Genomic DNA, 55,868 nt, shown 5'->3' with positions numbered 1-55,868 from the left:
GGATGTTGCGCTCACGCCTGCGGTCCGGCGAAAGCGACTCCGGGATGCGCGACGGCTCCTCCACCAGCAGATTCACCAGATCCGTGCGGGTGATGACCCCCCTCAATTCAGCGTCCTCGGCCACCACGGGCACCAGACGCTGGCGCTTGCCGAGGATGATCTCCATGACCTCCTGGAGATCCGAACGCGGCGGCACGCTCAGGAAATCCCGCAGCATGTATTCCCTGACCTGCACGTCGCCCAGCTTGTGGGTCATGGCCTTGTCCGCGATCTTGTGCTCCAGCAGCCCCACGCAGCGCATGCCGCCGTCCTCCACCACGGGCACGCCCTTGAGCCCGAAGCGGGTCATCAGCTCCACCGCGTCCTTCATGGGGCGGCTCTGCCCGATGACCACCGGCGGTTTGGACATCAGGTTCTCCACCACCATCTGCGGATTCACGTGGGAGTAGAGCCGGGCGAAGAGTTCGTCCTTGACCTCGGCCAAGGTCTTGTTCTTGATGGTCGCCGAGGCGGCGTAGGAGTGCCCCCCGCCGCCGAAGAAGCCGCAAACCTCGCCCACGTCCACCTCGGCGTGGCGCGAGCGGGCCACCAGATGAATACGGTCGCCCATGCGGCCCAGGGCGAAAAGCACCCGGATGTTCTCCATATCCATGAATTTATGGGCCAGGAAGGCGAAATCCCCGACGAAGTCCTCGGTGCTGGCCTCGGCCATGACCACGTTCACGCCGTTGATCTCCTGGGTCGTGGCGGTCTCCAGCAGTTCGCCCAGAATCTTGACCTGTTCCGAGTCCAGGTCGCGGGAGAGCAGGTCGGTGATGACTCCCAGGTCCATACCGTTGCGCCGTAGCCAGCCCGCGGCCTCGAAGTCCTCGGCCGTGGTCGAGTCGAAGGCGAAGGAGCCCGTGTCCTCGAAGAGCCCCAAACCCATGACCGTGGCCTCCTCGGGCAGGGGCACGATGCCGCGTTCGCGCATCTCGGCCACCAGGATGGCCGTGGTCGAGCCCCAGGGCTTGACCATGCTCAGCGTGGCGGCCACGTCCTCGTCGGAGTCCGGGTGATGATCGAAGGCGTGGATTTCCACGGTCGGATTGTCCAGGAGCGGCCCAACATGAGCGAGACGTGACTTCTGACGGGTGTCCACGACCACCAGAAGCCGCACGGTGTCCTGATCGATCTCCTTAAAATTCCTGAAGTTGAAGAGATAGGTTGTGCTTTGGATATAGAAGTTGCGCAGGTTCTTCTCCTGGCTCCCGGGAAAGATAAGCACCGCGCCGGGGTAGAGCCTGCTGGCAGCGATCATGGCCGCCAAGGCGTCGAAGTCGGCGTTGGCGTGGGCGGTGATGACCGTCGGCGCCGCTATCTTGGATTCCGGGCCCTGGGGCATGCGCAACCTCTCACGCGCCGGAGCGCGGATGGAATTTCCTGTGGATGGAAAGCAGGCGTTCGGCCTGCACGTGGGTGTATATCTCGGTGGCGGCAATGTCGGCGTGGCCCAGCAGCGCCTGGACGATGCGCAAATCAGCGCCGCCCTCCAGCAGATGCGTTGCGAAGGAGTGGCGAAAGGTGTGCGGTGAGATCTCGCGCCGGATACCCACGGTCAGGGCGTACTTCTTGATGAGCTTCCAGATGCCCTGACGGCTGAGTTTGCGGCCGGAACGGTTCAGGAAGACTTGGGGATCGGCGGGCCGGAACGCGGGACGGGTGCGCTCCAGGTATTCCGTCAGCAGGGCCTGGGCCCGCTCATGCACCGGCACCACCCGCTCCTTGGAGCCCTTCCCGAAGACCCGCAAGATGCCGGTCTGGGGGTCGAAGTCCGCGGTGGACAGTTCCACCAGTTCCGAAACGCGCAGCCCAGAGGCGTACAAAAGCTCCAACATGACCCGATCGCGGAAGCCGAGGGGAGTGGAGGCGTCCGGGGCGGAAAGCAGGCTATCCATTTCCTCGCGCGAGAGGACGTTGGGCAGGCCTTTCGGCAGCTTGGGATTTTCCAGCAGTTCGGCGGGGTCGTCCGCGCGCAGACCGCGATCCAGACAGAAGGCGAAAAAGCCGCGCAGGGAGGAGAGGTGCCGCGCCAGGGAACGACTGGCCAACCCACGCCCGCGCAGACGAGTCAGGTGCAGAAAGATATCCCGGGAGTCCGCCGACTCGGGACCGTGCCCCTTTTCCCGGAGAAATTCGATCAGGGCGGCGAGATCGGCGGCGTATCCCGTGAGACTGTTCTCGGAAAGGCCGCGCTCGATGAGCAGGAACTCCAGGTAGCGGTCCACCCACGGATGTTGCGGAGGCGTCTGGCGTTCTCCGGCGCTCATGGAATCATCACACATGCTCATGTCCCGTTGGAAAAGGGGCGGTGGTCCGGCGTGCCGGTCACGGCGGACATTATCAGGATACACGGTTGTCCGATGGGTCACAAGTGAACCGGCCGGCGATTGACAGGGACGCCGTGCGCATTTAAGGAGGAACTCTCCAATCGATTCCGCCCAGCAAGGAGTTTCCAATGCGCACGTTTCCGCTGGCCAAGCGGCTTCAGGCCCTTCCTCCCTATCTCTTCGCGGCCATCGACAAGGCCAAGGAGGAGGTCCGCGCCCAGGGCAAGGACATCATCAGCCTGGGCATCGGCGACCCCGACATGCCGACCCCGGAGTTCATCGTGGAGGCGCTCTGCGCCGCCGCCCGCAAGCCCGAGCATCATCAGTACCCGTCCTACATCGGCATGCTGGCCTTCCGCCAGGCCGTGGCCGACTGGTACAAGACCCGCTTCGGCGTGGACCTGGACCCGGCCACCGAAGTCATGACCCTCATCGGCTCCAAGGAAGGCATCGCCCACTTCCCCCTGGCCTTCATCGATCCTGGCGATCTGGCGCTCATCGCCACCCCGAACTACCCGGTCTATCCCGTGACCACCGCCTTCGTGGGCGGCGAGGTCAAGTATCTGCCCCTGACCGACGAGAACGACTTCCTGCCGGACCTGGATTCCGTGTCCGAGGAAGAGTGGAAGCGGGCCAAGCTCATCTACGTCAACTACCCGAACAACCCCACGGCCGCCTCCGCGCCCCGCAGCTTCTACGAGAAACTGGTGGCCATCGCCCGCGAATACAACGTGATCGTGGTCCATGACGCGGCCTACACGGAAATCTACTTCGATCCGTCGGACAAGCCGCTGTCGATCCTGGAAATCCCTGGAGCCAAGGACGTGGCCATTGAATTCCACTCCCTGTCCAAGACCTACAACATGACCGGCTGGCGCATCGGCATGGCCGTGGGCAACCCGAGCCTCGTGGCGGGCTTGGGCAAGGTCAAGGAGAACGTGGATTCCGGCCTGTTCCAGGCCATCCAGGAGGCGGGCATCGCCGCTCTGCAAAACGGGGAACCTTACGCCGCCAAATTCCGGGAAGTCTACAAGGAACGCCGGGACGTGATGCTCAAATGCCTTGCCGACATCGGCATCTCATGCCGCGTCCCCAAGGCCTCGCTCTACATCTGGGCCAAGGTGCCGCAGGGGCAGACCTCCCAGGACTTCGTCACCAAGGTGTTGCGTCAGACCGGCGTGGTCCTGACCCCGGGCAACGGCTTCGGTACGCCCGGAGAAGGGTACTTCCGCATCTCGCTGACCGTGAACACCGACAGACTCAAGGAGGCTGCGTCACGGATATCCAGCTTGTAACCACCTACCTGGGGCTCGGCTCGAACCTCGGCAAACCCGAGGAAAACCTGAACGAGGCCCTGGCGAGGCTGGAAAACTACGGCGCCGACATCCAACTCAAAAAACAGTCGGCTATCTACTGGACCGAACCCCAGGGCCTCAAGGATCAGCCCTGGTTCGCCAACCAGGTGGTGGAGCTGGCCGTGGATCCGGAGATTTGGGCTCCGGAAGGGCTGCTGTCCACACTCCTGGCCATCGAGGCCCAGATGGGCCGGGACCGCTCCGCGGAGACTCCCGGCGGCCCCCGGGTCATCGACCTGGACCTGCTGCTGTTCGGCGACCTGACGGCGGACACGGGCTTCCTGACCGTGCCGCACCCGCGTCTGCTCACGCGGGCCTTCATGCTCGTCCCGTTGCGCGAGATCGCCCCGGACCTCGTCCTGCCCGGCGGAGTGGCCGTGAAAACGGCCCTGGGCGCCCTGAACCACCGCCTGGACGGCGACCGTATCTGGCAAGACTAGGCCGCGTGCGGCAAAGGAGTCCCCATGCTCATCAAGTTCCTCATCTTCGCCGTGGCCGCGTTCGTGGTCTGGAAGCTCTTCACCGGCGACCGCAAGCAGAAGCAGGTCCGCGACAAGAAACAGGAAGAGAATCTGGCCGCCTCCGGCGAGATGGTCAAGGATCCCGTATGCGGCGCCTACGTCCGCAAAGACGGAGACATCCGTGTGCGCCAGGGCGAGGCCGTGCACGTCTTCTGCTCCTATGAATGCCGGGACAAATTCATCAAGAGCCTGGAAGCAGGGCAGGAAAAGGCCGAATAGCGACCTGTCACGGGCGGGTGAGCAATTCCACGACCTCGGCCAGCAGATCGCGGGTCTGATTGAACAAGCGGCTGAACCGCCCATAAAGGACCGCGCCTTCGGACACGCCGAGGGCGTCGGCCAGGACGGTATTGGTCTCGCAGCTCAAGAAATATTGCGGCTCCGAGGTAAACGACAGGCCCGCTTGGCGCAGAATCCCGCCAAAGGGACGCTCGGCCTCGATGAACGCGGCGCGCAGTTCCGGCGCGAACCGCTCCAGATGAATGCGTAATCCCGCCAGGGCAACCGGCCGAGCGGCGTTCTCCAATCCCAGCACCACCACCCGATCCAGCGCCTTGTCCGGCGTGAGGATGTCATCGCCCAAAAGCCGCACTGTGACATCGTCACCGTAGTGCTCGGCAAGGGTGGCGGTCATGCTCCGATCATGGACGAGGAGGGCGGCCCACGGCGGGGGAACGGCCCGGGATTCGATCCGGAGAAACGCGGGAAACGACTGGCCGCGTTCGGCATGCAGCCGAAGCAGGGCGCGCATGGAATCGAGAAACTCCATTCGGCTCACCTCGATGTTCCTTTCTCCTATGGAACACCCGAGAAAAAATCACCAGCCCCCCGCGGTGGTCTGGAAATATGCTTCTCACTTCTTTTCTTCCTTCCGCTTTTCCGCTAGTTATGAACCATGAAGTTCTTCATCGATACCGCCAAGCTGGACGAAATCAGGCAGGCCAAGGCCTACGGCCTCATCGACGGAGTGACCACCAACCCGAGCCTCATGGCCAAGGAGAAGGGCGACTGGAAAGCCGTGGCCCGGGCCATTTGCGGCGAGGTGAACGGCCCGGTGAGCCTGGAAGTCATCGGAACCGGCGCCGAGGAGATGGTCCGTGAGGCCCGAGAACTGATCAAACTCGGCCCCAACGTGGTCATCAAGGTGCCGATCACCGAGCCGGGACTGGCTGCGGTGCGGCAGCTCACAGACATGGGAATCGAAACCAATGTGACCCTCGTCTTTTCACCGCTCCAGGCGTTGCTGGCCGCCAAGGCGGGCGCGACCTACGTAAGTCCCTTCGTGGGGCGGCTGGACGCCATCGGACACGACGGTTTGGCCCTGGTGGAGCAGATTCTGACCATCTTCGGCAACTACGGCATGTCCACGCAGGTTCTGGTGGCCAGCATCCGCCATCCGCAGCACGTGCTTCAGGCCGCGCTCATGGGAGCGGACGTGGCCACGATCCCGTTTCCGGTGATCCGCGAACTGCTCAAGCATCCCTTGACGGATTCCGGCCTGCAAACTTTCCTGAACGACTGGAGCAAAAGCCACGGCGCGACCAAACAAAAGAGTCGTCGAGCAAAATAAAAATCATCATATAATTCATTGCAATAGGGGATTTCTTTAATCCCCTTTTTCTCGCACGACAAATTGTCCCGGAATGTAAATTATGTAAACTTTCAAAAATAAGCGGGTGGAAACACGGGGGGCCCCCTCCGCCTTGCTTGCAACCCGTCTGGCCTCCTGGTAAGGAAGCCCTGCTTCCGCGTCATCCATGGGAGTTTTCCCGGAGAACAGTCTTGGCGAAGCAACATCAGCCCCCGGTCTTTCCCGGAACCCAACCCGCGACCTTCAACCGTACCCTCCAGACAACCATTATGATGAAGAAACCGTTCCGTGTGCTTCTGCTCGTTTTCCTGGCCGTTTTCGCTTTGACGCTTCAGCCGCTCCTGGCGGAGCCGCACCAAAACGCCACAGACGCCGATTCGACCGCCCCGTCGAAAAAGACCGAAATGAAAAAGTCCGGCGCCAAGTCCGCCACCAAGCCGTCATCGGCCAAAAGTTCCGGCAAGGACGAAGCCAAGACGAAGAAGTCCTCTGCCAAAAAGCCCAAGACCGAAACGAAGAAGGACCAGCAGACCGCCACGACGGAGCCCGACAAGGCCCCGGCCGGCGACGACGCCGAAAAGCAGCCCGAATCCCCCGCGGCAAATGAGAAGCAGGCTCCGGGAAAAACAGCCAAGACGGCCAAAGCCGACCCTCCTTCCCCACCGAAGTCCAGCGAAAGCGGCTACGACAAGTTTCTTGAAAAATACGGGGCCTGGGATCGCCTGAGCAAGGAATACAGCAGCTCTGACGACCCGGACCTGATCCTCAAGCGGGCCGTCATGGCCCTGCAGACCGGCGCTCCCCAGCAGGCGCTGGAGATTCTCGAATCCTCCCCCTCCTTCGACGACCAGTCCAAGGAAGTAAAGCGCCTCTGGCTGGGCGGCCAGGCCGCCCGCGCCGCGGGCGATCCCTCCAAGGCCGTGTTCTGGTTCAGCCAGGCGGGCCAGTTGCTCGACGCCAAGGAACGCAATGCCCGCTTCCAGAACGAACCGGACCTGGATACACTCTGGACCGACGTCTGGCGTCGATTCTTCTGGATCTACTCGGCGAACTTCGGCGCCACCCGCGAAGGCCAGGAAGCAGTCCTGCGCACCACCCTCGAACAAGCTCAGCGGGTCTGGAAAAACAATCCCTTTTGGGACGCCGCCGCCAAGGCCCTGGAGCACGAGTCGGCCGTAGGCGACAAGCCCATGGCGGGCGACGTGGTGGAGATCGGCGAGAGCGACCGGCTTCAGGTAGCCAAGGCCCTGGCCGCCGCCTGCCTGGAATACAAGGACGATGCCAAGACCGACGCTGAAGCCATCACCGCCCAGGCGCCGCGTGAATTCTGGGCGGCCGTCACCGCCTTCATCGCTTCCGAGGAAGACCCCAGTGAGCTGGCCTCCCTCCACTCCTCCTATCCCAAGGCCTCGATCTTCTGGGGCAGCAACACCATGTCCACCTCTTCCTCGGGGCGCACGGACTGGCTCCTGTCTGAGGAAAGCAACTCCGAATGGCAGGATATCCGCAAGAAGAACCGTTCCCTGAAAGACGCGGCCAAACGCTATGTGGACCGTGAACCAGGAAAGGAACTGGAGGCCCTGCCCGTCTTCGGCCAGTATCGTTTCGCCCTGGCCGTCGCCTCGGGCAAAACCGAACAGGCGCAGGCCCTGTGGACCGGTTTGGAAAAGCGTGATCTGCCCTTGAGTCTGAAGGTCTGCGGCATGCTTCTCTTCGACGAGCCCCTGGAGAACCTGCTCACTGAAGATCCCAACGCGGCCGCGCGGCAGTACTTCCTGCTCCCCGCGCTGGCCTCGGCCGGAGGCGGAACCAGCCTCCCCTCCCACCTGGCCCCGTTCTGGATTCGCCTGGAAGGCCGCCAGCTGACCAACGCCGCAAGCCGCACCTGGCCCCTGGACCGGCTCCTGGTTCTGTCCTCCTGGACCTCCCGCCTGGAAAACGAGCCCTCGGCCGATTTGGCCAAGCGCATCGCCTTCCTCTTCCCCGAGACCTCCACCGGGGCCCAGGCCACGCTCCGCCTCGCCGAGGAGGCCCTCAAGGACCAGCAGTACCAGCTAGCCGGATTCTACCTGAACAACGTGGAGACCATCCGCCTGCCCAAGGAACTCCGCGCGCGGCAACTCGAACTCAAGGGTGACCTGGCCTTCGGACTGAGCAACTTCGACGAGGCCCTGGACTCATACAGCCGCTTGCTCAAAACCGGCGTGAAGCTCTCGGACACGAGCCTGATCCGGGTGGCCTTCATCCTCCAGCAGAAGGGACAGCTCGATGTGGCCCAGGGCCAGTTGGAGAAACTCTGGGAGCGCCATGAGAACATGCCGCCCGCCATGCAGGCCGAGGTGCTCTACTATCTCGGCGAGGGCGCGCACGCCATGGGCAACATCGACAAGGCCCTGGACTACTACCTCCGCCTGGCATGGCAGTATCCGCAGGAGAACATCTGGGCCCTGACGGCCATGTTCCGTGCCGCGCTCATCTACGACAACATGGGCCAGTACGACACGGCCAAGAATCTGCTCGTCACGGTCATCCGCAACGCGGAAACCGAGCAGCAGCGCGAAGCCGCCAAGAACCGCCTGGCCGAAATCGAGGCCAAGATGGGCAAGGTCGAGGAACGGCCCAAGTCCGGCGGAACCATGGTCTACCCCTTCTAACGCCTTCGATCTGCACCGACATGAACCACGGGCGTCCGCGAGGACGCCCTTTTTCATTATCCGACGTCACGCGGCAGGCCCTCCTCACTGACAGGCGGGAAGGAGCATCCTGGCCACGCCGCTGCATCAGCGTCCCTTTCCGCGCCCGGCCAAGCAACCGGTCGCCAAGCACCCCGAGCCTGCGGCGACGCAGCGTCATCCTCATGCGGTCCGGAGCTGAACGACTCCCGACGACCGACGACACGGCTGCCGCCAGCAAGCCATTTGAGTCCTCACGACTCCAAAAGCGTCGTGGCCGCCTTCCTGTACTAAAGGCTCTGACTCAACGACGTTCAGGAGTTTTTCCGTTCCACTCCAACGGCCATGCGCGTCTGCACGAGGCAAAGAAAAAGGGCCCTGGTTGTCGCCAGGACCCTTTGATCTCTGTGGTGCCGAGGGGGGGACTCGAACCCCCACGGGATTTCTCCCACTACCCCCTCAAGATAGCGTGTCTACCAGTTCCACCACCTCGGCATCGGGGGATTTTCAACAAAGGCTTATTGCTTCGGAGCCTCCGGCTGCTGCGCGGCCTTGGGATCCTCGAAGGTCACACCCTCGGGCTTCTTCTCCTGGGCCGGAGCCGGAGCGGTCACCGCGCCGGAAGAATCCAGCATGATGGACTCCACATGCGACACCCGCTTGTTGATGAGCAGGTTGTAGCCCAGGGAGGTCAGCAAAAACACGGCGGCCAGCACCGAGGTCACCTTGACCAGCAGGCCGCCCGCGCCGGTGCTCCCGAACACGGAACCGCTGCCGCCGCCGAAGATGACGCCCATGCCTTCCTGACCCGACTGCAACAGCACGGCCACGATCAGGAACACGCAGGCCAACACGTGAATGACGACAACCAGAGTCTCCAAGTCAAATCCTCACTTTTCTCACGCTTGTCGGCTTCACGCTCCGGCCAGCACGATGCGGGCAAAACTTTCAGCCGCCAAGCTCGCGCCTCCTACCAGCACACCGTCCACATTGTCAAGCGCGATGATCTCGGCGCAGTTTTCCGGCTTCACGCTTCCGCCGTACAATATCTTAATATTATTGCCGATATTTTTAAAAGTGTCAAGCAAAATCCGACGCACACAGGCGTGGGCATCCAAGATTTCCTTGGGGCCTGCCACCTCGCCGGTTCCAATGGCCCAAACCGGTTCATAGGCCACGGCCAGTCTTGTCGGATCGATCTCCCGGGGCACTCCCGTCAAGCCGCTCCGCAACTGGCGTTCCAATACAGCTTCAACATCGCCAGACCGGCGCTCCTCGATCTTCTCGCCCACGCAAAGCACCACGTTCAGCCCCGAGGCCAGGGCGAAGGCCGTCTTGCGGCCCACCAGATCATCGGACTCGCCGAGGACATGACGACGCTCCGAATGTCCGGTGAGCGCGAAGGACGCGCCTGCGTCCTGGAGCATGCCCGGCGCGATCTCGCCGGTGAACGCCCCCTCCTTCTCGGGCCAAAAGTCCTGACCGCCGGTCCAGAACCCCCTCTCGTCCTTGAATTTCTTGGACACGGCGCGCAAGGCCGTGAAGGGAGGAAACACGAGAACCTCGCGCCCGGCGGGCAGCCTGCCCTCCAGGAGCTTGACCAGAGCCTTGGCCGTGTCCTTGGCTTCCTCGTAGGTCTTGTACATCTTCCAGTTGGCGGCCATGAGCTTGTTCATCAGGAGCACTCCTTGAGGGCGGACAGACCGGGCAGTTCCTTGCCTTCCAGGAACTCCATGAAGGAACCGCCGCCGGTGGAGATGAAGCTGAATTTCTCGGCTGCCCCGGCGGCATGAACCATGGCGTCGGTGTCGCCGCCCCCCACGATGGTCACGGCTCCGGCATTGGCGGCCATGGCCCGGCAGATGCCCAGGGAACCGGCGGCGAAGGCCGGGTTCTCGAACAGGCCCATGGGGCCGTTCCAGACCACGGTGCGGGCCGAGGCGATGACCTTGGAGAAGGCTTCCACGCTGCGCGGCCCGATATCCAGGGCCATGGCGCCCTCCGGGATGGCCGCCACTTCGGCCGTGCCCGTGGCGGCGGCGTCCTTGGGCGAAGCGCCCAGGACCACGTCCAGCGGCAGGTGCAGCCGGGTGCCCTTGCCTGCGGCCTCGGCCAGGACGGCCTTGGCCTCCTCAACGAGATCCAACTCGGCCAGGGACGCGCCGATGCCGTGGCCCTGGGCCAGGAAGAAGGTATTGGCCATGGCTCCGCCGATGATCAGATCGTCCACCTTGCCCAAAAGATTTTTCAGAATGCCCAGTTTGGTGGATACCTTGGCTCCGCCGGAGATGGCAACGAACGGCCGTTCCGGGGCCGCCAGACGTTCGCCCAGGAACTGCCATTCCTTTTTCATCAGGAACCCGGCACAACACAAGGCCGCAGCCCGGGGCGCGTCCACGACCGAGGCGTTGGGCCGATGCACCACGCCGAACCCCTCGCCCACGTAGACGTCGGCCAGTCCCGCCAGACGCTTGCCGAAATCCCCCCGGGCCTCGGGAGTCTTCCCGGTCTCCTCGGCATGGAAACGCAGGTTCTCCAACATGAGCACCTGGCCGGGAGCCAGCTCACGGGCCATTTTCTCGACCTCGGGCCCCACGCAGTCCGGGGCCAGCCGCACCTCGCGGCCGAGGAGCTTGGCCAAGTGCGCGGCCACAGGAGCCAAACTGAGCTTGGGGTCCACGCCCTTGGGCTTGCCCAGGTGGGCGCAGAGGATCAGGGCCCCGCCCTGGTCCAGGACGTAGCGCAACGTCGGCAGGCTCTGCCGGATGCGGTTGTCGTCGGTGATGACACCGTTTTCGATGGGCACGTTGAAGTCCACCCGGACCAACGCTTTTCTGTCCTTCAGGTCGGTCTGGTCGATATAACGCATGGCTGTTCTCCTTGGCCGGTCGGTTCAGGGGATGTCACAACGAAACAGCAAGGCGTCTTCAAGGGTGTCGGGATAGTACCGCTTGCGCACCCCGATCTGTTTAAATCCGAATTTGCGGTAGAGGTCAATGGCCGGAAGGTTGGACTCCTTGACGTCCAGAAAACCTTGCCGGGCCCCCGCCCGGCGGCTGTGCCCCAAGGCCGCGTCCAGAAGGGTCGCCCCCAGTCCCTGTCGGCGGAACTCCGGATGCACGGCCAAATTCATGACTTCCATCTCGTCCTGGATCACCGAGTAGGCGATATAGCCGACTATTCTTCCACTGCGACGCACACCCAAAATATGAAACGCGCCGCGCTCAAGCCCCAGGCGGAATTGCTCCTCGGTCCAATGGTAGGCGAAACACAAAGCCTCCAACTCCATGACCGCGCGGATGTCCGCCGGTCCCAAAACCTCGGCCCCAGTCTCGGGAGTCCCTCCAGCGTGGGCTGGAAATCGCCCCAACTCCGTCATACACTGCGCTCCATGCCCATCCTGAACCATCGCCCCTCTTCCGAGCCACCGTTGGTGGAGGCCGTGGACGACCGCAACCGCCCGCTGCTCGTGCTGCCCCTGCCCGAGGTGCACCGCCAGTTCCTTAATCATCGCGCGGTGGCCGTGCTGGTCTACGACCAGGACAACCGCCTCTTCCTGCAAAAACGCGGGCTTCGACGTACACTCTACCCGGGGCGCTGGGATGTGTCCACCAGCGGACACGTCCATGCCGGGGAATCCGCTCAGGGGGCGGCCATGCGGCGGCTTTGGACGGATCTCCGGCTCCGGCCGGAACGCATCCGCCACGTCCGTGACATTCCCGCCAGCCCGGAAACGGGACACGAATTCATCACCATCTTCGCCGTGCCCCGCGCCACGCAATTGGAGCCGAACCCGAACCGGGTGGTCAGCGGCTTTTTCCACGCCCGCGAGGAAGTCTCCTGCCTGGTTCGGGAATTCCGGGAGCTGCTGGCTCCAGGTCTGGTTCTGCTCTGGGAGCGCAACATCCCCTTCTCGTCCTGGGAACAGCCTTGAACGGGGAAATCAAGACGCGGGAGGCTCCATCAACAGGCGGCTCAATTCCTCGTGCAGCAACCCATTGCTGGCCAAAATATTCTCCCCGCCCAGCCGGTACGGCGCGCTCGCGTCATAGCCGCTGACCCGCCCACCCGCTTCTTCCACCAAAAGCACACCGGCCGCCGTGTCCCAGGCGTTCAAGGCGCTCTCATAGAAACCGTCGTAGCGTCCGCAGGCGACATAGGCCAAATCCAGGGCTGCGGCCCCGGGACGCCGGACGCCTTGGGTCCTGGTCAGCATGCGCCGCAGGTGCAGGGTTATCGCATCCAGATACCGAGCGTTGTCGTAGGGGAAACCGGTGGCCACCAGGGAATCCTCCAGGCTGCCCACGCCCGAGACATGAATACGCTCGCCGTTGCGCCACGCGCCCAGGCCCTTCGCCGTGGTGAACAGCTCACCCAACACGGGTAGGTTGATCAGACCCAGGGCGAGGTGATCACCGCGCCAAAGGGCAACGGAAGTGGCAACGAAAGGCAGCCCGTGAGCAAAATTGGTGGTGCCGTCCAGAGGGTCGATGATCCAGGTGAGATCGCCCAGGCGGGCCATAGATGAGGACTCTTCGGCCAGAAAATCCGACCCGGGCAGGATGGCCGCCAAACGTTCCTTGAGCAGGGCCTCCACTGCCAGATCGGTCGAGGTGACCAGATCGATGCGGCCCTTGTGGCGCACCTCTCCTGGCCGGCCGAAGTTGGCGATGACGATCGCGCCGGCCTCGCGTACAGCCCCAGCCGCGCGCTCAAGGATCGCAGCGGCGTCAAACGAAGCGCTCATTCCAGCAAGGCCCCTTCGTAGGCCTTGCCCTTCTCCAGGACACGCCCCGTTCCTCGGGCCACGGTGGTCAGCGGGTCCGCGTCCAGAACCGCGTTGAGGCCGGTTTCGCGCTTGATGAGCACGTCCAGGCCACGCAAGAGCGAACCGCCTCCGGCTAGCAAAAGTCCGCTGTCGGCGATGTCGGCGGCCAGTTCCGGCGGGGTCTTTTCCAGGGCGTTGCGCACGGCCTGCATGATCGCGTTGAGCGGTTCGCGGATGGCCTCGCGCACGTGGGAGTCCGAGGCGAGCACGGAACGCGGCGCGCCCTCCACGAGATTTTTGCCCAGAACCTCCATGCTGAGAGGTTCTGGCAACTCCACGGCGGAACCGAGGGTGATCTTCACCTGCTCGGCCATGTTCTCGCCGATCTGCATCTGAAATTCATTCTGGAAATACCGCTGAATGGCCTCGTTCATCTCGTCCCCGGCCACGCGGATGGATTCGGCGTGGGCGATGGCCGAAAGGCTGACCACGGCCACCTCGGCCGTGCCCCCACCGATGTCCAGGACCATGTTGCCCAAGGGCTGATCAAAAGGCAGACCCGCGCCGATGGCCACGGCCAGGGGCTCCTCGATGAGCCGCACGTCGCGGGCTCCGCCGCGCTGACCAGCCTCGATCACGGCCCGCTTCTCCACCGGCGTGATCCCCAGGGGAACGCAGATGATCAGTTTGGGCCGCAGCAGTTTCAGTCCGCGCGAGGCCTTGGCGATGAACGAGGAGATCATCTGGCTGGTGGTGTCGAAATCCGCGATCACTCCGTCGCGCATGGGCCGGATGACTTGTACGCGCTCAGGTGTCCGTCCCAGGTAGCGCTTGGCCTCCGCGCCCACGGCGATCACTTCGCCGGTGATCCTGTCCAGAGCCACCACCGACGGTTCGTTGAGCACGATGCCCTCGCCGGGGCAATACAGGAGGGAGTTGGCCGTTCCCAGGTCCATGGCCAAGTTTCTCCCACCGAGAAAATTCCACAATCGCCTGAAGAACATGAAATCCTTCCGCTGAATGACGACAGGGGACGACCGGATCAGCGACCGGAACGGCGCTGCAGAAAAAACTCCACGCTCCGGTTGTAGGTCTTTTCCTCTTCCGCGGTGAAATAACAGGCAGGCAGCTCACCGCGCTGCCGGTGGTAGTGCAGGCATTCACAGCACAACCCATGCCGATCGCAGGTATAGGTGCAATTGCAGTGTGTGGCGTTGATCTTGGCCCGTGGACACTGATCCGTCTTGCGCATGGGACCACACCTCGCGGTAGGAAAATGACGGCGTTCCTGACCGTTGCCGTGTCGGCACTGTATGAGGAACGATCGCATCTGTCAATACTTGAAGATCATTGGGAAAAATCAACGCATCCCAGTCGAGAACGCAAAGGGCCGGAGGAAAGGCCGGGCCCGGCATTGTCATTCCGCCTCGCCCAGGCTACAAAAAAGTGAGCGATCATTTCCCATTGGCGAGAACAGAACCCAGGTACACTCCAGATGTGGCAGGAAGCCTTCAGCGAACGCACCGACTGCGACTGGGACGACACCCTCGCCGTCTCGTCACGCCCCGGCCTGGAGGAATTGAAGACCTTCCTGGACTGGACGCACATCAAGCACTGCCTGCTGCGCCCGTTCTTCGAAACCGCCGCCTATCCGCTGGTGGAGCCGCGCGAGCTGCTGCCCTCCTTCGAAGTCGATCTTCATGAATACAAGGAATTGCCGGGCTTCAGCATGGTCGCCTTCGACCGCCCCCTGCAATCCTTCCGCGAGGTCTTCCAGTATGACGTGCTGCACGGCCTCGCCGATTGGCGCACGGAAGACCTTCTACGGGCTCCTTGCATTCTGGAACCGGCCCTGCTCAAGGCCAATCTCCAGACCTTCCAAAGCAGGCTATCCAAACGCCTGCATGAAAAACTCCTCAAGCAGTTCGGCGAGTCGGACATCTGCGCCTTGCCGCTTTATTCCGAACTCATGCCGTTTCTCCTGCAACTGGAGCGGGCCCATGTTCTGGCGCGGAACGCCGAAGGATGCTTCTCCCTGTGCGGCATCTGGGCCTCTTTCCCCTCGGACCTGGACACCGAACTCAAACGCTTCGGCATGAAGATCGGCAAGTTCAGCCACTCCGACAATCTGCGCTACGAATGCAACCGCCTCTTCGTCTACCAGTTCCTCATGGAGACCTACGGCTTCCCCATGGCTTCGGAGCGGCGCACGTCGGCGGCCCTCTTCTCCCGCCGCCTGTCCCGTATGGGCGAAGCCTATCTGGTCCGCGTGCTGGGCCAGTCCGACCGGACCATCACCACCCTCTTTTCGCCGCGCCGCAACCAACGCTGGCCAAAGGTGGAAAAAATCGCCCTGGTGGAAGTGCCCCCGGAGCAGAAGGATGCCCTGGAACTTTTGCGCGACCTGGGGTTCCTGGTCGATGAAAAGCGCCGGGCGATCATCCTGCGTGTGACTTACAAACAGCACAAGTACGACCCGAAGAACGTGCGCGAGGACCGGGCCCTGTCGGTGCATCGTCAGGAGATCATCCATCCCCGTAGCGGACGAGTCCTTGACCATCTCAACGTGCTCAAGGACGCGGGCAGCATGCTGCTCACGCTCAACGACATCGTGCGGGGCGAATACCACGGCCGCCATACCTACAAACGCCAGGAAGTGATCACCGAGACCGGCACCCACGAGCAGCGGCTCAAGGTGCTCCACAGCTGGCTCTCCAAGCACCAGCACCGGCTCATCGAGTACTCCGACGACTTCTTCGCCCGGCTCACCAAGATCCTGGACATCTATCTCATGGCGCCGGCGAACTTTGAAATATTCAGCAACCTCGAACAGCTGCATCAGGAAGTGTGGGCCAAGTACAGCGCCGTGCAGCAGGCTCGGAAGATCAAAATCCTTGAAGACCTGCGGTCGCGGCAGTACAAGGGCAGGGCCGTTTCCTACCGCGACGCGCTGCGCCTCATGTGCGACATCCTGGGCCAGCTCAAGTTCGAGCTCGTCAACTATTTCGACGAGTTGGTGGAAAAGGCCCTGGCCATCGGCACGGACGTGCTGAACGACGCCTATCTCCATAGGAATTATGTGGAGCGAAAGGACGACGTCCTCACCGAGTACGGCCGCGAAGTGAAGAAATTGTATGGGCGACTGGTGGGTCTGCGCGACGACATCCGCTCCATCCGCAAAACCCGCCAGGGTTCGCGCGACGCGACCTGAACCGCAAGCGAAGAGGAGGATTCATCCCCGTGGAACAGCTCCGCACCACCCCACTCACCAGCTGGCATCATGCCGCCAAGGCCAAGATGGCCCCCTTCGCCGGGTTTGATATGCCCGTGCAGTACGAAGGCATCATGGCCGAGCACGCCCAGACCCGCACCAAGGCCTGCGTGTTCGACATCTGCCACATGGGCGAATTCCGCCTGGAAGGCCCAGGGGCCAAGGACGCCCTGAACCGCGTGGTGACCCAGGATATGGACACCCTGGCCCCGGGCAAATGCCGCTACGGCTTCCTGCTCAATGAACAGGGCGGCATCCTGGACGACCTCATCATCTATTGCCTCGGCACCGATCGGTACATGCTTGTGGTCAACGGCGCCTGCGAGGAAAACGATTTTTCCTGGATCAAAGCCCGCCTAGGCACTGGCCCGTCCTTCGAGAACATTTCCTCGACCACGGGCAAGATCGACCTCCAGGGGCCGGAGTCCCTGGACGTGCTGGAAGCCGTGGTCGGCGGCTCCTGGCGCGAACTGAAATACTTCTCCTTCGTGGAGACCACCTGGCGCGGCAAGCCCCTCATCGTCAGCCGCACCGGCTATACCGGCGAACTGGGCTACGAATTCTACCTGGGCTGGGATCAGACCCCGACGCTGTGGGAAAGCCTGCTGGCCGACGCCCGGGTCAAGCCCGGCGGCCTGGGCGCGCGTGATACTCTGCGACTGGAGCTGGGCTATCCGCTCTACGGCCAGGATCTGGACACCGCGCACACCCCGGTGGAGGCAGGGTACGGCGCGTTCCTGACCAAGACGGGAGACTACGTCGGCAAAGCGGGCCTTTCGACCGTAAGGGAGCACCTCGTCCCCCTGCGCATCGACGGCCGCCGCTCGGCCCGGCACAACGACGCCGTGTGCCTGCCCTCGGGCGAACAGGTCGGCCTCGTGACCAGCGGCTCCTTCGCCCCCAGCCTCGGCCACTGCATCGCTCTGGCCTACGTGCGCGACGGCGTGGAGAAGAACGAGGCCTTCGTGATCAAGGCGGCCCGGGCGGAATTGCCCGCGGTACGCGCGGAACTGCCTTTCTACACCCAGGGCTCGGCGCGAAAAAAATTAGGCTGAAAAAAGGCCGCCTCCGGGCGGCCTTTCTCGTCCTAGCGTGGGTCGATGGAGAGCATGGCCAGGCGCAGGCGTTCGGTCTCCCGCTCCATCCCGGCCTCGTCCAGTTCCCCCTCGGGAATGTCCAGAGGCCTTCCGACCCGCACCTGGCAACGGGTGAAGGGATAGGGCAGCTCGAACCGATCCCAGGAGCTGGTGAAGACATGCTTCCGCTCGGGAAAGGCCCGGATGGGCATGATCCGCGCCCCGGCCAACCGGGCCAGGAGGATGACTCCGGGCTTGGGCTCATGGCGCGGTCCCTTGGGGCCGTCGATGGTCAGCACGGCGTGGCGGCACTCCTTGCGCATGACCCGAGCAGCCTTGACCAGGGCTTTGGCTCCGCCCCGTGTACTGGACCCGCGCGTGGCCACGTGTCCCAGGCGCTCCAGGATCCGGGCGATGATCTCGCCGTCCTTGCTCTGGCTCACGAAGGTCACGGCCGGGACATCCAGAGTATAGCCAAAGGCCGTCAAGGCGAACAGCTCATTGTGCCAGAGCGCCAGGATCACCGGCTTCCCGGCCGCATGGCTGTTGGTGATGATGTCCCATTCACCGGCATGGTCGAAGTGAATGGACCGGGCCCAAAGCTTGAACAGCCCGGCGTTCAACGGCGCGAGATCGGCCAGAGAGAAGGAACCCGCCATACAACCTCCTCGGGGAGCCATACTGGCAGACGCGATCCGGTGCAACCCCCATGCTTCGATCAAAAAATCCTATCGAACCCGACAAAACAAATTGACCAAAGCGATTTGACCTCCTCCCCGCCCCTGTGCTGCATTGGCGAAAAGAGGAGCATCAACGTGCCCGAGATCATACTTGATTGCCGTGGTCTGCCCTGCCCCCAGCCCGTGCTCACCAGCAAGCGGCGCATCGAGGAATCCGCTCCGGAGGCCCTGCGTGTGCTGGTGGACAACGAGCCCGCGCGGGAAAACGTCTCCCGTTTCCTGACCAGCCAGGGGTATGCCGCCCAGGCGGAGCCCTTCGAAGGGGGCTTCGCCATAGTGGGACGACGCGCGGCTGGAGCCTCCGCGCCCGCCACGGAATGGACAAGGCCGCTCCCGGACAAAGCCGAGACGCGGGTCACGGTGTTCATCACCGCTGAGACCATCGGGCGGGGCGACGACGGTCTCGGCGGCCGCCTCATGCTCAACTTCCTGGCCACCCTGCCCGAACTGGGCCATGAGCTCTGGCGCGTGGTGCTGGTCAACGGCGGGGTGCGGCTGGCGGCCGAGGGCCACGCCTGCCTGGAGAAACTCCAGGCCCTGGAGGCCGCCGGGACCACGATCCTGGTCTGCGGCACCTGCCTGGAGCACTATGGTCTCCTGAACAAGCGGCGCGCGGGCCAGACCACGAACATGCTCGACGTGGTCACGAGCCTGCAACTTGCCAGCAAGGTCATTCATGTCTAAGACTGCACCCGTCGCGGCGAATTCCGCGCGGGAGAAGGCATGGCCCCAGGCGAGAACGCCATTCGTTTGAACAAATTTCTGGCCCAGTGCGGGGTCGCCTCGCGCCGGGGCGCGGACGAGCTCATCCTGGCCGGAGCCGTGACCGTCAACGGAGCACCCGTGGCCGAGGCCGGGGCCCGCGTGGACCCGGAACGCGACGTCGTGACCGTGCATGGCCGTCCCGTGGCCCTGCCTCAAGCCGACACGCCGCTGACCCTGGCCCTGCACAAACCCGTACAAGTAGTTACCACGGTGCGCGACCCCCAGGGTCGCCGCACGGTTCTGGATTTCCTGCCGCCGGACATCCGCGCGCAACGGCCCTTTCCGGTGGGACGCCTGGATTTTCTCTCCGAGGGCCTGCTCCTGCTGACCACGGACGGCGAACTCTGCAACCGCCTGACCCATCCCCGTCACCACGTGCACAAGACCTACCACGTGCGGGTGTCTGGTCAGATTCCGACCCGGGCCCTGGGCATCATGCGCGGAGGCATGACCCTGGAGGAAGGCGAACGCCTGGCTCCGGTGGAAACACGCGTATTGTCCGAGACCCGGGGCGAAACCCTGCTGGAGATGACCCTGATCCAGGGCGTGAACCGGCAGATCCGGCGCATGTGCCGCGACTTGGGACTGTCCGTGCTGCAACTGACCCGCGTGGCCCAGGGCCCGGTGCGCCTCGGCGACCTCAAGCCGGGAACATGGCGGAAGTTGAGCGAGGAAGAGGAAACGGCCCTGCGGCGGGCCGTTGGACTGCTCTGAAACAAAATGGCCCGGGAAACCCGGGCCGTTTTGTTCTTACTGCTTGGTGTTGTCCAGGATGGTCACGCCCTTGGGCGGCGTGAAACTGAAGGCGTCGGCCGGATGCTTGTAGCCCTGCTGGAAATTCTTCAGGGCCACGAGGTTGCCGTTGCCGTAGAAGTCCACGATGAAGACCCGCTTCACGGTACCTTCGTCATCCACCCAGAGATAGGCCAGAACCAAGCCCGGCTCGGGCTCCTTGGGAATGAGCTTGACCTTGTTCAGTTCCAGATCCTGACCCTGCATGACGACCTTGAAGTCTTCCTTGAGGTTCGCCTGGCCGGAAAGGAAACGAATCATGGTCTTGGAGGTGAAGGCCTGATCCGAACGATAATGAATGGCCTGTCCCTCGCTCTCGATATAGTCCCAGACGGATTCCTTGCCGACCACGAGCAGTTGCTTCTCCGGGGTGAGGGTCTCCCAACGGACCAGGCCGGGATTCTGGAAGCCCATGACGCCGGTGCGCTTCTCCACCTCGCGGGTGGCGGCGTTGGTCAGTTCCTGGTCGAAGTCGGCCTGAAAGGACTTCAGCGCCTCATAGCGTTTCTGAACCTTGTCCGGCAGATCCTGAGCCAGGGCCGCGCCGGTCCAGAGCAGAACCAGGGCGGCGCAGGCGATGACGCGGAACGTTTTCATAGACAGGACTCCTTTTCAATTCAGGAGGCATGAGGTACACCCAAGTCGCCTTGAAGGCAAGGAGTACCCATGAACGCCCCCATGCCGTCACAATTGGAACGCCGCACGATCGAAGCCGAAATCATGGACCGGATGCGCGCCGAGCTGGCTTCGGAGCTGGGGGAGGACCGAGCCTTGGCCCTCCTGCGCCGCGCCTCCCAGGCAGCCGCCCGCGACGCCGGCGCGGCTTTCGCCCGCACGGCTCCCGGCGGCCCCTCCCTGGCCCACTTTCAAAGCATACTGGAGCGCTGGCGCGAGGGCAACGCCCTGGACATCGAAGACGTGCGCCTGACCGGCGGAGAACTGACCTTCTCGATCACCCGTTGCGAATACGTGGCCGCCTACCGGGCCTTGGGGCTCGGCCCCGCCATGACCGACGCGGTGTCCTGCTGCCGGGATTACGGTTTCATCGAGGGCTATTCGCCCAGGTTGTCGCTGGAGCGGAAAGAGACCATAGCGGCCGGACACCCGGCCTGCCGTTTCCGTTTCGTCTGGAAGGACTAATCCTTGCGGATCACGGCCCGGGGCTTGGCTCCGTCCTGGGGGCCGAGCAGACCCTCGCGTTCCATCTGCTCGATGAAACGGGCCGCGCGGTTGAAGCCGATGCGGAAACGGCGCTGGATGAGCGAGATGGAAGCCTTGCCCTGGGAGATGACGAACTCCCTGGCCTCCTGATAGTGCGGGTCGTCGGCCATGCCGTTGTCGCCGCCATCCCCGTTCTCGCCTTCCACTCCCGCCTCCTTCTTCCAGTCCGCGAAGTCCACCGCGAACTCGGCCTTGGGGCAGTTTTCCTTCCAGAAATCCACCACCGCCTGACACTCGGCCTCGTCCACGAAGGCCCCGTGCATGCGCTTGAGCTTGGAGCCGCTGGGCTTGAAGAGCATGTCGCCGCGCCCCAGCAGCCGTTCCGAACCCACGGTGTCCAGGATGGTCCGCGAGTCGTGCTTGGAGGTCACCTGGAAGGAGATGCGCGTGGGAAAGTTGGCCTTGATCAGACCGGTGACCACGTCCACGCTGGGCCGCTGCGTGGCCACGATCATATGGATGCCCGCCGCGCGGGCCAGCTGGGCCAGACGCACGATGCTCATCTCCACGTCCTTGGCCGCGGTCATCATCAGGTCCGCCAGCTCATCGATGATGATCACGAGATAGGGCATGGCCGCGAGATCAGCCAAGTCCTCGGGCCGGGAATCGCCCATGTCCCCGAGCTTCTGGTTGTAGCCCTCGATGTTGCGCACCCCCAGGCGGGCCATGCACTCGTAGCGCCGGTCCATCTCGAAGGTGGCCCACTCCAGGGCGCTCTTGGCCAGGGCCATGTCCGTAACCACCGGATGCACGAGGTGGGGCATGTCGGCATAGAGCGCCAACTCGATGCGCTTGGGGTCCACCAGAAGAAAACGAACCTGCTCGGGCGTGGCCTTGTACAGGATGGAGAGCAGGATGCCGTTGAGGCAGACGCTCTTGCCCGCGCCGGTGGCTCCGGCCACCAGCAGATGCGGCATCTTGGCCAGGTCGGCCACCTGGGGCTGGCCCTGGATGTCCTTGCCCAGGGCGATGGTCAGGGATGAGGAGGCGTCGCGGAAGGCCGGCGACTCCAAAATTTCCCGCAGGTATACGGTCTGCCGTTTGGGATTGGGAATCTCCACGCCCACCGAATCCTTGCCCGGAATGGGAGCCTCGATGCGCACGGCCGTGGCCTTGAGGGCCAGGGCGATGTCGTCCGAAAGCGAGGCGATGCGGCTGATCTTCACGCCCGGAGCCGGCTTGTACTCGAACATGGTGACCACGGGACCGGGCACAACCTGCTGGATCTCGCCCTGGACATTGAAATTCCCCAGGCACTCGGCAAGCTGCTTGGCCTGGACCTGAAGCAGCTTGGGATCGGCGCCCTCCTGAACCTTGGGAGGCACGGCCAGAAGATCGAGCCCCGGAAAGGCGACCGCCCCGCTCTTCGCGGGCTTCGGCCGGGAGGGTTTGGCGGGTTTGGGTTTCGGCTGGGGCTCGAAATCGAAGGGCCGCAGAATGGATTCATCCTCCACCTCTTCCAATAGGGGCAATGGCTCGGGCTCATCCTCCCCCTCGGCCTCCGGCGCGGGTTCCGGCGTCGGACGCGGCTCGGCCTTGCGCGTCAGGCGCACGGCATTACGTTTGGCCTCGCGCTCACGGCGCTCACGCCGCCGGGCCAGCCTGTCGGCGGCCAGGGACCGAAGCCGTTTGCCCATAACCTCCCAGGACAGGCCCAACAGCAATTGAAGGCCTGCCAAACTGACGAAGAGCCAAAACAGGAAAGAGCCCGCCGGACGGAGGTAGGAGCTGGTCCAGCGGATGAGGATGCCGCCCACGAAACCACCGCCGCTGATCCCGGTTCCCGGGGCGTGAGGATCGAAGAACCAGGGATGGTGCGACCAGGCCATGAGACAGAGCCAGAGGCAAAAGAACCCGGCCCATCGCCACCACGCCATGCGCAGACCGCCCATGAAGCGACACAGCCCCAGATAAAGGAAGTAGAAGGGACAGATCAGGGCTCCCCGCCCGAAGAGATCGATGAGCAGGCCCACGAAATAGGATCCGGCGGCCCCGGCCAGGTTCCTGATCTTCCAGCCCCGGGAGACGGCCTGGTTGAAAGTCGGGTCGCCGGGGTCGAACGAAAACACGGCGAGAAACAGGAAGGCGGCCAGAAAAAGATAGGCCAAGCCCACGAGTTCCCGTCTCACATTCATGCCTTGAGTATCTCCTTGCGCGGACGAAAAAAGGCCGCGTGAGCCCGAGGGCCCCGCGACCTCTTCACGCGCCGGGCTCGCGCTCCGGTTTTCGTCTGACGCGCCGGGCTAGGCCCGGCTGATGTATTCGCCGCTGCGGGTGTCGACCTTGATGGTGTCGCCCGTGTTCACGAACAGCGGCACGTTGACCGAAATGCCCGTTTCCAGCTTGGCGGACTTGGTGGCGCCGCTCACGCGGTCGCCCTGGAGCCCAGGCTCGGTCTCGACCACCTTGAGGATCACCGAGGCGGGAACCTGCAATTCCATGAACGCCCCGTTGTAGAGAAGCACCTGAACCTTGTCGCCTTCCTTCACGTAGCCGCCGTTCTCCCCGACCGTGGTGGAAGAGACGTGCACCTGTTCGAAGGATTCAAGGTCCATGAACACATAGTCCTGTCCATCCCGGTAGAGATACTGCATCTCCTGGGTGGCCATGTCGGCCCGGCCCACCTTCTCGCCGGAACGGAAGGTCTTGTCCTCCACGCGGCCGGTGAGCATGTTGCGCATCTTGGTGCGCACCATCGCGCCGCCCTTGCCCGGCTTGAAGTGTTCGGACTCGATGATTTCGTAGGGTTTGCCGTCGATCTCGATCTTCAGACCGCGACGGAAGTCCGTGGTCGAATACATTCTCGGTTCACCTTTGGGGTTGAAGTCCCGGACCAGCCCGGGGTGTCAGCCTTTTCCACGCAGGCGCAGACAGAGCGCCTGGACCGCCATCCCATAACCGAGAATGCCGAAACCGGCAATGACTCCGATGGAGTGCCGCCCGACAAAGCTTCGCTGGCGCAACGGTTCGTCCGTGCGCGCGGACAGGTTGGAAAGATGCACCTCCACGCAGGGAATCCCGATCCAGGCCAGACAATCGCCCAGGGCCAAGCTCGTATGGGTGTAGGCTCCGGCGTTGATCACCAGCCCGTCCACCTTGTCCTCCCAGGCCTTGGTCAGACGGTCCACGATCCCGCCCTCGAAATTGGACTGAAAGTAGTCCAGGACGACATCGTCCGCTTCCTTGCCCAACAGGTCGCGGACAATGCCGGGAACGGCGTCCATGCCTTCCGAGCCGTAAATTTCCGGCTGACGGACCCCCAGGTGCCCGAGGTTGGGTCCGTTGACCACCAGGATGCGCAATTTCTTCTTGGCCATTGATCCTCCGCCGCGCTTGACGCAACGGCCGTTTCACGCCACATTCCAGACGTCGGCCGGTCCGCCCGCCGCCCTACTCCTTATGAACCGAACCCTCACGATAGTCAAAACCGCCTTCCTGGCCGACCAGATGGGCGGCGTGGAATTGCCCCAGGTGGCCCTGGCCGGACGCTCCAACGTGGGCAAGTCCTCACTGATCAACTGTCTGGCCGGACGCCGCCAGTTGGCCAAGACCAGCGCCACCCCGGGCAAGACGCGCAGCCTGAACTACTACGAGGTCGCCCCCCAGGGCTACTGCCTGGTGGACCTGCCCGGGTACGGCTACGCCCGTTGCTCCAAGGCCGAGCGCGACAAGTGGGCCGAACTCATCGGCCTCTATCTGCGCGACAACCGCCTGCTGCGCGGCGTGGCCGTGCTCCTGGACTGCCGCCTGGACCCGCAGCAGAACGACCTGACCCTCACGAGCTACCTCCAGCATCTGCGCCTGCCCATCACGGCCGTGCTGACCAAAGCCGACAAGTGCTCCCAGAAAGAACGCTCCCAGCGCCAACGCCAGTGGGGCGACCTGCTTGGCGGTGGAGAAACGCCCCTGGTATTCTCAGCCAAGACAGGCCTGGGCCGCGAGGCCCTTTGGCGGCGGCTGGACGCCCTGATCAACGTCGCAGGCGGCGCAACCACGGCTCCAGCCGAGCCTTGACCTCTTTCTCCAGGCGGGGACAGGAAATCCAAAGCAGACGACCTCCAGCCGCCAAGCCGAAGAGAATGTTGCCGAGCCAGGCCGCGATGAACGGCGGCAGAAGGCCCTTGTCGCCAGCCGTGACGCCCACGGCGTGCATTCCATACTGAACGAAGACCAGACTCAGCGACAGGCCGAGATTGAGGTAGAGATTCTCGGACCAGCTGGTCAGGGCCAGGGCCAGCAAGGCCATGATCGCTATGGAGAAGGCGTAGGAAAAGCGACTGTGCCAGGCCGTGCGCAGACGCTCCACATTGGAACCGGACTCGCGCAGTTCGTCGATGGTCTTGGACAACTGCCAGATGGGCAGCAGAGTCTGGCTTTCGCTCTGATCCGCCGCCGCGAAGGCCTTCAATTCCTGATGCAGGGGCAGGGACAGGCTGTCCTCCTGGGAGGACAGGAAGCTGGCCGTGTCCAGGATCGTGACCCCGTTCAAACTCCAGCCGCCGCTCCCGCCCTCGGCCGCGCGCGCCGACAGGATGCGGACGAGCTTCTGGCTCTCGGTGTCGAACTCGTAGACGGTGACCCCGGTGGCCTGATTTCGCGCCACCACGCCCTCGTCCATTTCCACGATGTACGCGCCGTCCCGGAACCAAAGGTTCTTCAGGGTCAGCTTGTCCATCTGCTTCTTGCGCACGTCCTCCTTCCATATCCGGCCGGCCTCGCGTTCACCGTACACGCCCAGCACCTGGGAGAAGCCGAACTGCACGAGGCTCCAGGCCAAGGCGTAGATCAGGAAGAAACGCGTGAACCATGACGGCGACAGTCCCCCGGCCCGCAGGGCCATGAGTTCCCGGCTGCGCGAGAGCAGGCCGAGCTGCACCACCAGGGCCAGCAGGAACACGGCGGGCAGGATCTGGGAGAGGATCACCGGCAGCTTGACCGCGAAATAGGTCAGGATGGAACCCAGGCCCAGACCGGCGGACACGAAGTCGTCCACCCGGTCGAAGAGATCGGAGAGCAGATAAATGCCCGTGCCCACGCAGAGGCACATGAGGATCAAAAACAGGTTCTGCCGCGCCAGATAGCGGCCCAGCACTCCGAAGACGCGGCCCGTCACGCGGTCCTCCGGCGCAGCCGCAGGTGGGCCAGACGCTCCACGAACTGCCCGGCGCGTTCATGCTGGGCCAGCCAAAGGAAGCCGCCGCCCACGCCGAGAAAGAGGATGTTGGGACTCCAGAGCGCCAGGACCGGAGGCAGGGTGCCCGCCTCGGCCAGACTCACCCCCAGGGAAAACAAGGAGTAATAGACCAGAAACAGGCCCAACGAAAGGACGAGGCCGTACTGGCTCTTGAGTCCCCGAAACACGCAGGCCGTGGGCAGGGCGAACAGGCCGAGCACGAGGCAGGCCAGGGGCAGGGCCAGACGCTTGTGGAGTTCGACGACCACCTTCTTGCGCGGGAAGCGGACGGCCTCGGGGGAGTCTGGAGGCGCATCCCGCAGGGCCAGGAGCTTGGCGAAGGACATCTCGCTGGGTCTGCTGTCGCCGGTGCGCATGCCGGTCAGCAGCGAGGCCAGGGGCAGACGGAGGGAATAGGCCCCGAAATGCAGGATGTCCAACTGTTGGCCCACCCGGCGAAAGATGCGGCCGTTCTTGAAATCAACGGCCAGGCGGCCTTCGTCGGGCTCGGTGCGGATGGTCGCCTCCGGGGCCACGATGGCCACGGTCACGTCCTTGCGCGTCTTGTCCTGAACGAAGACGAACTTGAGTCGTCCGGTGTCGTTGTCCACTTGGTGGGCATAGAACGTCAGGCCCAGGAAGTCCCGGTTGAAGGTGCCCGCCTGCAGGGCCAGCCGTGTGCGGGTCTGCACGAAGTCCACCAGGGTGCGCCGGAAGTTGTCCATGCCCCAGGACAGGCCCCAGAAGGAACAGACCAGCCCCAGGCAGGCGCAGACCAGGCCGAAGGCCAGGGGCGCGGGAAGCAGCTGATACAGGCTCACCCCTCCGGCCTTGAGCGCTGTCAGTTCCTTGTCCGTGCTCATGCGGAGAAAGGTCAGGAAGACCGAAAGCATACATGCGATGGGCAGCAGCAGGACCAGGAAGAACGGCGTGAGATAGAGGAAGATGAGCGCGAGATCGATCACACCCAGGCTCTGGCCCAACAGCATCTCGCGCAGTTGCAGCAGGCGGCCGATGAGAATGAGGCCCAGCAGGCAGCCCACGGCCAAGCCGAAGATCGCCAGCAGCTCCTTGAAAATGTGACGATGAAGCAGCTTCAGCAAGCGTCCGGCCGGGGGTTGGGATGTTCCCTGAAGAAACGGTGCAGGAAGTCTTCGTCGGCGGGGCCGAGGTTGAAGCGCTGTCCGGCCTCCTCGATGAGCCGGGCGGGCTTGGCCTCGGGACGCTCCCGCATCTGTTCGCAGATCCAGGCAATGGCCTTCTTGGCCAGTTCGCTTTGAGGCATCACGGTGGTCATTGCGGCTCCTTGCCCCGCGATCGCGGAGAACGTCCTGGAGATACACCAGCCTCCCGGCCCTGGCAACTTGCCAATCCCAGCGCCTTCCTATAGCCAGGGGCAGCGGCAACGGCCGCTGAAGGAGCATGAAGCAATGGCGCCCTGGTACATCGCCGTCATCCTGGGTCTGCTGGAGGGCCTGACGGAATTCCTGCCCGTGTCCAGCACCGGGCACCTCATCCTGGCCGGGCATCTGCTCGACTTCACCGGCCCCAAGGCCGACACGTTCGACATCGCCATCCAGCTCGGGGCCATCCTGGCCGTGGTCGTGCTCTACCGCGACCGCTTCTGGGGCCTCCTCCGCCCCCATCCCCTGCGCCGCTTTTCCGGTCGGCGCGGCATCCTGCTCCTGTTCCTGACCACCCTGCCCGCCCTGGTCTTCGGCTTCCTGACCCACGGGCTCATCAAGCGCTACCTGTTCGGGCCCATGACAGTGGCCCTGGCCCTGTTCGTCGGGGCCCTGTTCATCCTGGCCGTGGAGATGCGCCGCACTCGGCCCAAAACCTATGCCCTGGACGAAATCGGCCCGGGCCTGGCCCTGGGCATCGGCCTGTTCCAGTGCCTGGCCCTCTGGCCCGGCTTCTCCCGCGCCGGAGCCACGATCATGGGGGCCATGATCCTGGGCGCGGAACGCAAGACGGCCGCCGAGTATTCCTTTTTGGCCGCCGTGCCCGTCATGTGCGCGGCCGTGGGTTACGATCTGCTCAAGAGCTGGCGGCTGCTTGATACCGGAGACCTGCTTTTTCTCGGCATCGGCTTCGCCGTATCCTTCATCTCGGCCTGGGCTGCGGTGAAGACCTTCATCGGCATGCTCTCGCGCTTCACCCTGCGGCCCTTCGCCTGGTATCGGCTGGCCCTGGCCCCGCTGGTCTGGTTGTTCTGGAAGCCCTAAGGCCCGACGCTCGGAAAGTGCCCACAAAGCCCTTGCCAAGCAGGTCAAGAATAGATATACAGCGTTTCCCGCTTCGGCGGACACCGTGGCGAGGTAGCTCAGGTGGTTAGAGCATGCGGCTCATATCCGCAGTGTCGGAGGTTCAAGTCCTCTCCTCGCTACCACGAAGAACAAGGCCCCGGATTCCGGGGCCTTTTCTTTTTCCATCACCCTTGCCGCACGACCGCCGGGCTCCCGGAATCCCTTGCCAAGCGGCCGGTCGGCCTTATATGCAGGGAAGACGTTCTTTGACATGGGGGCGCACTGGTTTCGACGGGGATGGTTGAAGCCGGAATCGCAGGTCGAGGTTGGTCGATGGCCTCGTAAAAATCGACCACGCACATAAGTGCCAACGACTACGACTACGCCATGGCCGCCTAATAAGCAGTCAAGGCAGGTCTCCAATTGAGAGACCCGTTTCCCCGGCCGACGCCTGGTAGGCCGAAGGAAGCGCCGACGCTCCGGGCTGGCGGAATCCGGTTGTTCATCCCGGTGACCGCGAGAACTCTGATGAACTGGCCCGAGGGCCGCCCGGACAGGGGCAATCCCAAGGGCGAGAACTTCAAACCTGTCCTAAACCTGTAGACGTTTCGTGCTGAGCGTTCTCGGACGGGGGTTCGATTCCCCCCGCCTCCACCAAGTCAAATCATTCCATGTTCCTTCACGAACGCCCGACCGCCCTCACGGGCGGCAGACTTGGCAGGGCCGGTATCCGGCCTTGATCGCCGCCTCGCGGCTCGGGAACTCGGCGACGCAATTCTTGCAATCATAGTAGCGGCAGCCCGGCCGGTGGAACACGCCGCTCTTCACGTTCCCATGATAGATGACACCGGCGGCCTTGACGGCCAGCATTCCCGCCGAGGCGTCAGCCTGGGGCGCACTCCTGGAAATCCCGCCCGTCCCCGCCGCTGCCTCCCTCTCAACGAAGGCGGCGGAAATGCCCGTCGAAGCGGCGTTGCCTGCCAGGGATACGGCCTTTCCCGGCCCGCCATACAGAAACGTCGCGACGCAGGACACTAGAAGAACCAGAACACAAACACGCGGCCGCATCTTCCGTCGCGCAGCGATCATGCCCGCCCTCCCCACGTCTCAGTGCGGTTCACCAGAATGAGGGCCGGACGACGCCGGGACTCAGTCACCAATCCCCGCTCCATCCGGCCCATGCCGAAAATTTCCGCTTCACCGCCGCCGCTCAGGCCCGATACTCCGCCGCCAGTTCGTCCAGCAGACGATGAAACGCCTCGTGAACGCCGAAGCCGATGCGTTCGCGCTCCAACTGCTCGAACCGCTCATGCAACGCCTCGATGACCCCGAGGCTGAGCACCTTTTCGGCCAGGGGAAAGAGCACCTCATTCTCCTTGGCGATGTGCCGGGTGAGCAGGCCGCTGTAGTCGAGCATCGCCGCCCGCAAATCCTGGTAGCCTTCGCCGCCTGTGTCGCCCAGGCGAGCGGACGCCTCGACCATTGCGCGAATGTGCTCCCGTCCCAGGATGTGCTCGTAGAGCATGACGCCTATGGGACCGCCCTCGTGGGGAATGCCTGCCCGTTCCAACTCCGGGAAGAAAATGTCCTCTTCCTTGCCGTGGTGGCACTGATCCGCGAAAAGCCGAAGAAAATCGATGACGGATTCCACGTGCCCGGCGGGAATCTTCCGGCCGTGCCCGATCCTTTCGGCCATGACACGCATGATCCCCAACATCCTGAGAATGCCCTCATGCTCCGCCCGCAGATCGTCCACGGCATTCATTGTCCTACCTCCTTTTTAGGATGGTTCTGGTTCTCATTATGCCCGACCGGCCTCGACGTGTACAGAACTGGAATGAAAAAACGGACCCGAACCGTCCAACGCCTCACTGTCGTGGACAGAAGGCGGGAAGCGTGGTGACCCACGCTCCCCTCCTCTCTCTCGCGACTATTCCTTGACCGGCATGACGTGAATGGCCTTGATGACCACCATGACCTCGTCACCCGGCTTGAGGTCCAGATCCTCGGCCGACTCCGTGGTCAACACCGAGGCCATCTCGGCCGGTCCCAGGGTCTGGAACTTGACCAGGGACATGACGTCGCCCTTCTTCACGGACGTGACCTTGACCCTCACCTTGTTGCGCGCACCATACTTCATGACCTTCTCCTCGGGGTTGGGCCGCCCGCGCCCGGCGCGGTCTCCGGCTGGTTGAGATTCTATCGATAAGGATTATGTGTTTTTCACTCCCAGGTCAAAGCCGGACAACACGCGATAAAAAAAGGGGCCGTGGTTTCCCACGACCCCTTCCTGTCATGTCGTCTGCAGGGCGGCTAGCGGTTCAAGTACAGCGGAGCCACGCGCGGAGCGTCTTCATAGCGGTCAAAGCGCCGGTTGTCCTGACGCTGTTCCGCGATGTTTCCGTTGGGCTCCTCGTCGGGACGACGGGACGCCACGTTGCCGGCGCGCTCCTGGTCCACGTTCACCGAATAGGGCCGCTTGCGGTTGGAATAGCCGATGCGCGGAGATTCACCGCGGAATTCCGCGCCCTTGGCGAAACGGGAATCACCCCGGCGACCGCCCTCGCGGCGCTCGGGACGGGAGGCCTCACGGGGCCGCCGTTCCTGCGCCGAGGGACGCGCGCCCTCGCGGCGGCTCTCATCGGAACGCCGGGCGCGGGTGTCATCCCCGCGGCGGGCGTCACGACGCTCGGGACGGGCTGCCGAATCGCGGCGCTCGGGACGGGCTGCGGGATCGCGGCGCTCAGGACGCGCGGCCGAATCACGACGCTCTCCGCGGCCTTCGGGACGGACTTCGGAGGCGATACGGGGCTTGCGCTGTCCGCGCGGCTGCAACGGAGGCCTGGCGAATTCCGTATCCCTGGCCGGAGCCGGGGCGTTGTAGTCGAAATCTTCCAGCGTACGACGGGGCAGCGGCTTGCCCAGGACCCGCTCGATGGTGCGGATCATGGTCGCGTCCTCGCGGGTCACGAAGGTATGCGCCTCACCGGTGCGTTCGGCGCGGCCGGTGCGGCCGATACGGTGGGTATAGGCCTCGGCCGTGTCCGGGATGTCGTAGTTGATGACGTGTTCCACGAGGCTCACGTCGATGCCCCGGGCCGCGATGTCCGTGGCCACGAGGATGCGGTACTTGCCGGAACGAAACCCGTCCAGAGCGGCCTGACGCTTGTTCTGGGACAGATTGCCCTGAATGGAGGCGGCTGCGTGTCCGGCCTTGGCCAACTGCTCACCCACGCGGCGGGCGCGATGCTTGGTACGCGCGAACACGAGCACCGAGCCGGTGTCCAGGCGCTTGAGCATCTCCAGCAAGAGCGGGGTCTTGAGATGCTGAGAGACGGGGTAGACGGCGTGCGACACCGTGGCGGCGGGAGCGCTTCGGCCCACGCGCACGGTCACCGGCTCATGCAGGATTTCCTGGGCCAAGCCCCGGATGTCCTCAGGCATGGTGGCTGAGAAGAGCAGCGTCTGACGCTCCTTGGGCAGATGGGCCACGATCTTGCGGATGGGCGGCAGAAAGCCCATGTCGAACATGTGGTCGGCCTCGTCCAGGACGAGCACTTCCACGGCCGAAAGGTCCACGTTGCGCTGCTCCAGGTGGTCCAGCAGGCGGCCCGGGCAGGCCACCAGGAGATCCACGCCGTTGCGCAACTTCTGGGTCTGGGGGGCGTAGCCCACACCGCCGTAGATGGTGGCGAAACGCAGGCCCGTGTTGCGGCCCAGGTCGCGGGCCGAATCGGCGATCTGCTCGGCCAATTCACGGGTAGGCGCGACGATCAGGGCGCGGGGAGCCCGCCCCTTGCGCTCGCCGTTCATCAGGCGGTTCAGGATGGGCAGCATGAAGGCCGCGGTCTTGCCGGTGCCGGTCTGGGCCAGGCCCATGACGTCGTGGCCTTTCATAACCGGCGGAATGGCCTGTTCCTGGATCGGGGTGGGGGTCACATAGCCCAGGGCGCGAATATTCGCATCAAAACACGAAGACAATTGAAAAGACTGGAAATTCAAAGTGATTCCTTTGGTTGAAATGGGCCCGGCGCACCACGAGGTCACGGGGCGGTGATCGGGTCAATCGGAAGTCGGGGGCTGCCGGCCGCTTCGAGATTGCTCAATCGGGTCAGGGTCGCGTTCGGCAGGGACAGGCTGGAGATGGGGTGCGGGGTTTTGCAGCGCAAACCGCGCCTCGCAGGCAAGCATGCCGCGTTCGGGATCACTCTCGAACCGAATATATATAGACGCCCTTTGGAGAACTGTCAACGGCGAAAATCGTCACGCACACTTTTCCGAGCCGCTGCGGAACCGCCACCAAACCACGCCGGAGACAAACTAGCATAAGGCATGAACACAGAATTCCTCAAAACGTTTCAAGCCGCGCGGGAGAGCAGCCGCCGACTTCGCCGCATGGTCTATCTGATCCGCTGGAACGGCCAGATCGTGCATTCCTTCCGTCGCCCCACCCAGCCCGGCTGCGAAGTCCTGCTGCGCGTCGCGCCCTGGACCCGGTTGGAGGACGTTCCGGACCGAGTGCTGTCCATGAACTCCTGACGGTTGAGGACGACCTCGCGCCTACTTCACCACCAGGTGGTTGACCACGCTCTTCACGCCCTTGCATCCGGCGGCCACTCGACCCGCCGTGGCGACCTGTTCCTTGGTGTCCACGAATCCGCTCAACAAAACGCGTCCTTTGAAGGTCTCCACCTCAATCTGGAAAAACTTCAGGGATGGTTCCTTGAGAATGGCCGCGTTGACGCGGGTGGTGATGGCCGTGTCATCGAAATATTCACCAGTGCTTTCGCGCTGTTTGGTGCCCGCGCAGCCCAACAGGCCGAGCAGCAGGACCGAGCACACGGCCAGGATGAAACGGCGTCTCTCAAACATTGGAGTCTCCTTGACGAGGAATTGAGAGAAAATGGTCGCGGCCCCGGCGGCCCATTGCGACATTTTCCCTACCTATCCGATCCGTGAGGCATGTCAAACGTCCGAGAACCAATCTCCGAACACGATCAAGGACGCGCCTCCATCTCCTCGTTCCGCTGGACTTTTTTCCCAGGCTGGCTATTCTCCTAGTCAAGGTCCGCGACCGTCGCGAAGCGGCCGGACACGAAGAAATGCCGGAGGAATCATGAACGAGGACAAGGAAAAATTCGGCGTGAACCTTGAACAACAACTCAAGGATTGGCAGCGCAAGCTCGACGAGTCGAAAACCCGCGCCGAGCAAAAGGGGGCGGATTTCCTCGCGCGCTACAACGCGGAAACGGAAAAGCTGACATCTCTGTATGAAGACGTGCGTTACCGCCTGAAGCTCCTGCGCATGAGCAGCGGCGAGGCCTGGACCGAAATGCGCGCGGGAATCGAAAAGGCCGCGAACGAACTGAAAAAGGCCGTCAACGGAGCCCTGGACAAATTCTAGCCCATACAAGGAGGACTCATGACCAAGGCGAGCAAGTACGCCTGCCCCTGTGGATACGTCTACGACCCCGAGGTAGGCGACTACGAACATGGCGTCAAGCCCGGCACTCCCTTCGAGGATCTGCCCGAGGATTGGGTCTGCCCCAAGTGCGGCGCGGAAAAGGAATACTTCGAGAAAGAAGACTGAACGGACGGCTCAGCCGGACGTACGCAGCCCCTCCCCTCCGGGAGGGGCCTGTCTTTGGTCTTGCCTTTTTGCCCGCCTGATTCCATATTTCAACAAGAACCCGATCCAAGGAGGACACTGCGGTGAGCAAGCTGCTGTTCATCAACGCCTCGCCCCGAGGGGAGCGTTCGCACTCTCTGTCCGTGGCCCGGGAATTCGTGCGGACTTATGCGGCGTTGCATCCCGGCGACGTCGTGGAGACGCGCGACCTGTTCCAAATGGCGCTGCCCGCCCTGGACGGCGAAGTCCTGCGGGTCAAATACAACATCATGCACGGCCGGGAGAGCACGGCCGAGGAAAAAAGTCGCTGGAAGGCCGTGGAGGATGTCATCGAAGACTTCAAGAGCGCGGACAAGTTGGTCTTCGCCGTGCCCATGTGGAACTTCAACATTCCGTATGTCCTCAAGCACTATCTGGATGTGATCTGCCAGCCGTCCTACACTTTCGCCGCCGGCCCCGAAGGCTACAAGGGCCTCTGCTCGGCCCGGGTCTTCATAGCCTACGCCCGGGGTGGCGAATATCCGGCCATGGGCGCGGCCCAGGACATTTACAATTTCCAGTCCACCTATTTGGAGTTCCAGCTGCGCTTCCTGGGCATCACGGACATCCAAAGCGTCATCGTCCAACCCACCCTGCGCGAACCCGAGGTCCGGGACAAGTCCAAGGCGGCGGCCCTGAAACAGGCCAAAGAAATCGTCACGACCTTCTAAGCCGGACCATCGAAGCCGCCCGGCCGCATAACCACGGAACGCGCGCATGCAGCTGCCCTCTTCTCTCCGCGCCCTGCTCGGCAAGCGTTTGGTTCGGGCCGGGCTCTGGTTCATCGTCGCGATCCTGACCTGGGGCGCACTGGCCGGGTTGATCGCGCCGCCCATCCTGTGCTCGGTGTTGGAAAAGGAACTGAGTTCGGCCCTGGGCAACCGAACAACCCTGGGTCGGCTGGGCTTCAACCCGTACACTCTGCGAATCAGCCTGAAGGAAATCGCCGTCCCCCTGCCGGACGGCTCCCCGTTCGCCAGGGCCGACCTTCTGGAACTGCGCCTGAGCCCCGAAAGCCTCCTCAAGCTGGCCCCGGTCCTGAGCGGCGTCCGCCTGGTCCGCCCTGAGATCTCGCTGATTCTGCGCCCGGACGGGAAGCTGTCCCCGATGGACTTCCTCCCGTCGGCGCCTCCCCCCGCGTCTCCCCCCCCGGCCGGGCCGAAAGACCCTGTTGAGATCAAGCTGACCGAGTTCGAACTCGTGGACGGGCGCATCGTCTTCAACGACCAGCTTTTCAAGGCCGAACATGAAATTTCGGAACTGAACCTCTACATTCCCGTGGCCTCCACCCTGGAACAGGACCGAGAACAGCCCATCGCTCCCCGCCTGACCGCCCTGGCCGACGGCAAACCCCTGCGGGCCGACGCGAACCTCACGCCCTTCGCCGCGCGCGGCCGCAACATCATCAGCGCGAACCTCGCCGAACTTTCGCTGACCCGGCTCACACCCTATCTCCAGCGGGTGGCACCGCTGACCCTGGCCGGCGGCGACCTGTCCCTGGATGTGGGCCTCGGCATCGAAAAGGCGGCCGACGGCGGCACGACCATGCTGCTCAATGCCGGGCTGCGGCTGAAGGACATCGACCTTCGGGCTCCGGCCAAGGGGGAGCTTTTGCGTCTGGCCGGGGCCGACATCGGCCTGAATTGGGACATCTTCGGCGAAACCGGGCTCGTCCTTTCCGAGGCGGTCATCACCAACCCCGCCCTGAGCCTGACGCGCAAGGAGGACGGCGGCCTGGAACTGCTGGACTGGCTCCCGCGCCAGAACGACGCGAAGGACAAGGCCGCCAAACCCATGGCCATGCTGCTGAAGCGCCTGACGCTCACGGGCGGCCGCGTGGCCTGGACCGATCGCTCCCTGCCCGGTCCCTTCACGGCGGAGGCCAAGGACATCGCCGTCTCGCTCACGGACCTGAATCCCGCCTCCTCCAAGCCCGGCGCCCTGGAAATGTCCTGCTCCCTGGCCGGAGGTGGCTATCTGAGTCTCAAGGGAGGCGTCGTCCCAAGCCCCCTGTCCCTGGATATGCATGTCGCGCTGGACGATCTGGCGCTCAAACCCCTGACCCCTCTGCTGCCCCAATTGATACTCCTGGAGGACGGCCGACTGAAGACGGAGGCTCATTTGCGGGTCAATCCGAAGGACTCGGGCTCCGGCTTCAGCCTGGAAAACGGCGGCCTCGAAATCTCCTCCCTGGCTCTGAGCCTGAAAAACGTAAAGGACGTGCTCATCAGTCTGGGCGCGTTGCGGGTCAAAGCCATCAACGCCACGCCTGACAAACAGGACGCCGCCGAAGTCGGCCTGACCGACTTGCTCGTCACGGATCAGGGACGGCCTGCGGCGAAACTGGCCTCCCTGTCCCTGACGGACTGCCGAATCAACCCAGGCGGCGAGGGCTACTCCGCGAAATCCCTGGTCTTGAGCCAGCCCGTGCTGGGCGTCAGACGTGACGCCGAGGGTCGGATCAGCCTGCTCCAGCTGATCGACAAACTCGTCGGCCCCACGGAGAAGAAAGAGGAAGGAAAGAAACCGGAGGCCGCACCCAAGACAACCGCCTCTGAGCAGCCGCGCATCCGGCTGGACCTACTGGAGATCAAACGCGGCCGCGTGTTCCTGAGCGACGCACTGGGGGTGAAAGCCCGCTTGGACAACATCGCCGTGCAGGCCCGGAACCTGGACACCACGAGTACGACCCCGAGCCCGGTGCGCCTGGAGGCCCTGGTCAACGGTTCCCCGCTCACGGGCGAGGGAACGCTCATGCTCACGCCCAAGGGCGCGGACGTGGAGGCCCGGGCCGGATTGAACGCCCTGGATCTCGCGCCCTTCTCCCCCCTGGCCCAGCGGTATCTGGGCTACGCCATCGCCCACGGCCGTCTGAGCCTGGACAGCACACTGAAACTCAAAGACCGGAATATCGACTTGGCCCAACGCATCCGGTTGCTGAACTTCGACCTGGGTGAACAGACGCCCTCGCCGGACGCCATCGACGCTCCGGTGAAGCTGGGCCTGGCGCTGCTCAAGGACAGCAAGAACGACATCGACATCCAACTGCCCATCAGCGGCAACCTGGACAACCCGGAATTCGGCACGGGCAGCATCATCCGCACGGCCTTCGGCAATCTGCTGCTCTCAGTGGTGACCTCGCCCTTCGCCATCATCGGCGGCCTCCTGGGCGGCTCCAGCGGCAGCAACCTGGAATACGTGGCCTTCACTCCCGGCGACGACCGCCTGAGCCAAGCCAATCGGGAAGCCCTCAAGCAGGTGGCGGACCTCATGAAGTCGCGCCGTTCGTTGACCCTGGGCCTCGTGCCCCAGGCAGACGAGAACGACCGGGAAAGCCTGGGCGAGGCTTACGTCCGCCGCCGCATGCGCGAAGAACGCTTCAACGACCTCTCGCGCAAGGAACAGGCCGCCACCAGCGTGGACGAAATGCGCTGGAAACCCGGCAGCGAGGAGGCCACCGACCTGCTCTTCCAGGTCTACAAGGAGGAGCCCATCGACAAGCCGCGCAACCTCATCGGCATGATCAAGGAACTCCCCTATCAGGACATGTTCAAGGCCGTTGCCGACTCCCGGCCCAAGGACGACGCGGCCCTCCGGGCGCTGGGCCGGACGCGGGCCGAGGCGGTCCGCGACGCCCTGGTGGCGATCGACCCGGATCTGACCCCGCGCATCACCATCCGGCCCACGGAAGTCCCCGGCGCGGGACCGCGCGTACTCCTCGGCTCCGGCGACTGAACCCGGACGCGATGAAAAAAAGCCCCGATCCGCGCGCGGACCGGGGCTTTTCATTTCATGTGCCTTCAGACTCAGAAGGTCTTGGCACGCTGGGCCTCCAGGGCCTTTGCCTGCTCCGCGAAGTCGGCGAACCCGGCGTGGTGCAGGGCATTGCGCACGGTCTGGTCCCAATCCCAGCTGGCGTAGATCACGGGCTTGTGGAACGTGGCCCGGTATTGGTCCATCTCCTGGCGATAGAACTGCTCCTTGGCGGTCTCCATGTGGTCGCGGAGCTGTTCGGCGAAGCGGTCCAGCTCACCCTCGTACCATTCCATGAGATCCTCGGGGCTCTTGTACTTCTTGAGGATGTGGCCGTAACCGTTGTCCTCCAAAAGCTTCTTGAGGCGATTGAAGTGCTGGAGCTTGATCCAGGATCCCAGCTCGGAACAGGCGATGTTCTCGGCCTCCACCGCGCCCATGTCCATCTTGGTCTGGTGGTAGGTGTCCGGGACCACCGAGGCCGAGACGATGCCCGCGATGGCCACCAGGCCGCGCAGGATGACGCTGTTGGACACGCCCTGACCACAGAAGCCGACCTTCTTGCCGTACTTCTGGCCGGCGAAGATCGTGACCAGGATGGCCCAGACCACCGCCGGATCCTCCTCGTCATAGATGTGCTGGAGCCGGGCGTTGTCGCGGTCCGTGGCCAGGACCATCTGGGTCATGTCGTTGGACCCCAGGGAGAAGCCGTCCACCTCCTGGAGGAACTCCTTGCAGAGGATGGCGTTGGACGGAATCTCGGACATGAGGATGAGCTTGAGCCCGTCCTTGCCGGACTGAAGATTGTGCACCTGCTTCAGGTAACGCTTCATGCTGCGGGCTTCTTCCAGAGTGCGCACGAAGGGCAGCATGAGGCAGAGGTTCTTGCCGCCGAAGATGCCCCGGGCCAGCTTGAAGGCTTCCAGTTCCCAGTCGTGGATGTTGCGGGACACGCCCCGGTAGCCGAGCATGGGGTTGTCCTCGTGATTCTCGAACAAGGAACCGCCCAGGAGGTTGCGGTACTCGTTGGACTTGAAGTCCGTGGTCCGGTAGACGATGTCCTTGCCGTAGAAGGCCATGGCGAACAGGGCCAAGCCCTGGGACAGGGTCTGGATGTAGTTTTCCTTGCCGGTGCGGAAACCGCGCGAGTCCAGAAGCTTCTTGATCCGGTAGGAGAGCGTGCGGGCCTCGTCCATCTCGGACTCAAGGCCCATCTTCAGGGCCACTTCCTCGCGCAGGGCGCGGATGCGGTCCAGCACTTCGAGAACCTTGGGATCGTCCTTGACCCGGGCCATGTGGGCCTGCACGTCGCGCTCGTGGTCCTGGCGCAGCTTGAGCGCCTCGGGATCATTGAGCGGAGCGGGCTCCAGCAGATCGAAGTGCCCAAGGACCACGGCCAAGTGGGCTCCCAGGTCCACGGAGGTCTTCAGGCTGTCCAGGCGCTCGGTGGCGTGCTCGATGCATTCGTCGAGGCGCTTCTCCAGTTCACGCATGCGGCGATGCTGGGCCAGAACCTCGTCGGTGCCCCTGGCACCGGATCCCTCGGACAGGGCCTCCATCTCGCGGGACAGGCCTGTGAGCCGTCCCACGTAGGACCGCAACGAGAGATGCATGGTGATCAGGCCGGAGGCCAGCTGGTCCTTCATCACCTTGGTCAGGTGAGAATCCAGCTCCTTGAGCTTCTCCTGCACGAGCCGGTCCAGGGTGCCGTTGTCGTAGGCCTCCAAGGCCAACGGATGGACGCTGATGTTGCCGAGCATGAACTCGGCGCGCAGCAGTCCCACCTCGAAGTCCGGCACATTGCGCAGCCGCGAGAGGAACAGGGCCTGGCCCACGTCGGCCAGAATCAGGCCGACCTTGGTCTTGGTGGTCGGCAGTTGGCTCACGTCGATCTCGCCGCCCACCTCGATGAGCGGGAGCAGGCCCCGGTAGACCCGACCCCGCGAGCCGTCCACCGTGACCTCGCAGCCGTCCAGGGAGCGCAGGGCCTCCATCCGCTGGATGCCGATGACCGCCGGGATGCCCAGTTCGCGGGAGGTGATGGCCGCGTGGCTCGTGTCGCCGCCCACGTCGGCCAGAATGGCCGAGGCGATGCGCATGCCCGGAACCATGTCCGGGTCGGTGCGGTCGGCGGCCAGGATGTCGCCCTTGTTGACCTTGTTCAGCTCCAGGGCCGAACGCAGGAAGCGCACCGTGCCCTGCCCCGCGCCGCGGGAGGCGCCGTTGCCCTCGACAATGATCTCGGCGTCCGCCACATGCTTGGGCTCCACCTCGCGGCGGCGCATGAAAATCGTATGGGGGTGGTTCTCCAACTCCTCGTTCCAGCGGGTCTCCGGCCGGGCCTGTACGAACCAGAGACGATCCGAGGAGTCGATGCAGAACTCGGTGTCCATGATGATCCCGCCGTAGGCCTTGGAGATGGCCCGCACGCCGCGCGCCACCTCTTCCGCCTGGGCCAGGGACAGGGACCAGCGGTAGACGAGGTTCTCATCCACCTTGACCAGTTTGGTGCCCGAGCGGTCGTCCTCGTAGACGATCTTGCGCTCCTTGCAGCCCATGAAGCGGATGACCACCTCCGAGCCGTCGTCGCGCTGGAAGACGTAGAATTTGTCCGGGGTGACCATGCCGCCCACCACGGCCTCGCCGAGGCCGTAGCTGGCGTCGATGGAGACCAAATCGTTGCGGTCGGTGCCCCGGCAACCGGTGGCCGTATCGGCGGAGAACGCCGTACCCGAGATCACCGGATTGATCATGCGCATGATGCAGACCGAGAGCGAGGTGCCCTCGATGGCCCATTCCTTCTTGGCCTGCTCCGCCAGTTCGTCGTTGCCGGTGGCCTCGGCCTGGATCACGGCGTCCAGAATGGCCTCGCGGCGGTAGGTCATGCTGCGCAGGTTGTAGGCCGAGGAACAGTCCCAGTGATAGGCTTCGACCACCTGGTCTTCGCCCACGATGTTCAGGTAGGTGTCCTGAAGCCCGGCGAAGGCCTTCTTGCGGCTGTCTTCGCCCGCCGCCGAGGAGCGCACGGCCACGGGCTCGTTCTCCATGGCCGCTTCCTTGCAGATGGCCTGGTAGGCCTGACGCACGGCGTCGGCCACGTCCTTGGGCAGTTCCACGGAAAGAATGGCCGCCTGCACGAGAACGGAGCGCTTCCGCAGTTGGTCGATGCCCTCTGGCGAGGTGGCGAAGCCCTCGACCACGTTGTTGATGAAGGTCCGCAGCTTGATCGGCGTGCCCTTCTGCTTCACGGACTCGGCGCGGATCTTCAGGGCCACGGCGCGCACGAATTTGCGCAGATATTCAGGATCCTTGTTGATCTCGTCGTTGCTCCAGTCGGTGGAGTTGTACTCCTTGTCGACCAGGGAGCGGACCACCGAGGCGTTCACCCGGGTTTCGTCGAGAATCTTATGGAAGGCGATGGAGGAGATGGCGCGGAACTGGGGGGCGCGGATGTACCCCACCTGACTGATGATGGCGGTGTTGTAGTTCTTTCCCCCGACGAGCAGTTCGGCCTCTTCGCCGATGGCCACGATGTCGGGGCCGGTCAGGACCATTCGCTGCAAGAGCTCGTCCTTCTGGGCAACCGGTTTGGCGGGCGCTGCGGCGTCCTTGGGGGCGTCCTTCCTGGCGGCCGCCTTCTTTTGTACCGTGGCCATGCACTCCTCCTTGACGTGGTCGATGTCGGTGCCCGGTCGTGCCGGAGCAAAAACCCCTGGCCGAGGGGTAGTTAATTTATCCCTTCAAACCCGTTTTCGTCAATGATTGGACGCATTCACCCCTTGCGGGCGGCGACCTCCAACTTCTGCCCGCATCTCGGGCAATATTTGCAATCTTCCAGGGGGATGAACCCCTTGCAGGTGGGACAGGTGCGGGGGCTGGGCCCCAGCTCCACGAGAAGTTCCCCTTCCTTCACCGGGACCATCTTGCGGTCCTCCTGGAAGTTGGCGACTTTGAGCACGCGACGCACCACGCCGTCCACGGGCGCGATGATCGCCTTCTCCTGCTTCATGATGGAGATGTTGAAGATCTCTTCGCCCTTTCTGACCACATCGCCGGGGCGCACGTGCATGACCCAGAGGTCGCCGTTGGAGGGCGAACCAACATGATACGGGTTGCCCGGATCAGCCATCTCCTCGGCGTCCTTGTCCACATGCAGGGGCTCACGCACCTTGACCATGTGGCTCATGATCTCGGAGTCCATGACGTAACGCACCGTGCTCATGCCGTGCTCGTCGGGCTCGGAGATGTCCAGGATGCGCATGGTGTGCGGCTTGCCGCAATCGCCCTGGAAGTGCAACGGCCGGTTTTTCTCCAATCCCTCGAACCAGACGTCCAGCGGCAGGTTGTTGGGGTTGCCGTACTTCTCGTAGAAGTCGATGGTCTTGATGGCGTCGGCCGGGTGGTTCAGGTAGAGCACGAACTCCTCGGCCGAGGGCTCACGGCCGATGCGCTGGGAGATGACACGGTGCTCGGCGTCCAGATCCACGTCCGAGAGGCTGGCCAAGGGCGACTCCTCGGTGCGCTCGGCAAGGGCCTTTTCCCAGTCCTTGCCGAAGGCGCTCTGGTAGACCCAGTCTTCCGGGAACCCCAGGGGCAGCTTGCCGAACTTTCCCAGAAGCAGGTTGCGGAAGGCGTCGTTGCTGTCGCGGTAGAGGTCCAGGCGGGCCTCCTTCTCCAGGCTCGTCAGATCCTTCGCCGGGGCCAGGTTGACGATGTCCAGGATGTTCAGCAAACGGCGCACTTCGATGTTGCCGCCGCGTTTGTAGGCCCCGGTCACGGCCAGGAAGGCCGTGTTCCAGGTGATCTGCGAGCCGGGGGTCACGTCATGATAGCGCACGATCTTGCGTGTGCCCGCCAGGAACTTGAGCATGTAGGGCAACAGATGGATGTAGCCCTGCTTGAGCGCGCCCTCCTGCGAGGAGGAGGTGGCGCCGCCGGGCATGCCGTGCTGGACCACGTCGTGATCGATGCCCTGGAAGTACGGCGCGGTATAGCGGTCGTAGTAAGGCATGATCTGCTTCAGGGCGAAGCCCGTGGCCCGGATCATGTCCTTGTCCAGGTGGCTCTTGAGGCCCAGTTCGTCCTCAATGTAGGCCGCCGTGGAGAGCACCTCGCCCTGGCCGTACCAGCGCACGGCCGCGCCGATGGCCACGTCCACCACGTGGGCACCGGCCTCGGCGGCCGCGCCCATGGTCGGCACGAACAGGCCGTCCGTATAGTGCCGGTGGGAATGCAGCACCAGTTCGGGGTACTTCTTGCGGATGGCGGCGATGATCTCGCGCATGAACCGGGGCGGGCAGACGCCGCCCATGTCCTTGAGCCCGAGCATGATCAGGCGCTGGGCCTTCTTCCTGCTCACGCCGGCCACGTCGGCGCACATGGCCAGGATCTCGTCGGTGACTTCCAGGTAGTACTTGGCGTCGAAGCCCTTGGCCCAGGACATGGACAACGCGGGCTCGAAGATGTGCCGCTTGGAGGCCAGGACCACCTCGGCGAAGGGCCGCATGTTCTCCACGTGATTCAGGAAGTCGAAGCAGCGGATGACGTCGTAGTGTTCGCAGACCATCTCGCCGGTGAGGCGCATCAGGTTTCTGGGCTGCGGCTTGTAGCCCAGAACGTTGGTGGAGCGGATGAGGATCTGCTTCAACGTCTTGGGCGCGAATTTGTTCCACTCCGCCGCCTCGGAGAAGGGGTAGGTCATGTTGGCCAGCATGGCCACGTGGAAATGCGCGCCTCCGCCGTTCTCCAGGGAGAAGAAACCGCAGCGGTCCAGATAGGGGCCCACGAGCCGATCCTCGGCCAGACGGAACCGGTTGCCGCTGTTGGACTGGGTGATGTCGCGGGTGGTCGTGTCCGTGAAATGCACGATGCCCTGCTCCCGGTCCTCGCGCAGGGCGTTCAGGATGGCGTCGCGGCTCATGCCCCGGGTGACGCGGGGCTCGAACCAAGAGGAGGTCTCCGGCGGACGCACGAACTTGAAGGTTCCCAGGCGCCGGTCCTCGCGGCCGCGATACTCCCCGAGTTGGACGAAGGGATTGTATCCCCTGGCCGAAATCTCGCAGACCAGACGGGACAGGCGAAGGGAATCCGGCTCCTTGTCCCGGTAAGCCATGAGTTCGTGACGCTTGTCGCGCACGAAATTCGTGTCGTAGTCGCCGCTGATGAAGTCGGGATTCTTGATCACCTGGCGATGGAAGGTGATGGTCGTCTTGAGCCCGCCGATCATGTACTCGCGCAGGGCACGGCGCATGAGCTGGACGACCTTGATCCAGGTGCGGCCATAGGTGATCAGCAGCGAGGCCGCCGAGTCGTACTGGGCCGGGAAGTTGTAGCCCGCGCAGATGCAGGAGTCGATGCGCACGCCCTGGCCGCCCGGAGAGACGTAGCGGGCGATGCGGCCCGCGTTGGGCGAGAAGTCCTTCTGCGGATCCTCGCAGTTCACGCGCACCTGCATGGCCCACTGGAAGGGCTTGGTGTTCTCCTCGGTGAACCGCAGTTTCGCCCCGAAGGCGATGGCGATCTGCTCCTCCACCAGGTCGATGCCGTAGCGACATTCGGTGATGCCGTGCTCCACCTGGAGGCGGGTGTTGACCTCGATGAGATACGGCGTGGCGTCCTTGTCCACCAGGAACTCCACGGTGCACAAAGAATAGTAGCCCACGGCGGAGACCAGGCGGCGGGAGTACTCCTTGAGTCGCTCCCGCAGTTCCGGGGTCATCTTGGACCAGGGCGAGGGCGTGATCTCGATGAGCTTCTGGTGGTTGCGCTGCACCGTGCAGTCGCGTTCGTCGAAGGCGAAGACATTGCCGTGCTTGTCGGCGGCCACCTGAATCTCGATGTGGCGCACCGAGGTGAGCAGCTTTTCCACGTACAGGCGCGGGTTGCCGAAGGACGCCTGGGCCAGCGCCGAAGCCTTGGAGAAGGCCGACTCCAGCTGGTCCTCGGAAAAGACCTCGTAGATGCCGCGTCCGCCGCCGCCGCCCTCGGCCTTGAGCATGATCGGGAAGCCGATCTTCTTGGCTATCTCGCGGGCCTCGGGCACGCTCACCGCTTCGGGCGACCCAGGCACTACCGGGATGCCCAGTTCTTCTGCCAGCTTGCGCACGGCCACCTTGTTGCCCAGGGTGTGCATGGCCTCGCGAGTGGGGCCGATGAAGGCGATGCCCGCCTCGGCGCACTTGGCCGGAAAGGTGTCGTCCTCGGCCGCGAAGCCCCAGCCCGGATGGATGGCGATCGCGCCCCGGTCGCGCGCCAGCTTGATGATCAGGTCGAGATTCAGATAGGAGCGCGGATCTTCCCCTAGAAGGAGGAGTTCATGTGCGCCGGTCGTGGCGGGCGACGTCTTGTCCGTGTCGGTGGCCGTCATCACGGCCACGCCCTCGAACATCTCGGTGATCGACCGGCAGATGCGCCGGGCGGGGATGCCCCGGTTGGCCACAACAATGGGCTTTCCCCGGAGTTCCTTGAGCACCTCTTCGAACGACTTGACTCTCATGGCCCGCATTCCCCCATGCACGGTTGATCCGCGCCGCGACCGCGCCCCCTACAACGGGGCCACACTCCCGGAATACAAGACGTCCAGCCTGCCGTCGTGCTCGACCAGAAGCCCGCCGGAGGATGAAAGTCCAGCTATTCTCGCCTGATAGGCGACCTCTCCCCCCTCAAGGACGAGCACCCGCCGGCCCATCCAGGCGAGACGCTCCGTGACGAGGGGAGGAAAACGAGAGGGGTCAACGACATCGGAAGTGTCCGTATAGACCTTTCTCACGGCGTTTACAAGCGTATTCCAGGCCTCCAGGGGGGTCAGCGAATACCCCTCCCGGAGCAGCGCCGTGGCCGGAATCGCGCGATCCCGGCGCAAGTCTCCCGCAGCCGGAACCTCGGCCAGATTCAGGCCGAATCCCAGCACCAGTCTGCCGCCACGCTCCTCGATGAGCATCCCGGCGACCTTCTGGTCAAGGAGAAGAAAATCGTTGGGCCACTTGAGGCGCGTCGGCACACCCAGTCCCTCCAGGGCCAGACTGAAGCACCATCCCGCCAGGAGCGGCAGCAGCTCACCCCAACCCGCGCGCGGCGGCGGCAGGACAAGGCTGGCGTAGAGATTGCCAGGCGGGGAAACCCAGTGGCGGCGCAACTGTCCTCGGCCACGTTCTTGGCTCACGGCCAGCACGCTCCCCCACTCCGGCAGGACGCCCGCGTCCAACAATTTCCAAGTCAAATCCATGGTCGAGAAACAATGGCCCACGAGAAAAACAGGAGAGATCGCCGCGCGGGCGGAACGCCAGACCGGACGGGAACCGCCTGGCGGCAACACGAAGTCGCCCGGAAGCCAGCGGCCGAAGGAGACCGCATCCCTGGCCCAGAGGGCGTGAGCCGAGGCGAGCGTGTCCGGGGTCAACGGCCCGGTCGCCGCATCACCTCCGGCCCAGAGGAGAATGTCCGCGGTCATTGAAGATTCGGTCCTGGCGTGGAGCGCGGCCCCGTGCTACCTTTGACGCATGCGCATCCTGCTCGTGGGCGGCTCCGTCCGCAATCTCTTACTCGGTGAGCCCCAGACCGACAAGGACTTTCTCGTGACCGAGGCCGACGAGGAGGAATTCCAGCGGCGCTTTCCGAAGGCGTTCAAAGTTGGCAAGGCCTTCCCCGTGTTCTGGCTGGACGGTTCGGAGTACGCCTTCCCCCGTGGCGGTACGCTGAAGTCCGACTTGGAGGCCCGCGACTTCACGGTCAACTCCCTGGCTCTGGACGAAGACGGCGAACTGCATTGCCATCCCCTGGCCCTGGAGGATCTGCGCCACCGCGTTCTGCGGCCCTGCTCCCCGGACGCCCTGGAAGTAGACCCGCTACGGGCCTACCGGGCCGCGCGCTTCTTGGCCGTATTGCCGGGCTTCACGCCCCACGGTGAATTGCTCGCGGCCATGCGCCGCGCCGCCGAGGCCGGTCTTCTCGCCGACTTGGCCGCCGAGCGCGTGGGCCGCGAGGTGCTCAAGGCCCTGGCCGGAGCCCGCCCGGCGCTCTTTTTCCGCAGTCTGGCCGACACCGGCTGTCTCAAGCCCTGGCTCACGGAACTGGAGCGGTGCCGCGATGTGCCGGCCGGGCCGCGGCCATTCCACGATTCCGACGTCTTCGCGCACACCCTGGCCGTGCTCGACCGACTGGCGGGAGCGCCTCTTCCCGGTTGGATGGCGATCTGTCATGACCTGGGGAAGGCTTTGACCCCGCCGGAAAAATGGCCCCGACACATCGGCCATGAGGCTCTCGGAGCGCCTCCCGCCCGGGCCCTGGGATCACGCCTGCGTCTGCCCGAGGCGTTCATCCGCGCCGGGGAGATCGCGGCCCTGCTGCACATGAAGGCGGCCCGCTACGACGAACTGCGCCCGGGCTCCCGGGTGGACCTCCTGGAGGCCGCCCGTGATCTGCTGGAGCCGCTTCTGGAACTGGCCAAGGCCGATCAGGGGCTGGACTTCCGAGCCGACGCCCTGGCCGACCGTCATGTCATCCGCGCAGTGCGCCTGCCCGAGGCGCTCCGCGATCTCGGTCCGGAATCGGGCCGACGGTTGCGCGAACTGCGTGCGCAGGCCCTGTCCCGACGGAATCATTGACAGCTTTTTCTCCCCCGGGCATACCATTGAGTATCGAGCTTCGCACAACAGGAGAGGAGAATATGAACTTTCTCGTGGTGGACGACGACGAGCGCGTGGCGCACCTCTTGAGCAAGAAGCTCGCGCCCTACGGCGCATGCCGGATCGCCACGGACGGAGAGCGCGCTCTGTCCTTGTTCGCCGAACAGTATGACAACGGCGAGCCGTTCCAGGCCGTGTTCATGGACATCAAAATGCCCGGCATGGACGGCCACGAGGTGGTCCGCCGCATGCGCGAAATCGAAGCCGAACGGCGGAACGACGTGCTGGAGAGCTTCAAGCTCGTGATGATTTCGGCCTTCTCGGACACCAAAAACGTCTGCAAATCCTTCTTCGGCGGTCAGGCGGACGCCTTCGTGGCCAAAGCCGAAATCAAGAATCGTCTCGTTCCCGAATTGAAGGCCATCAAACTCATCTGACGCCTCACTCCGAGAGGAGATAGGCGAAACGGCCGGAAAGCTCGTCGGTGCGGGCGGTGAGGGACTGGGCCTCCCGCTTGAGTGAGCCTTCGTCGATCATGCCAAGCCCGGAATCCAGAAAATAGGAGAGTACGTTGCCGCCCTCGGAGAAGAGCCAGGACACGGCGTAGATCGAACCCAGCCCGGGCCGGTCCTTGAACTCGGGGACAGCCCGCAACCGCAGCCGCAACCCCTTGTCCCCGGCACCGGCCAACCGGAACCCGGCCGAGGCGCGGAAGGCCTCGCGCAGTTCGAAAGCCAACCTCTGGCCCAGGGCGTCCTCGCCCTCATAATCCACCACCACCGGCACACGCCCCTTGTTCGCGGGATCCTGCTTCTTTTCGGCCTTGTGCTCGGCCTTGCCCGCCTTGTGTTCGGGCTTGGCTTCCGCCTTCTGCTCCGTCTTGGCTTCCGCCTTCTGTTCCGCCTTGGGTTCGGCCTTCTTCTCCACCTGGGCTTCAGGGGCCTTCTGTTCCGCCTTGGGCGCGGTCTGCTGAGCCAAAGCCAAAGCCGGAGCAAGCAGCGTCATCACGACCACCACGACGACGAATCGACGCAACGGATTCATTTTCTCTCCTTTTTTCCAGACTGGCGAGCCAAGGCCGCGGCGGCCTCCAACTCGGCGAGCACCGCCCGCACCTCGGCCTCGTTTTCCCTGCATACGCGGGCGCAGAACGCGCGCACGGCCGGGGCGGCTTCCCCGGCTTCGGGCAGTTCCGGCATGGCGCGCAGGCCGAGGGAGTCGAAATCCACAGGCTGATAGCGCAATTCCGAGTCCATGCTCTCGGAGTAGCCGTTGCTCGGCACGCCCGCCACCCGTTCCCGGGATTCCTTCTCCGGATTGAACGTCTTCACATACTGCATCACGCTGGACGGCTTCAGATTCTCGTTGACCTTGCGGATCGTCTCATTGACCTGGGCGTGCAGGGCCACGACCTGGGAATAATGCACCGTGAGCCTGCGGCGGCCACGATCATGAGCATCCACGTAAATACGGCCCTGCATGAAGTCGTGGGCTTCGGAGCGGACCTCGGCGTAAGCCGCGAGCACTGTCTTGGCATAGCGGCCGGAAAGGGTCAGGGCGAAGGCCGGTCCCTCCACGGACAAGGCCGGAGACGGCTCGGCGAACCCGGCCAGTTCGGGGTCCGCGCCGATGGCCAGATAAAAAGCCCGCGCCTCCCGTCCCCGGAGCAGCAGGTGGTGGAGCACGGAAAACCGCGTCCGCACCTGGGTCTGGATGGCGCGCAACTGTGCAGCCAAGGCCTGGAACCCTTCCAGCAGGGCATCCAGACGGCTGCGCGCCCCGAAAAAGTTCTCGGCCATTTCGGCGAGCACTTCCTGAGACAATGTATTGGCCAATTCGTCAAATCCGTTCATCGCGCCTATGCTTCCCGTTTTCGTGACCCTTCTTGCGCTTGTATGAAATTCTCCCTATGAGAGCAATGCCGTACAGACCGTCGCGGGACAGCCGCCGCCCGCGCCGGATGCGACCCGGCGGACCACCGGAAGATCATGCTCCTCGACGAACATCACAGCAAGCTTCTCTTCGCCCGGCACGGTCTGCCCGTGCCACCGGGCCTGGCCCTGGAACCAGGCCAAGCGGAATCCGTGAATCCCCCCTTCCCCGCGCCCTGGTGTCTCAAGACCCAGGTTCTCGCCGGCGGACGAGGCAAGGCCAGCGGCATCCGCCGGGTGGAACGGCTCGAAGACCTGGCGGAAACCGCCCGCGCGCTTTTCGATCTGCCCATCAAGGGCCGCCGCCCACCCTTTCTGCGGCTGGAGCCCGCCGTCGCCGTAACGCGGGAGTTCTATCTCTCCTTGTCCGTCTCCCGAGCGGCCCGGGGGCTGGTGCTCAGTGCGGGCCGACAGGGCGGGGTTGAAATCGAGTCCCAGGCCGGCGACAACCTCCTGCACCAGATTGTAGACGCAACCGAGGGCCCGACCCCCCATCAAGTACGTGCGGCCTTCTTCCACCTGGGGCTTTCCCGTGACCATTGGCCCGCGTTCGAGTCCCTCCTGGCCTCGCTTTCCAAGGCCACGCGCGAGGACGGCCTGCTCCTGGCCGAGATCAACCCCCTGGCCTTGACGGCCGACGGTCGCCTGCTAGCCCTGGACGGCAAGGTCGAGATCGACGACAACGTGGTCGATCTGCGGCCGGACCTGGCGGCCTACCGCCGCGCCGACCACCACGAGCCCGAGGAGAACGCGGCCCGCGAGGCGGGCCTGGCCTTCGTCAAGCTCGGCGGCTGGGTCGGCCTCATGGGCAACGGCGCGGGCCTGGCCATGGCCAGCATGGACCTGCTCAACCTGGCGGGCCTGCCCGCGGCCAACTTCCTGGACCTGGGCGGCGGCGCGGACCAGGAGCGCATGGAAACCGCCCTGGCCCTGCTCTTCGGCGACTCCCGCGTGGAGGCCGTGTTCATCAACCTATTCGGCGGCATCCTCTCCTGCGAGAAGGTGGCCTTGGCCCTGCGCCAGGCCCTGCACGGGCGGAAGCCCACCAAGCCGGTGGTGGTGCGCATGTCCGGCAACGGCGCGACCGCCGGGCTGGCCATCCTGGAGGCCCTGAAGCTGCCGGGCATCATCCTGGTCCGGGACATGGCCGGAGCGATCCGGGCCCTGGCCGAGCTCAAGCCGGGCACGCCCCCCAATGCGCCCCAGGAGTATTCCCCGGCCCAGCGCCGCGCCGGCCGGGCGGTTCCGCTCTCCGACGGGCTGGGGCTGAACGCCGAAAGCCGGGTGCTCGTCCAGGGCATCACCGGCCGCGAAGGCCAGCTGCACACCAAGCTCATGCTCGACTATGGCACGCGCGTCGTGGCCGGGGTCACGCCCTTCAAGGGCGGTCAGGAGGTCCACAGCTTGCCGGTCTACGACTCCGTGGCCCAGGCCGCGCGGGACCAGCGCATCGACGCCTCGGTGATCTTCGTGCCCGCGTGCGGCGCGGCGGACGCCGTCCTGGAGGCGGCCCAGGCCGGAATCCCGTGGGTGGTCTGCATCACCGAGGGCGTCCCCCAGCGGGACATGCTCCGGGTCCTGGACCGCCTGCGCGGCGGCGGCACCCGCCTGGTGGGCCCGAACACCCCAGGCCTGCTCGTGCCGAACCAGATCAAGCTCGGCATCCTCCCGGCCGACCCCTTCACCCCCGGTCCGGTGGCCCTGCTCTCGCGCAGCGGCACCCTGACCTACGAGGCCGCCGCCCGGCTCAGCGCGGCGGGCATCGGCCAGTCGGCCTGCCTGGGCATCGGCGGCGACCCCTTCGTGGGCACGTCCTTTGTCCAGGCCCTGGACCTGCTGGCCGGACACGAGCCCACCCGGGCCGTGCTCGTGCTCGGGGAGATCGGCGGCAGCGCCGAGGAGGAACTGGCCGCATACGTCACGGCCACGGCCTATCCCAAGCCCGTGCTCTGCTTCATCGCCGGGCGCACCGCCCCTCCGGGCCGCCGCCTGGGCCACGCGGGCGCAATCCTGGAACGGGAGGGCGGCGTGGCCGACAAGCTGGCGGCCCTGGAATCGGCCGGAATCACCATCTGCCCGAGCCTGCGGGCCATCGCGCCGCTAACAGCCGCGGTCCTGGCCCAGGAAGCGGACGCATGACGCGATCCCTCTGCCTGTTCGACTCCAATCGGGCCTGGGGCGGAGGGGAGCAGTGGTTCCATACCCACGCCCTGCTCCTGGCCCGGCGCGGCTGGCGCGTCTGCGCCGTGACCAACGCCCCCTCCGAATTGGGCGAGCGCCTGTCCAGTGAACCGAGCATCCCGCTCCTGCGCCTGCCCCTGGGCAATCTGAGCTTTCTCAACCCGGCGGTCCTACGCCGATTGGGCGGTTTCTTCCGCCACAACGCGGTGGACACGGTGATCCTGGCTCTTCCCTCGGACGTCAAGGCTGGGGGACTGGCCGCCAAGCTTGCAGGCGTACGCCGGATCGTCTTCCGCCGGGGCATCGCCCTACCCACCAGGAATACGTTTCTCAACCGATTGTATTTCCAACATGTGCTGACCAATCTGCTCTGCAATTCCGAACACACCCGGCGCATGGTCCTGGCCGAGAACCCGGACCTCATCCCCCTGGAACGGACCGCAGTGGTCCACAACGGCCTGGACCTGCCCGCCTTCGACGCCCTGTCCACCGAGCCCCTGGTTCCCAGGACTCCCGGCCGAGTGGTCATCGGCTGCGCCGGGCGACTCACGGAGCAGAAGGGGCACGTCTACCTCCTCAAGGCCTCGGCCTTGCTTCGTCAGCGTGGGCTGGACGTGACCGTGCTCCTGGCCGGTGCCGGCGAACTGGAGCGCGACCTGCGCGCCCGGACCACGGCCCTGGGCCTGGATCAGAACGTGCGCTTTCTTGGTTTCGTCAAGGAAATGAAGCGGTTCTACGCATCCATCGATATTTTGGCCCTGCCCTCGCTCTGGGAGGGCTTCGGCTACGTGCTCACGGAGGCCATGAGCATGGGGCTCCCCGTGGCCGCCTTCGACACGAGCAACATCCCGGAGGTGGTCGTCCACGGTGAAACCGGTCTGCTGAGCCCGGTCCGCGACGCGGAAGCCCTGACCGCCGATCTGGAACTCCTGGTACGGGATCCGGATCTGCGCCACCGCATGGGCGCCGCCGGCCGGCGACGCGTGGAGGAACGCTTCACCTTGGAGCGCACGATCCTCGATCTCGAACGGCTGCTGCTTTCCTGATCCGTGCCTGGGCCGCAACGAACAGGCTACCCTGTCCCTCGCCCGCTTTTTTCCTTCACAAGGGCCGAATACTGTTCCTCATAAAATCAGCTTGTTACGATTATTTCATTTCTTCTAGAATTACTTTAGATTTTATCTAGAATTACAATTAATCCATTTATTTTATTGATATATTCTTTTACAGTCCGGATTATGGGGTTTTTCACGGTCCCAAGACTGCGACTGTCCTGAAAATTCACTCGCACCGTTCCCTAAAGAGGCTGTCCGCCGTCCCATTGTTCGACTCCGATCCTTCTTTTTTTCACCGCGCCCTGGACCTTCTCCCCTCGTCTCCTTTTTAAAATTTTTTGTAATTTACAAAAAATTGTTGACGCGAAGGCTCGGGCTGAGCCATACTGCTTGTGCAAACGGTCACAAGGAGCACCCCATGGCCACGAAGAAAGAGAAGCAGATCCTGGCAACCGTCGCCGAAACGACGGTCGATCCCGCAGAACGCGCGGCCATCTTCGAGAACTTGAAGGGGGTGGCCCGCACCGTGGTGCGCACCTTCGGCCGCAACTGCGAGATCGCCCTGCACGACTTCCAGGATCTGGAGCACTCCCTCGTCCACCTGGAGGGCACGGTCACGGGCCGCAAGCTCGGCGCGCCCATCACCAACCTGGTCATCAAGGCCTGGCGCAAGGACGGCGATGCGGTGCGCGACCTCGTGAACTATCCGAGCACCTCGCGCGGCGGCCACCATCTCAAGTCCTCCACCAGTTTCATCCGCGACGGCGCGGGCCGGGTCATCGGCGCGTTCTGCCTCAATTTCGACCTCTCCGAATTCGAGGCAATGCAGAGCGCCATCGAGGATCTCACCCGCGTGGACACCTCCGAGGACAAAGGTGTGGGCGAAACGTTCGCGGCCTATATCAACGAAACCAACGACGCGGTCATGGAGGCGGCGATCCGCAAGGCGGGCAAGCATCCCTCGGGCATGAACCGGGAGGAGAAGCTCGAGTTCATCCGCATCCTGGACGAAGAGGGCGCGTTCCTCATCAAGGGCATGGTCGGCTACGTGGCCCAGGTCATGAACGTGTCCATCTACACGGTCTACAACTACATGCGCCAAATCAAGAGCGGCCAGCGCTGACGCCGCCGCCGAAAACAAAAGGAGCATTCAGATGAAGGAAATCGTCGTCACCAAACAGGCTCCCGCCGCCATCGGCCCCTACTCCCAGGCCATCAAGGCCGGCGGGTTCGTCTTCGCCTCGGGCCAGATCCCGCTCATCCCCGAGTCCGGGGAAGTGGACGGCGCGGACGTGAAGACCCAGGCCCGCCGCAGCCTGGAGAACCTGACCGCCGTGCTCAAGGCCGCCGGAGCCTCCCTTGAGGACGTGGTCAAGACCACCGTCTTCATCACGGACATGGCCGAGTTCCCGGCCGTGAACGAGGTGTACGCCACCTACTTCCCGGCCAATGCCCCGGCCCGTTCCTGCGTGGCCGTGGCCGCCCTGCCGCGCGGGGTCAAGGTCGAGGTCGAAGCCATCGCCCAGTTGAAATCCTGAGGAGGTACGAGATGTTCGTGAAGAATCTGCTTTGTCCCAAGTGCCGGGCCACCTACGACAGCGAAAAGGTCATCCAGCTCTGCGAGTGCGGCGCGCCCCTGCTCGTGACCTATGAACTGGATAAGGTCGCCAAGACCCTGACCAAGGACGAACTGGCCAAGCGCCCGGCTACCCTCTGGCGCTACCGTGAACTGCTGCCCGTGCGCGACGAGCGCAACATCGTCAGCCTCGGCGAGGGAATGACCCCGCTGGTCCGCTTCGAGCGCCTGGGCGCGGACGTGGACATGCCGGAGCTGTACATGAAGGACGAGGGCATCATCCCCACCGGCACCTTCAAGGCGCGCGGCGCGGCCGTGGGCGTCTCCCGCGCCAAGGAACTGGGCATCAAAACCCTGGCCATGCCCACCAACGGCAACGCGGGCGGCGCCTGGTCCGCCTACTGCGCCCCGGCGGGCATCCGTGCGGTCATCGTCATGCCCAAGGACGCCCCGGAGATGAACCGCAAGGAGATCGCCGTCACCGGAGCCTCGCTGTTCCTGGTCAACGGCCTCATCTCCGACGCGGGCAAGATCGTGGCCCGGGCGGTCAAAAAGCACGGCTGGTTCGACGCCTCCACACTCAAGGAGCCGTACCGCATCGAGGGCAAGAAGACCATGGGACTGGAGCTGGCCGAGCAGTTCGGCTGGGAGGTTCCGGACGTGATCCTCTATCCCACTGGCGGCGGCGTGGGCCTCATCGGCATCTACAAGGGTCTGCGCGAACTCCAGGCCATGGGTTGGATCGGCGAGAAGCTGCCCAGACTGGTGGCGGTGCAGGCCACGGGCTGCGCGCCCATCGTCAAGGCCTTCGAGGAAGGAAAGAAGGAATCGGCCTTCTGGGAGAACGCCAAGACCTGCGCCTTCGGCATCACCGTGCCCAAGGCCCTGGGCGACTTCCTGGTCCTGGACGCCATCGCCAAGACCAAAGGCTGCGCCATCGCCGTCGACGACGCCGAAACCCTCAAGGCCCAGAAGATGATCGCCAAGCGCGAGGGCGCGTTCATCTGCCCCGAGGGCGCCACCACCCTGGCCGCGGCCATGGAACTGCGCCGCAAGGGCTGGATCTCCCGCTCGGACAAGGTCGTCCTGCTGAACACGGGCACGGGCCTGAAGTACCCCGAAACCGTGGACTGCAACCCGCCGCTGCTCCAGCCGGATCAAGACATCGACTAGGGCGCGGAGAAGACGGGAAGGAGAATCAAAGACACGAACCGCAGGAGTCCGTGAGAGGCATGTGCCCCGGACCGGGCGGCCGCGGCTGCCACCGTGCGCCGCCCGGCGTAATGGGGACCGAAACCCCCATCACACTGAAGCCAGAGGAGCATCCCCATGTCGAGAGGAGTCCGCAAGCTCAGTCTCCCGACGCAAATGGCCATCGGAATGGCCGCCGGCCTGTTGGCCGGCATGGTGGCCCCGTCCTTACACCTGGAGGCAGCGTTCTTCAAGCCCCTGGGCCAGCTGTTCATCAACCTGGTACGCATGGTGGTCGTACCTTTGGTCTTCGCCACCCTGGTGGCC

At 64.2% G+C, this 55,868-nt stretch carries 54 protein-coding genes, 2 tRNA genes and 1 other RNA gene (2 of these 57 running past the window's edge); 28 read left to right on the top strand and 29 right to left on the bottom strand.

Annotated elements, in window-relative coordinates:
• Positions 1–1,384 carry the 5' portion of a CBS domain-containing protein gene (locus tag H587_RS17050; RefSeq protein ID WP_051202411.1) on the bottom strand. 1,352 nt of this gene lie to the left of the window's left edge, so only the first 1,384 of its 2,736 coding nucleotides appear in the window; the start codon lies at positions 1,382–1,384; its stop codon lies beyond the left edge, outside the window.
• A gap of 10 nt (positions 1,385–1,394) precedes the next feature.
• A complete protein-coding gene (gene xerD / locus H587_RS0103070) occupies positions 1,395–2,324 on the bottom strand; it encodes a site-specific tyrosine recombinase XerD (protein WP_245560812.1) in 930 nt (309 codons plus the stop codon).
• A gap of 173 nt (positions 2,325–2,497) precedes the next feature.
• On the opposite strand from xerD, the gene H587_RS0103065 reads away from it, so the two are divergent.
• The 3 genes from H587_RS0103065 to H587_RS0103055 are packed head-to-tail and all read left to right on the top strand — an operon-like array spanning position 2,498 to position 4,464.
• Complete coding sequence (locus tag H587_RS0103065) at positions 2,498–3,664, top strand: LL-diaminopimelate aminotransferase (RefSeq protein WP_027175011.1); 1,167 nt, start codon at positions 2,498–2,500, stop codon at positions 3,662–3,664.
• A complete protein-coding gene (gene folK / locus H587_RS0103060; protein ID WP_324350541.1) occupies positions 3,652–4,164 on the top strand; it encodes a 2-amino-4-hydroxy-6-hydroxymethyldihydropteridine diphosphokinase in 513 nt (170 codons plus the stop codon). Before H587_RS0103065 ends, folK begins: the two co-directional genes overlap by 13 nt.
• A 24-nt stretch (positions 4,165–4,188) precedes the next feature.
• Positions 4,189–4,464, top strand: coding sequence for a transcriptional regulator (locus tag H587_RS0103055; protein ID WP_027175009.1), 276 nt, complete (start codon positions 4,189–4,191; stop codon positions 4,462–4,464).
• Positions 4,465–4,471: 7 nt separating this feature from the next.
• Here the strand turns inward: H587_RS0103055 and H587_RS0103050 are convergent, their stop codons facing one another.
• The gene (locus tag H587_RS0103050) at positions 4,472–5,014 is read right to left on the bottom strand and encodes a hypothetical protein (RefSeq protein ID WP_027175008.1); all 543 of its coding nucleotides are present in this window, start codon (positions 5,012–5,014) and stop codon (positions 4,472–4,474) included.
• Between the two features lie 126 nt (positions 5,015–5,140).
• On the opposite strand from H587_RS0103050, the gene fsa reads away from it, so the two are divergent.
• Together fsa and H587_RS17045 are read left to right on the top strand one after the other, a co-directional pair.
• Entirely contained in the window at positions 5,141–5,815 is a 675-nt protein-coding gene (gene fsa / locus H587_RS0103045) for a fructose-6-phosphate aldolase (protein ID WP_027175007.1), read from the top strand.
• Positions 5,816–6,240: 425 nt separating this feature from the next.
• Positions 6,241–8,490 (top strand): tetratricopeptide repeat protein, encoded by a 2,250-nt coding sequence (locus H587_RS17045; RefSeq protein WP_156904432.1) that lies wholly within the window; start codon positions 6,241–6,243, stop codon positions 8,488–8,490.
• Between the two features lie 426 nt (positions 8,491–8,916).
• On the opposite strand, the gene H587_RS0103035 is transcribed toward H587_RS17045, so the two are convergent.
• From H587_RS0103035 to rimI, 5 genes are all read right to left on the bottom strand, one after another.
• Positions 8,917–9,003 (bottom strand) — tRNA-Leu (locus tag H587_RS0103035).
• A 23-nt stretch (positions 9,004–9,026) separates the two neighbouring features.
• The gene (secG, locus tag H587_RS0103030) at positions 9,027–9,389 is read right to left on the bottom strand and encodes a preprotein translocase subunit SecG (RefSeq protein WP_027175006.1); all 363 of its coding nucleotides are present in this window, start codon (positions 9,387–9,389) and stop codon (positions 9,027–9,029) included.
• Between the two features lie 33 nt (positions 9,390–9,422).
• Complete coding sequence (gene tpiA, locus H587_RS0103025) at positions 9,423–10,184, bottom strand: triose-phosphate isomerase (RefSeq protein ID WP_027175005.1); 762 nt, start codon at positions 10,182–10,184, stop codon at positions 9,423–9,425.
• Positions 10,184–11,377: a phosphoglycerate kinase gene (locus H587_RS0103020; protein ID WP_027175004.1), complete on the bottom strand. Its 1,194-nt coding sequence runs from the start codon at positions 11,375–11,377 to the stop codon at positions 10,184–10,186. The genes tpiA and H587_RS0103020 overlap by 1 nt, the downstream gene beginning before the upstream one ends.
• A 24-nt stretch (positions 11,378–11,401) precedes the next feature.
• Entirely contained in the window at positions 11,402–11,887 is a 486-nt protein-coding gene (gene rimI / locus H587_RS0103015) for a ribosomal protein S18-alanine N-acetyltransferase (RefSeq protein ID WP_084630361.1), read from the bottom strand.
• Between the two features lie 12 nt (positions 11,888–11,899).
• Here rimI and H587_RS0103010 point away from each other — a divergent pair, with 12 nt between their 5' ends.
• Positions 11,900–12,442 carry an NUDIX hydrolase gene (locus tag H587_RS0103010; protein WP_051202396.1) on the top strand — a complete coding sequence of 181 codons (543 nt, stop codon included), beginning with the start codon at positions 11,900–11,902 and terminating at the stop codon, positions 12,440–12,442.
• Positions 12,443–12,451: 9 nt separating this feature from the next.
• Here the strand turns inward: H587_RS0103010 and H587_RS0103005 are convergent, their stop codons facing one another.
• Genes H587_RS0103005 through H587_RS17040 form a run of 3 tightly spaced genes read right to left on the bottom strand, consistent with a single transcriptional unit; the run spans position 12,452 to position 14,528 of the window.
• Positions 12,452–13,255 carry an inositol monophosphatase family protein gene (locus tag H587_RS0103005; RefSeq protein ID WP_034608479.1) on the bottom strand — a complete coding sequence of 268 codons (804 nt, stop codon included), beginning with the start codon at positions 13,253–13,255 and terminating at the stop codon, positions 12,452–12,454.
• Positions 13,252–14,280: a rod shape-determining protein gene (gene mreB / locus H587_RS0103000; RefSeq protein ID WP_027175000.1), complete on the bottom strand. Its 1,029-nt coding sequence runs from the start codon at positions 14,278–14,280 to the stop codon at positions 13,252–13,254. The genes H587_RS0103005 and mreB overlap by 4 nt, the downstream gene beginning before the upstream one ends.
• A 38-nt stretch (positions 14,281–14,318) precedes the next feature.
• A complete protein-coding gene (locus H587_RS17040; protein ID WP_034608478.1) occupies positions 14,319–14,528 on the bottom strand; it encodes a DUF6485 family protein in 210 nt (69 codons plus the stop codon).
• Positions 14,529–14,771: 243 nt separating this feature from the next.
• Here H587_RS17040 and H587_RS17035 point away from each other — a divergent pair, with 243 nt between their 5' ends.
• The gene (locus H587_RS17035) at positions 14,772–16,487 is read left to right on the top strand and encodes a hypothetical protein (protein ID WP_034608476.1); all 1,716 of its coding nucleotides are present in this window, start codon (positions 14,772–14,774) and stop codon (positions 16,485–16,487) included.
• Positions 16,488–16,516: 29 nt separating this feature from the next.
• Positions 16,517–17,602, top strand: coding sequence for a glycine cleavage system aminomethyltransferase GcvT (gene gcvT / locus H587_RS0102985; RefSeq protein ID WP_027174999.1), 1,086 nt, complete (start codon positions 16,517–16,519; stop codon positions 17,600–17,602).
• A gap of 32 nt (positions 17,603–17,634) precedes the next feature.
• Here gcvT and H587_RS0102980 read toward each other — a convergent pair whose 3' ends face one another.
• The gene (locus tag H587_RS0102980) at positions 17,635–18,282 is read right to left on the bottom strand and encodes a lysophospholipid acyltransferase family protein (protein ID WP_027174998.1); all 648 of its coding nucleotides are present in this window, start codon (positions 18,280–18,282) and stop codon (positions 17,635–17,637) included.
• Positions 18,283–18,438: 156 nt separating this feature from the next.
• Here H587_RS0102980 and yedF point away from each other — a divergent pair, with 156 nt between their 5' ends.
• Both yedF and H587_RS0102970 read left to right on the top strand, forming a co-directional pair.
• Positions 18,439–19,047: a sulfurtransferase-like selenium metabolism protein YedF gene (gene yedF, locus H587_RS0102975; RefSeq protein ID WP_027174997.1), complete on the top strand. Its 609-nt coding sequence runs from the start codon at positions 18,439–18,441 to the stop codon at positions 19,045–19,047.
• 39 nt (positions 19,048–19,086) lie between these two features.
• The gene (locus H587_RS0102970; protein ID WP_027174996.1) at positions 19,087–19,842 is read left to right on the top strand and encodes a pseudouridine synthase; all 756 of its coding nucleotides are present in this window, start codon (positions 19,087–19,089) and stop codon (positions 19,840–19,842) included.
• Between the two features lie 36 nt (positions 19,843–19,878).
• On the opposite strand, the gene lolA is transcribed toward H587_RS0102970, so the two are convergent.
• Positions 19,879–20,517, bottom strand: a complete 639-nt coding sequence (lolA, locus tag H587_RS0102965; protein WP_027174995.1) for an outer membrane lipoprotein periplasmic chaperone LolA — start codon at positions 20,515–20,517, stop codon at positions 19,879–19,881.
• Positions 20,518–20,586: 69 nt separating this feature from the next.
• On the opposite strand from lolA, the gene H587_RS0102960 reads away from it, so the two are divergent.
• Positions 20,587–21,060, top strand: a complete 474-nt coding sequence (locus H587_RS0102960; protein ID WP_027174994.1) for an L-2-amino-thiazoline-4-carboxylic acid hydrolase — start codon at positions 20,587–20,589, stop codon at positions 21,058–21,060.
• On the opposite strand, the gene H587_RS17030 is transcribed toward H587_RS0102960, so the two are convergent.
• The 3 genes from H587_RS17030 to H587_RS0102945 form a co-directional block, all read right to left on the bottom strand.
• Positions 21,057–23,276, bottom strand: coding sequence for an FtsK/SpoIIIE family DNA translocase (locus tag H587_RS17030; protein ID WP_034608475.1), 2,220 nt, complete (start codon positions 23,274–23,276; stop codon positions 21,057–21,059). The genes H587_RS0102960 and H587_RS17030 overlap by 4 nt on opposite strands.
• A gap of 108 nt (positions 23,277–23,384) precedes the next feature.
• Positions 23,385–23,942 carry an elongation factor P gene (gene efp, locus H587_RS0102950; protein ID WP_027174993.1) on the bottom strand — a complete coding sequence of 186 codons (558 nt, stop codon included), beginning with the start codon at positions 23,940–23,942 and terminating at the stop codon, positions 23,385–23,387.
• Positions 23,943–23,987: 45 nt separating this feature from the next.
• Positions 23,988–24,458 carry a type II 3-dehydroquinate dehydratase gene (locus H587_RS0102945; RefSeq protein ID WP_027174992.1) on the bottom strand — a complete coding sequence of 157 codons (471 nt, stop codon included), beginning with the start codon at positions 24,456–24,458 and terminating at the stop codon, positions 23,988–23,990.
• Between the two features lie 82 nt (positions 24,459–24,540).
• Between H587_RS0102945 and yihA the strand changes: the two genes are divergently transcribed.
• Positions 24,541–25,155, top strand: a complete 615-nt coding sequence (gene yihA, locus H587_RS0102940; RefSeq protein WP_027174991.1) for a ribosome biogenesis GTP-binding protein YihA/YsxC — start codon at positions 24,541–24,543, stop codon at positions 25,153–25,155.
• On the opposite strand, the gene H587_RS0102935 is transcribed toward yihA, so the two are convergent.
• From H587_RS0102935 to H587_RS0102925, 3 genes are read right to left on the bottom strand one after another with little or no spacing between them, the layout of a single operon-like run.
• Positions 25,112–26,254: an LptF/LptG family permease gene (locus tag H587_RS0102935; RefSeq protein WP_027174990.1), complete on the bottom strand. Its 1,143-nt coding sequence runs from the start codon at positions 26,252–26,254 to the stop codon at positions 25,112–25,114. The two genes, yihA and H587_RS0102935, sit on opposite strands and share 44 nt — an antisense overlap.
• Complete coding sequence (gene lptF, locus H587_RS0102930) at positions 26,251–27,417, bottom strand: LPS export ABC transporter permease LptF (protein ID WP_245560811.1); 1,167 nt, start codon at positions 27,415–27,417, stop codon at positions 26,251–26,253. Before lptF ends, H587_RS0102935 begins: the two co-directional genes overlap by 4 nt.
• On the bottom strand, positions 27,411–27,611 hold the full coding sequence (locus tag H587_RS0102925; RefSeq protein WP_027174988.1) for a hypothetical protein: 201 nt from the start codon (positions 27,609–27,611) through the stop codon (positions 27,411–27,413). Before H587_RS0102925 ends, lptF begins: the two co-directional genes overlap by 7 nt.
• Positions 27,612–27,744: 133 nt before the next feature.
• Between H587_RS0102925 and H587_RS0102920 the strand changes: the two genes are divergently transcribed.
• The 3 genes from H587_RS0102920 to ssrA all read left to right on the top strand — a co-directional run bounded on the left by H587_RS0102920 (position 27,745) and on the right by ssrA (position 29,220).
• Positions 27,745–28,542: an undecaprenyl-diphosphate phosphatase gene (locus H587_RS0102920; RefSeq protein WP_027174987.1), complete on the top strand. Its 798-nt coding sequence runs from the start codon at positions 27,745–27,747 to the stop codon at positions 28,540–28,542.
• 87 nt (positions 28,543–28,629) lie between these two features.
• Positions 28,630–28,706: transfer RNA gene (locus H587_RS0102915), tRNA-Met, on the top strand.
• 130 nt (positions 28,707–28,836) lie between these two features.
• Positions 28,837–29,220, top strand: a transfer-messenger RNA (tmRNA) gene (ssrA, locus tag H587_RS20145).
• Between the two features lie 42 nt (positions 29,221–29,262).
• On the opposite strand, the gene H587_RS21030 is transcribed toward ssrA, so the two are convergent.
• The 4 genes from H587_RS21030 to H587_RS17020 form a co-directional block, all read right to left on the bottom strand.
• The gene (locus tag H587_RS21030; RefSeq protein ID WP_051202395.1) at positions 29,263–29,433 is read right to left on the bottom strand and encodes an Ada metal-binding domain-containing protein; all 171 of its coding nucleotides are present in this window, start codon (positions 29,431–29,433) and stop codon (positions 29,263–29,265) included.
• Between the two features lie 340 nt (positions 29,434–29,773).
• Positions 29,774–30,328, bottom strand: coding sequence for a hemerythrin domain-containing protein (locus H587_RS0102905; RefSeq protein WP_027174986.1), 555 nt, complete (start codon positions 30,326–30,328; stop codon positions 29,774–29,776).
• A 165-nt stretch (positions 30,329–30,493) separates the two neighbouring features.
• Complete coding sequence (locus H587_RS0102900; protein ID WP_027174985.1) at positions 30,494–30,703, bottom strand: TOBE domain-containing protein; 210 nt, start codon at positions 30,701–30,703, stop codon at positions 30,494–30,496.
• A gap of 173 nt (positions 30,704–30,876) precedes the next feature.
• Entirely contained in the window at positions 30,877–32,610 is a 1,734-nt protein-coding gene (locus H587_RS17020; RefSeq protein WP_281167611.1) for a DEAD/DEAH box helicase, read from the bottom strand.
• A 285-nt stretch (positions 32,611–32,895) separates the two neighbouring features.
• On the opposite strand from H587_RS17020, the gene H587_RS20485 reads away from it, so the two are divergent.
• Complete coding sequence (locus H587_RS20485; protein ID WP_156904431.1) at positions 32,896–33,102, top strand: hypothetical protein; 207 nt, start codon at positions 32,896–32,898, stop codon at positions 33,100–33,102.
• Positions 33,103–33,123: 21 nt separating this feature from the next.
• Here the strand turns inward: H587_RS20485 and H587_RS0102885 are convergent, their stop codons facing one another.
• The gene (locus H587_RS0102885) at positions 33,124–33,435 is read right to left on the bottom strand and encodes a BON domain-containing protein (RefSeq protein ID WP_027174984.1); all 312 of its coding nucleotides are present in this window, start codon (positions 33,433–33,435) and stop codon (positions 33,124–33,126) included.
• A 244-nt stretch (positions 33,436–33,679) separates the two neighbouring features.
• Here H587_RS0102885 and H587_RS0102880 point away from each other — a divergent pair, with 244 nt between their 5' ends.
• From H587_RS0102880 to H587_RS0102865, 4 genes are all read left to right on the top strand, one after another.
• Positions 33,680–33,967, top strand: a complete 288-nt coding sequence (locus H587_RS0102880) for a sll1863 family stress response protein (RefSeq protein ID WP_034608474.1) — start codon at positions 33,680–33,682, stop codon at positions 33,965–33,967.
• An 18-nt stretch (positions 33,968–33,985) separates the two neighbouring features.
• A complete protein-coding gene (locus H587_RS0102875; protein WP_027174982.1) occupies positions 33,986–34,153 on the top strand; it encodes a rubredoxin in 168 nt (55 codons plus the stop codon).
• 122 nt (positions 34,154–34,275) lie between these two features.
• The gene (locus H587_RS0102870; RefSeq protein WP_027174981.1) at positions 34,276–34,902 is read left to right on the top strand and encodes an FMN-dependent NADH-azoreductase; all 627 of its coding nucleotides are present in this window, start codon (positions 34,276–34,278) and stop codon (positions 34,900–34,902) included.
• 46 nt (positions 34,903–34,948) lie between these two features.
• Positions 34,949–37,966: a DUF748 domain-containing protein gene (locus H587_RS0102865; protein ID WP_027174980.1), complete on the top strand. Its 3,018-nt coding sequence runs from the start codon at positions 34,949–34,951 to the stop codon at positions 37,964–37,966.
• 71 nt (positions 37,967–38,037) lie between these two features.
• Here H587_RS0102865 and H587_RS0102860 read toward each other — a convergent pair whose 3' ends face one another.
• The 3 genes from H587_RS0102860 to H587_RS0102850 form a co-directional block, all read right to left on the bottom strand.
• Positions 38,038–41,640, bottom strand: coding sequence for a PEP/pyruvate-binding domain-containing protein (locus H587_RS0102860; protein WP_027174979.1), 3,603 nt, complete (start codon positions 41,638–41,640; stop codon positions 38,038–38,040).
• 116 nt (positions 41,641–41,756) lie between these two features.
• Positions 41,757–45,479 (bottom strand): pyruvate carboxylase, encoded by a 3,723-nt coding sequence (locus tag H587_RS0102855; RefSeq protein WP_027174978.1) that lies wholly within the window; start codon positions 45,477–45,479, stop codon positions 41,757–41,759.
• A gap of 48 nt (positions 45,480–45,527) precedes the next feature.
• Complete coding sequence (locus H587_RS0102850; RefSeq protein WP_027174977.1) at positions 45,528–46,433, bottom strand: biotin--[acetyl-CoA-carboxylase] ligase; 906 nt, start codon at positions 46,431–46,433, stop codon at positions 45,528–45,530.
• A gap of 49 nt (positions 46,434–46,482) precedes the next feature.
• Between H587_RS0102850 and H587_RS0102845 the strand changes: the two genes are divergently transcribed.
• Complete coding sequence (locus H587_RS0102845) at positions 46,483–47,586, top strand: tRNA nucleotidyltransferase/poly(A) polymerase-related protein (protein ID WP_027174976.1); 1,104 nt, start codon at positions 46,483–46,485, stop codon at positions 47,584–47,586.
• A gap of 62 nt (positions 47,587–47,648) precedes the next feature.
• Positions 47,649–48,044 carry a response regulator gene (locus H587_RS0102840; protein WP_027174975.1) on the top strand — a complete coding sequence of 132 codons (396 nt, stop codon included), beginning with the start codon at positions 47,649–47,651 and terminating at the stop codon, positions 48,042–48,044.
• 4 nt (positions 48,045–48,048) lie between these two features.
• On the opposite strand, the gene H587_RS21220 is transcribed toward H587_RS0102840, so the two are convergent.
• Both H587_RS21220 and H587_RS0102825 read right to left on the bottom strand, forming a co-directional pair.
• On the bottom strand, positions 48,049–48,651 hold the full coding sequence (locus H587_RS21220) for a hypothetical protein (RefSeq protein ID WP_051202394.1): 603 nt from the start codon (positions 48,649–48,651) through the stop codon (positions 48,049–48,051).
• The gene (locus H587_RS0102825) at positions 48,648–49,460 is read right to left on the bottom strand and encodes a hypothetical protein (protein ID WP_156904430.1); all 813 of its coding nucleotides are present in this window, start codon (positions 49,458–49,460) and stop codon (positions 48,648–48,650) included. Before H587_RS0102825 ends, H587_RS21220 begins: the two co-directional genes overlap by 4 nt.
• Before the next feature lie 135 nt (positions 49,461–49,595).
• Here H587_RS0102825 and sucD point away from each other — a divergent pair, with 135 nt between their 5' ends.
• From sucD to H587_RS0102795, 6 genes are all read left to right on the top strand, one after another.
• Entirely contained in the window at positions 49,596–51,677 is a 2,082-nt protein-coding gene (sucD, locus tag H587_RS17010; RefSeq protein WP_034608472.1) for a succinate--CoA ligase subunit alpha, read from the top strand.
• Positions 51,674–52,765: a glycosyltransferase family 4 protein gene (locus tag H587_RS0102815; protein WP_027174973.1), complete on the top strand. Its 1,092-nt coding sequence runs from the start codon at positions 51,674–51,676 to the stop codon at positions 52,763–52,765. Before sucD ends, H587_RS0102815 begins: the two co-directional genes overlap by 4 nt.
• Before the next feature lie 427 nt (positions 52,766–53,192).
• Entirely contained in the window at positions 53,193–53,897 is a 705-nt protein-coding gene (locus H587_RS0102810) for a helix-turn-helix transcriptional regulator (protein ID WP_051202393.1), read from the top strand.
• 31 nt (positions 53,898–53,928) lie between these two features.
• Positions 53,929–54,312, top strand: coding sequence for a RidA family protein (locus tag H587_RS0102805; RefSeq protein WP_027174971.1), 384 nt, complete (start codon positions 53,929–53,931; stop codon positions 54,310–54,312).
• 11 nt (positions 54,313–54,323) lie between these two features.
• Positions 54,324–55,523: a threonine synthase gene (locus tag H587_RS0102800; protein WP_027174970.1), complete on the top strand. Its 1,200-nt coding sequence runs from the start codon at positions 54,324–54,326 to the stop codon at positions 55,521–55,523.
• Between the two features lie 156 nt (positions 55,524–55,679).
• Positions 55,680–55,868, top strand: partial view of a dicarboxylate/amino acid:cation symporter gene (locus H587_RS0102795; RefSeq protein ID WP_027174969.1) — the beginning only. Its footprint extends 1,056 nt past the window's final position; the window shows 189 of its 1,245 coding nt (coding positions 1–189); it begins with the start codon at positions 55,680–55,682; its stop codon lies beyond the right edge, outside the window.

This window comes from Desulfovibrio aminophilus DSM 12254, from assembly GCF_000422565.1.
Lineage (GTDB): Bacteria > Desulfobacterota > Desulfovibrionia > Desulfovibrionales > Desulfovibrionaceae > Aminidesulfovibrio > Aminidesulfovibrio aminophilus.
Note: the sequence above shows the minus strand (reverse complement) of the source record. Positions and strands in the feature narration are given on the sequence as shown.

Coding starts and splice junctions, on each gene's coding strand:
- xerD (WP_245560812.1), bottom strand. CDS start 2,324: ATGTGTGATGATTCCATGAGCGCCGGAGAACGCCAGACGCCTCCGCAA.
- H587_RS0103065 (WP_027175011.1), top strand. CDS start 2,498: ATGCGCACGTTTCCGCTGGCCAAGCGGCTTCAGGCCCTTCCTCCCTAT.
- H587_RS0103055 (WP_027175009.1), top strand. CDS start 4,189: ATGCTCATCAAGTTCCTCATCTTCGCCGTGGCCGCGTTCGTGGTCTGG.
- H587_RS0103050 (WP_027175008.1), bottom strand. CDS start 5,014: ATGGAGTTTCTCGATTCCATGCGCGCCCTGCTTCGGCTGCATGCCGAA.
- fsa (WP_027175007.1), top strand. CDS start 5,141: ATGAAGTTCTTCATCGATACCGCCAAGCTGGACGAAATCAGGCAGGCC.
- H587_RS17045 (WP_156904432.1), top strand. CDS start 6,241: ATGAAAAAGTCCGGCGCCAAGTCCGCCACCAAGCCGTCATCGGCCAAA.
- tpiA (WP_027175005.1), bottom strand. CDS start 10,184: ATGAACAAGCTCATGGCCGCCAACTGGAAGATGTACAAGACCTACGAG.
- H587_RS0103020 (WP_027175004.1), bottom strand. CDS start 11,377: ATGCGTTATATCGACCAGACCGACCTGAAGGACAGAAAAGCGTTGGTC.
- rimI (WP_084630361.1), bottom strand. CDS start 11,887: ATGACGGAGTTGGGGCGATTTCCAGCCCACGCTGGAGGGACTCCCGAG.
- H587_RS0103010 (WP_051202396.1), top strand. CDS start 11,900: ATGCCCATCCTGAACCATCGCCCCTCTTCCGAGCCACCGTTGGTGGAG.
- H587_RS0103005 (WP_034608479.1), bottom strand. CDS start 13,255: ATGAGCGCTTCGTTTGACGCCGCTGCGATCCTTGAGCGCGCGGCTGGG.
- mreB (WP_027175000.1), bottom strand. CDS start 14,280: ATGTTCTTCAGGCGATTGTGGAATTTTCTCGGTGGGAGAAACTTGGCC.
- H587_RS17040 (WP_034608478.1), bottom strand. CDS start 14,528: ATGCGCAAGACGGATCAGTGTCCACGGGCCAAGATCAACGCCACACAC.
- H587_RS17035 (WP_034608476.1), top strand. CDS start 14,772: ATGTGGCAGGAAGCCTTCAGCGAACGCACCGACTGCGACTGGGACGAC.
- H587_RS0102980 (WP_027174998.1), bottom strand. CDS start 18,282: ATGGCGGGTTCCTTCTCTCTGGCCGATCTCGCGCCGTTGAACGCCGGG.
- H587_RS0102970 (WP_027174996.1), top strand. CDS start 19,087: ATGGCCCCAGGCGAGAACGCCATTCGTTTGAACAAATTTCTGGCCCAG.
- lolA (WP_027174995.1), bottom strand. CDS start 20,517: ATGAAAACGTTCCGCGTCATCGCCTGCGCCGCCCTGGTTCTGCTCTGG.
- H587_RS0102960 (WP_027174994.1), top strand. CDS start 20,587: ATGAACGCCCCCATGCCGTCACAATTGGAACGCCGCACGATCGAAGCC.
- H587_RS17030 (WP_034608475.1), bottom strand. CDS start 23,276: ATGAATGTGAGACGGGAACTCGTGGGCTTGGCCTATCTTTTTCTGGCC.
- efp (WP_027174993.1), bottom strand. CDS start 23,942: ATGTATTCGACCACGGACTTCCGTCGCGGTCTGAAGATCGAGATCGAC.
- H587_RS0102945 (WP_027174992.1), bottom strand. CDS start 24,458: ATGGCCAAGAAGAAATTGCGCATCCTGGTGGTCAACGGACCCAACCTC.
- yihA (WP_027174991.1), top strand. CDS start 24,541: ATGAACCGAACCCTCACGATAGTCAAAACCGCCTTCCTGGCCGACCAG.
- H587_RS0102925 (WP_027174988.1), bottom strand. CDS start 27,611: ATGACCACCGTGATGCCTCAAAGCGAACTGGCCAAGAAGGCCATTGCC.
- H587_RS0102920 (WP_027174987.1), top strand. CDS start 27,745: ATGGCGCCCTGGTACATCGCCGTCATCCTGGGTCTGCTGGAGGGCCTG.
- H587_RS21030 (WP_051202395.1), bottom strand. CDS start 29,433: ATGCTGGCCGTCAAGGCCGCCGGTGTCATCTATCATGGGAACGTGAAG.
- H587_RS0102905 (WP_027174986.1), bottom strand. CDS start 30,328: ATGAATGCCGTGGACGATCTGCGGGCGGAGCATGAGGGCATTCTCAGG.
- H587_RS0102900 (WP_027174985.1), bottom strand. CDS start 30,703: ATGAAGTATGGTGCGCGCAACAAGGTGAGGGTCAAGGTCACGTCCGTG.
- H587_RS20485 (WP_156904431.1), top strand. CDS start 32,896: ATGAACACAGAATTCCTCAAAACGTTTCAAGCCGCGCGGGAGAGCAGC.
- H587_RS0102885 (WP_027174984.1), bottom strand. CDS start 33,435: ATGTTTGAGAGACGCCGTTTCATCCTGGCCGTGTGCTCGGTCCTGCTG.
- H587_RS0102880 (WP_034608474.1), top strand. CDS start 33,680: ATGAACGAGGACAAGGAAAAATTCGGCGTGAACCTTGAACAACAACTC.
- H587_RS0102875 (WP_027174982.1), top strand. CDS start 33,986: ATGACCAAGGCGAGCAAGTACGCCTGCCCCTGTGGATACGTCTACGAC.
- H587_RS0102865 (WP_027174980.1), top strand. CDS start 34,949: ATGCAGCTGCCCTCTTCTCTCCGCGCCCTGCTCGGCAAGCGTTTGGTT.
- H587_RS0102860 (WP_027174979.1), bottom strand. CDS start 41,640: ATGGCCACGGTACAAAAGAAGGCGGCCGCCAGGAAGGACGCCCCCAAG.
- H587_RS0102855 (WP_027174978.1), bottom strand. CDS start 45,479: ATGAGAGTCAAGTCGTTCGAAGAGGTGCTCAAGGAACTCCGGGGAAAG.
- H587_RS0102850 (WP_027174977.1), bottom strand. CDS start 46,433: ATGACCGCGGACATTCTCCTCTGGGCCGGAGGTGATGCGGCGACCGGG.
- H587_RS0102845 (WP_027174976.1), top strand. CDS start 46,483: ATGCGCATCCTGCTCGTGGGCGGCTCCGTCCGCAATCTCTTACTCGGT.
- H587_RS0102840 (WP_027174975.1), top strand. CDS start 47,649: ATGAACTTTCTCGTGGTGGACGACGACGAGCGCGTGGCGCACCTCTTG.
- H587_RS21220 (WP_051202394.1), bottom strand. CDS start 48,651: ATGAATCCGTTGCGTCGATTCGTCGTCGTGGTGGTCGTGATGACGCTG.
- H587_RS0102825 (WP_156904430.1), bottom strand. CDS start 49,460: ATGAACGGATTTGACGAATTGGCCAATACATTGTCTCAGGAAGTGCTC.
- sucD (WP_034608472.1), top strand. CDS start 49,596: ATGCTCCTCGACGAACATCACAGCAAGCTTCTCTTCGCCCGGCACGGT.
- H587_RS0102815 (WP_027174973.1), top strand. CDS start 51,674: ATGACGCGATCCCTCTGCCTGTTCGACTCCAATCGGGCCTGGGGCGGA.
- H587_RS0102810 (WP_051202393.1), top strand. CDS start 53,193: ATGGCCACGAAGAAAGAGAAGCAGATCCTGGCAACCGTCGCCGAAACG.
- H587_RS0102805 (WP_027174971.1), top strand. CDS start 53,929: ATGAAGGAAATCGTCGTCACCAAACAGGCTCCCGCCGCCATCGGCCCC.
- H587_RS0102800 (WP_027174970.1), top strand. CDS start 54,324: ATGTTCGTGAAGAATCTGCTTTGTCCCAAGTGCCGGGCCACCTACGAC.